Here is a 54053-nt window from a genome sequence, read left to right as displayed (position 1 = left end):
CGGGAATGTCGTTTGAAGATAATACGGAAGAAGAAGCGTTAAGACAAGGCATCGGAGTATTGCGTCCAAGCGGTGAGAATGTTGAAATTCTTGATGAAAATCTGAAAATTTATTGAGATTAAGGCAAGCCGTTTGCGATAACATTGATAATGTTGTGTTTTAGATGACAAAGAGACGGTAAACGTAGGCGAAAAGATAAATAAGAAATACATAATTGTTAAAGATTATTTATATTAGCAAAAAATTATTTTATATGAAAATTAAGGAGTAAAATATGTCGATTTTTACAAACGACGAGAAACAGGTAATTAAAGAAGCGTTGTCTATTTATATTCAAATGGCGGCGCAGCAGATGCCGGCAGAGATGGTTGAACAGTTAGGACTTCTTGCAAAATCTATACTGCAAAAAGCTGATAAAGCGTCTGGCGACGGTGACGGCGAAGAAGGTAATAAGCCGCACAATATCAGCGACGAGTGGTATGAAAACGTTTGCATGAATTGCGAAAAGTTGGACTTTTCTGGATGTACGGATAGTGTTACTGCGAAATATCCTGGAAAATGCGATCCGATTTTGAAATATGAGTTTGAGAAAGCAAAGAAATAGAAGTGAGCGGTTCTCGAAAAGTTAAGAGAAAGAGTAACGGAGGAGAAAATGAGCGGTTATCAACCGAGCGAATTTGAGAAAAAATGGCAAGATAAATGGGAATATATGGGATTGTTTTTTGCGAAAGAAGATAATTCAAAACCAAAAAAGTACATATTGTCGATGTTTCCCTATCCAAGCGGTGCGTTGCATATGGGGCACGTAATGAATTACACGATTAACGACGTAATCGCTCGTTACAGTATGATGAACGGATACAACGTTATGACTCCTATCGGCTGGGATTCGTTTGGGCTTCCCGCAGAAAACGCCGCCATAAAAAACGGCATTCATCCGTCGCAAAATATTAAAATAAACATTGAAAGAATGAAGTCGCAAATGGCTATGGCTGGATGGGGATTTGATAAAACCCGCGAACTTTCGACAAGTGCAGAAGATTATTACAAATGGACGCAATGGTTGTTTTTGCAGTTTTATAAAAAAGGGCTTGTGGCGCAAAAAGACGGCGCGGTGAATTATTGTCCGAGTTGCAAAACCGTGCTTGCAAACGAACAGGTTCAAGAGGGAAAGTGTGAACGGTGCGGGACTGACGTCATACAAAAGGATTTGCGTCAGTGGTATTTTTTGATGAGCAAATATGCGCAAAAACTGCTTGATAATCATGAAAAACTTACACAATGGCCTGAACGCGTCATTAAAATGCAAAAGGAATGGATAGGACGGAGCGAAGGCGCGCTTGTCGGTTTCAAAATTGAGAATTCGGATAAAACAATCGACGTTTACACGACACGTCCCGATACGCTTTGGGGAGTGAAGTTTATGTCGATGGCGCCGCAGCATCCGCTTGCGCAGGAATTGATTAAGGGGCGGCAAAACGAAAACGAAATCCGTGCAAAAATCGAAGAAATGAAAAAGTTGGGAACAAGCGAAAAGGAATTGCTTTCCCGCGAAAAAGAAGGTGTTTGGACGGGCGCCTATGCGATAAATCCCGTTAATGGCGAGAAAGTTAAGATTTTCGTAGCGAATTTTGCGATAATGTCTTACGGAACGGGCGTCGTAATGGCTGTTCCTACTCACGATCAGCGCGATTTTGAATTTGCGCAAAAATACGGCATAGAAAAAAAGGTCGTAATTCAGTCGGCGAACAAAAAATTAGTTGAAAACGAAATGGAATGCGCTTATGAAGGCGACGGAATTCTGGTAGATTCCGCGCAGTTCAGCGGGAGAAACAACAGAGAGGCTATGAGCGATATAATTTCGTATCTGGAAGAAAAAGGTTTCGGTAAAAAAACGCTTAATTATCGTCTGCGTGATTGGCTTTTGTCGCGTCAAAGGTACTGGGGTGCGCCTATTCCGATTATTCATTGTCCCAAATGCGGAGTCGTTTGCGTTCCCGAAAGCGATTTACCGGTAAAACTTCCCGATGATGTGGAATTTCGTCCCGACGGAGACTCTCCGCTTGCGAGAAGCGAGAGTTTTGTCAAATGCAAATGCCCAAAATGCGGCGCAGAAGCCAAACGCGAAACAGATACGATGGATACTTTCGTAGATTCGTCGTGGTATTATTTACGGTATTGTTCTACAAACTGTCATGACGCGCCGTTTCGCAAGGACGAAGCGAATTACTGGGGACCGATTGACATTTATATCGGCGGAATCGAACATGCGACCATGCATCTGATTTACGTGCGTTTTTTCACTATGGTTATGAAAGAGTTGGGACTCATAGATTTCGACGAGCCGGCAAAAAAATTATTCACACAAGGGATGGTTTGCGCAATGTCTTACAGATGTCCGCAGCATAAATGGCTCAAACCCGACGAAGTTTCCGATGGAAAATGTGTTCACTGTGCCAAAAAAATTGAAGCGGAAGTAGCGAAAATGTCAAAAACACGTCTGAACGTAATCGACCCTGAAGACATAATAAACCGCTTCGGCGCAGATACTATGAGAGCATACATATTAGCGGACGTTCCTCCGATTAACGATAGGATTTGGAAAGAAGAAGGCGTTATCGGGATTTCAAGATTTTTGACGAGATTTTGGGAATCCGTATCGCAGGCGATTCAAAACTTAAATTCGCAAAAAGCGGGTGACGGTTTTGCCGATAAAGAAATGCGTTTTGCCGCCCACAGCGCCCTCAAGAGCATAATCCAGTATTACGACGAAAATTGGCAGTTCAATACGGCGCTTGCTCGGTCTATGGAATTACTTAATTCGTTTAGAAAGTTGAATGAAAAATGTTCGAAGACCGTATTGACGGAAACGATTGAAATTATGCTGAAAGTTCTTGCGCCTATAACGCCGCATTTGTCTGAAGAATTGTGGGGATTTTTGGGAAATAAAGAGTCGATATTCAGGTCGCGGTTCCCAAAAGTAGATGAAACGGCTATAATTAAGGACAGTATAACAATCGGGGTTCAGATTAATGGGAAAATGCGAGCGACAATTGACATTCCAAACGGAGCGTCGCAGGAAGAAACCAAAAAATTAGCGCTGGAAAACGGCAATGTCAAAAAGTACTTAGAAAATTTAACGATTCGTAAAGTAATTGTCGTCGCAAACAAAATCGTGAATATCGTGGCTAATTAAAATTTCTGTTACATTCTGTTTTTGCGGCGGTAGAACAAAATAAGCAAAATCTATGAAAAGACTCTGAAAAATCGCCGTTAAATCTGCTAAATTCTTTACATCTTTTTTTGGCAATACATATTTTCAAAAGCGTTTATATTATTATAAGTCGAAAGGATCATAATGAATATCGGGCTTTTGACAAGCGGCGGGGATTGCGCCGGGCTTAACGCCGTTATGTACGGATTCGTAAAGGCGATAACGGCGTTTGACCCAAAAGTCGAAATTTATGGAATTATAGGCGGATACAGCGGACTTATCAATCGTTCTTTCAGGAAAATGAAACATGAGGAGTTTGCCAACATTTTAAATGTCGGCGGAACGATACTCGGCACTTCGCGTCTTTCATATAAAGAATTGGTTAAATCGGAAGATAATGAAACGATTACCGCTATAAAAGAAAACTATCATAAAATGGGTTTGGATATTTTAATCGTTTTGGGCGGACAGGGAACCTACAAAAAAGCCAAATTATTGGCTGACGAGGGAATTAAGTTGATATGTTTGCCCAAAACCATTGATAACGATATTTTTGGGACTGATATTACTTTCGGATTTCATTCTGCGGTGGATGTCGCAACGGAATGCATTGACAGGATACGAACGACTGCGGCAAGCCACGGACGTACTATGCTTGTAGAGATTATGGGCAATAAAGTCGGCTGGCTTACGCTTTATGCCGGAATAGGCGGCGGCGCGGATATTATACTTATTCCCGAAATTCCTTACGATATCGACAAAGTCGTTAAGGCGGCGCAAAAAGCGAACGACAGAAACGGATACTGCGTTATGGCTGTTGCGGAAGGGGCTATGGATAAAGATGAAGCGGCTCTTTCCAAAAAGGAACGTTGTCAAAAGCGCGAAGAAAGAGGCGAAATAACAGATTCCAACCGTATTGCAAAAGTTATAGCAAGCGCATTGAATACGGAAACGCGCGTTATGGTGACCGGACATATAGTTCGAGGCGGAAATCCGACTCCTTACGACCGTATAATCTGTACGCAAATGGGCGCATACGCCGCAAAATTGGTAAATGAAAAGCAATTCGGCGCAACCGTGGCTATAAGTAACGGGAAAATAACTCACAATAACCTTGTGGATATTGCAGGAGAAACGAAATTCGTATCGAAAGACCACGAACTCGTTCAGGCGTCAAGAGACGTCGGCATAACGTTTGGCGACTAAAAATAAAAAGAGAGAAATAAAAATGAACAAATTTATTAAAAACACCTTTGTGAATCGTGAATATTCTTGGTTGAAATTTAACGAACGGGTGCTTCAAGAGGCGTCTTCACAGGATAATCCGCTTTTAGAAAAATGTAAATTTCTCTCAATATTTTCCAGCAATCTGGACGAGTTTTTTATGGTGCGTGTCGGGAGTTTGTTTAACGGTGTTCATGACAATCCCGATGCGAAAGAAAACAAAACCGGCTTAACTTCGTCTGAACAATTGCTGGGAATTTACAAATACACTCAGAAACTTTATAAATTTAGAATGAAAATTGCGAAAAACATTTTTACCGAACTCAAGAACGAGGGTATAAACATCATAAATTCTCGTTTAAAAAGCAAAGATGTTGACAAGCATTTTGAGAAATATTTTCAAAAAACCATGTTGCCTTTGCTTAACCCGATGGTTCTGGATAACAAACATCCGTTGATACATCTTGAAAATCTGAACATGTATGTCATTCTTTATTTGGAATACGGCGGCAAAAATTCCTTTGGAATATTGCCTGTGCCGACAAAATGCGAAAGATTGGTAACGCATACGACTTCTTACGGCACAAAAATTATGACCAGTGAAGACCTGATTTATTGCTTTGCCGATCAAATATTTTCAAAATACAATGTTGTGGAAAAATCGCTTGTTCGTCTGACTCGCAATGCCGATGTAGATATAGAAATGTATAGTATGGATTTTGAATTGGAATATGATTTTTCCAAACTTTTGAAAGGACAGGTGCGTTCCCGCTCAAATTTGCCGCCTGTTCGTTTGGAATTTAGCGGTGATTGTAAAGCGATAAAAAGTTTTTTGTGTAAAAATTTCGTAGTGGAACCGGAACAGTGTTTTACGATTTACTACTTCTTTGACTACAAATTTCTTTTTTCAATAGATAAATATTTGCCTTTGGAAAAAGTTGCGCAACTAAAATATTCTGCACTTAAAAGTAGGCAGGTTTTACTTGCAAAATCAAATTCGCTCATTACTTGTGTTCTTGCAAGCGATTTGTTTTTGTCTTACCCTTTCGACAGTATGGATACGTTTTTGGATTTATTGGACGAAGCAAGCGTGGACAAGCGGGTTGCAAGCATAAAAATTACGATATACCGTGTCGATAAACAGTCGCGGATTATAGAGGCGCTTCGCCGAGCGAAACGAAACGACAAAGAAGTGACGGTAATAATGGAACTTGCCGCCCGTTTTGACGAAGAAAACAATCTGTATTTGACAGAAATTTTGAAAGAAGCGGGTTGTACGGTTGTTTACGGTGTCGGAAATTACAAAGTTCATTCAAAAATAATGCTTATAGTGCTAAGAGAGGACGAAAATATTTTTTACATTACGCATTTGGGGACGGGAAATTACAAAGAAACAACCGCACGGCAATATACGGATTTGAACATAATTACGGCAAATAAAGAAATTGGCGAGGACGCGGCGGTATTTTTTCGTAAAATATCTATGGGAGACGTGGAAATCGATTGCAAAAAACTTCTTGTCGCACCGCAAAATCTAAAAAAAGTGTTTTTGCAGAAAATAAAAGAGCAAACCACGCTTGCCGAAGCCGGAAAGCCTGCAAAAATCGTATGTAAAATGAATAGTTTGACCGATGTGGATTTTATAAAAGAATTTGTGAAAGCGTCAAGCGCCGGTGTAAAAATTCGCTTGATAGTCCGCGGAATTTGCTGCCTTTTACCCAATGTCGCCGGTAAAACCGAGAATATTGAAGTCAAAAGTATTGTAGGACGTTTTTTGGAACATAGCCGCATATACAGTTTCGGCGAAAAAAAACCGGAAATTTATATTTCAAGCGCCGATTTAATGACCAGAAATGTCGCCAAAAGGGTAGAAATCGCCGCGCCCGTGATTGACCGTCGAATTCAAAGCAAGATAAGTAAAATGCTGGAAATTATGCTTGCCGACAATGAAAAGGCGAGTTATCTTACCGAAGACGGAGAATACGTAAGAAAGAAGGAAGCGGGCGAGTCAAGTCAGCAGTTTTTTATTGACAACGTTATTTAGTTTTGAAAGTTCGTTTTTGGCTTTTCGGCAGATAGTATTTTACCGTCATGAGAAAAATTTGCGCTATTACGATGGCAAGAAACGACGAGTTTTTTCTAAACCGCTGGGTTGCGTATTACGGGAAAATTTTGGGTGAAGAAAACTTGTATATTTATTTGGACGGAAACGACCAAACAGCGCCAAACGGCTCGGGCGATGCTAATGTTTTTGTCGTTGAAAAAAAAGGGTATAATGTCGTTGATGCGGAAAAACGGCGTCTTGATTTTTTGTCGGATAAAGCAAAGGATCTGTTGCAAAAATACGATTTGGTTGTCGGCTGCGACGCGGACGAGTTTTTGATTGTAGATCCGAAAATCGGTAAAACGCTTGGCGAGTATTTGTCGCAAATAAAAATAAATCCAAGCGTTTCAGGGCTTGGATTGGATTTTGGTCAGCATTTGAAATTTGAGCGAAAATTAGATAAATTTCAACCGTTTTTACGACAACGGGAGTACGCTCTGCTTTCTTCAAGGTATACAAAAACTTCGGTTGTTTCAAAACCCGTTCGCTGGGGAAGCGGTTTTCACAGGGTGAGAAAGTATAATTTTCGTATCGATAAAAATTTGTATCTACTTCACTTTGGAAACGCGGATTATGACGCACTTAAAAGTCGTTTCGACGACCAAGATTTCATTAAAACCGGAAGAATAAAACACCTAAAAAAAAGAATAAAAGTTATTGAAGACGTTTCAAATAAAAAATGTTTCGACGGCGATAAAATTTTTGGTTTTGCGCGTTTTGTTCAAAATATTTTCAGACCGATTTACGCTTGGAATAAGCCGAGTATGCTTGGAATGCGTCTGATAGCTAAAATCCCGAAAAGATTTAAGGAGTTGGGGATATGAAAATTGATTTGGTTTATTTATGGGTGGACGGCAGTGATAAAAAGTGGCTTGCAAAAAAGAATGTTGAGTTAGAGAAATAAGAGGAGATTTGTTATGAGCTGTTCACGAAGTTTTGCTAAATTTCAGATAAGAATAACAATTTTTTTTATACGTTTAATCGGTTGGTTGCAAAGTGGCGATATGAAAAAAAATAAACTTAAAGGCGAATTTGTTAAAGCCGATATTTTGACAAATTATGTGGCTAAAAAATATCTTCCGGTGGTTAAAAGCGTTGAGCAAAAGGAAATTACAGTAACTCCCCCCGAAATTATTTGGCAGTTTTGGGATAATCCTAATGGAAAAACAACCCCTGAAATTGTAATATCGTGTTTGAAAAGTGTTGATAAATTCAAAGGGAATTTTGAACATAGGATATTAACTAAATCTACAATGGAAAATTTCTCGGATTTGCCGAATTATGTGTTGGATAAATTCAAAAAGGAGCAAATTGATTATACTCATTTTTCCGATCTATTACGGCTGAATTTATTGAAAAATCACGGTGGTATTTGGCTTGATGCAACGGGATACATGACCGATTTTGTACCGAAATATATTCTTGACGAAGATTTTTTTGTATTTTTGACAGGTGAATTGACGCATTTCCCGTATTCGTATATGCAAAGTTGTTTTATTCGCACTAAAAAAGGTAGTTTTTTATGTGATGCGTGGCATGAAATGAGTATGGAATATTGGAAAAAAGAAACAAAAAAACTTGAATATTTTCAAATTCATTTAATGTTTAAAGCATTGGTTGAGAAAAATCCGGTTGCAAAAGATTTATTTGACAAAATGCCGCATATCTCTGAGGACGAAATACAGCAACTTGTCGGTAGTAATTTATTAAAAAAATTTGATATCAAAGAATGGGAAAGAATAAAAGAAACATCGTTTATTCAGAAAACAACATACAAGATACCAATTGGAATTAATTATTCCGATACCTATTTTTCAAAATTAAGCGAAGGGGAAATATAAAAGTATAAAAGATGGAGAAGAAAATCAGTGTAATTGTCCCAATTTACAATGCGGATAAATATTTGAAACAGACGTTAGATTCTGTTCGTTTTCAAACGTATAAGAATTTGGAAATTGTGTGTGTGTTGGATTGCCCGACTGATAATTCCGAAAAAATTGTCAATGACATTGCAAAAGAAGACAATCGTGTAAAAATCGTCAAACATTCTCGTAATATGGGTCCTGCCGAAGCTCGAAATAACGGCATTCAATATGCTACGGGCGAGTACATTCATTTTATGGATGCAGACGATTTTTTAAACCCCGATTTTTACGGAATAATGATAAACTCTTCTGTTGAAAATGATGCTGATGTTGCAGTATCTTCCGTTTTCAACGAAAAAAATCCAACGCGAAGCATTTGGTTTCAAGGAAACGAAATTTTGTTCAATTCAGATAAAATATATAATAGCATGGTCTTAGTTCAAGGTTGGTCGTGGCGCTACTTAATCAAAAAAAACTTTTGGGATAACAACAATTTCTTGTTCCCGAATTTGATGGTTATGGAAGACACCGCAGTTGCGTTACCTATGTTGTATCACGCAAATAAAGTTGTTACTTGTCCTGATGCTGTCTATTTTTACAAAAACCGCGAAGATTCCATATTGAATAAAAAAGGACGAAATGCGGAAGAAAAAAAGATTTGGAAAGAAAATCTGCGAAATGCACGTAAAATAAGAGCAAATTTTATCAGAAAATATAATATCAAAGAACCAAGTATATTAAAGGAAAAACTTAGTAAACGTCTAAGGAAAAGAGTAATATGCAAAAATGCTCAAATAGAATATGGCAAAATAACCGAAAAAATCAGTGTAATTATTCCGATTTATAACGCGGAGAAATATCTGAAGCAGACATTAGATTCTGTTCGTTTTCAAACATATCAACATTTAGAAATCGTTTGTGTATTGGATTGTCCAAACGATAATTCTGCTGAAATCGTTAAAGAAATAGCTTTGCAGGATAACCGAATAAAATTAGTGGAACATTCAAAAAACAGAGGGTTGCCTGCTGCGAGAAACTCAGGTGCAGAAAACGCAGGGGGTGAATATATTCACTTTATGGATGCAGACGATTTATTAAGTCCCGATTTTTATGAAGTTATGATAAGTGCGGCAGAAAAAAACAATGCGGATATTTCTGCTTGTTCAGTATTTTACGAAAAAAAACAATGGCGGAGTGTTTGGTTTCAAAACAGTGAGATTTTGTCTAATAAAAACGATAAAATAAAAAAGACGGAAGTTGTGATTTCAAGTTGGGCTTGGCGTTATTTAATCAAAAAAAGTTTTTGGAATGAGCATCAATTTTCTTTTCCCGATCTGGTCCCGATGGAAGATTTACCGGTTATGATTCCTATGATTTATTATGCGAACAAAATTGTTCTTTGCCCAAGCGCCGTATATTTTTATAAATATCGGGAAAGTTCCATTTTAAATCAAAACAGCGATAAAGAACGCAAAAAACGGCATCACGACAATCGGCAAAAAGCTCGTAAGATTTTTAGAGAATTTATGCGTATTCATAAAATAAAAGAACCCAGCCGATTGTTACATTCCATAAAGAGAAGATTCGTATGAGTTTTAGTATGGAGTTTTTTTTCGGATAATATTGTGCAAATATTATTTTATTTACAATAAGGGGGTAGTTTGACAACATTGGCAAATAATCTCGCAAAGATTGTGGCGCCTAAAATAAGGCAAACCATGAGAGCGATAAAGGCAAAAAGACACATTCCTTTGCAAACCGAAATCGCAGAAAAATTGGATACTTATATTGCAGATTTTTTAAGTGGGAAAATAGAACGATTTTCGGCGATTCCTAAAAAACCGGAATTGGTCGGGGAAAAAATATTTTGGCAGTATTGGCATCAAGGAATAAACGACGGCATGCCCAAAATAGTTATCAGTTGTCTTAATTCCGTAAAAAAACATAGTAACGGTTACGAAATAATTATGTTGACGGATAAAAACGTAAACGATTATATTGATTTGCCGGATTTTGTTTTTGAAAAATTTAAAAAAGGCGGATATAGTTTTGCCAAATTATCCAATCTTGTGCGTTTGTATTTGCTTTCGGCTTATGGCGGAGTCTGGCTTGACGCGACAATTTATTTAACCAAACCGATTGAAGAAAGTTTGTTGCAAAAAGATTTCTTTGCGTTTCAACGCAGCAAAACGCCTCCGCCCGACGCTAATATTTATATAAAATACGACCCTTTGTATTTCTCGTGGAGTTCGACATTTCAAGTAAAAATGCTAAATTCTTTTATGATTGCGAAACCGAATAATAAAATAATAGCCGACCTTCTCACTATTTTGCTTGAATACTGGAGAAAAGAAGCGAAAACCCGGCACTATTTCTTTTTTCAGATTTGTTTTAACAGAATGACGCAACGGGACGAATGGAAAAACTTAAATTGCGAAATAATCGGCGATACCGACTGTCATAAATTTCAAACAGTGGCTTTAGATAAATTTGATTATCGTATTTACAAAGAGATAGTCGCAAAAAGCGATATCCACAAATTAACTTATAGATTTGATAGATTCGGACAAATTTCAGCCGGTTCGTTTTTTGACGTTCTTGCAAACGGGAATTTGGAACAGGAGAAGATATGAAAAATACTTTAAGAGAAATATCTGAAATAGGAATAGATTTTTTAATAGATGTTTTACATACGCCGAGGCGGATAAAAAGTGCAAAAAAAGCAAAAAAAGATATTCTTGTGCAAGCCGAAATCGCAGAAAAATTAGATAATTATATTGCAGATTTTTTAAGCGGGGGAATAGAACAATTCTCAGGAATCCCTAAAAAACCGGAATTGATAGATAAAAAAATCATTTGGCAATTCTGGTATCAGGGAATAGACGAAAATATACCTAAAGTTGTAAAGGCATGCTTTAATTCCGTAAAAACACACAGTAACGGTTACGAAATAATTATGCTGTCGAAAGAAAATATGAACGATTATATCGAATTACCTGATTTTGTCTGGAAAAGATTAAATACCGGAGGGTACGACATTACAAAATTATCCAATCTTGTACGTTTATATTTGCTTTCGGCTTATGGTGGAGTCTGGCTTGATGCGACAATTTATTTAACCAAACCGATTGAAGAAAGTTTGTTGCAAAAAGATTTTTTTGCGTTTCAACGCAGCAAGACACTACCGCTCGATGCGAATATTTATATAAAATACGACCCTTTGTATTTCTCGTGGAGCCCGGCAATTCAAGTAAGAATGCTGAATTCTTTTATGATTGCAAAACCACACAACAAAATAATTAGCGACCTTCTTTCCATATTGCTTGAATATTGGAAAAAAGAAGAACAAACCGGACATTATTTCTTTTTTCAGATTTGTTTCAACCGAATGATACAACAGGACGAATGGAAAAACTTAAATTGCGAAATAATCGGAGACACTGACTGTCATAGATTTTTAATAGCTGGATTTAACCGTTTTAACCGGACGTTATACGATAAAACAACCGCCAGGATGAATATTCACAAATTGACGCTTTATTGGGCGAGAAAAAAAATCTTTGACAGTTCGTTTGCCGGTTTTATTATAAACGGAAAAGTATAAGAAGAGGAGAAAAAATGTCGTTAAAACCGTTAGTGGTTGAAAAAGGAATTATACAACCGTCTTTTTCGAGAAGAAGACGGTTCAGTCTTCGTCGTGTTAATTTTATTCCTGCGGGTGTTCTGACAAGTAAGGGGGTGCCGGTTTGGCAAAGCAGAACGGTAATAATGGAGAGAGAGATTGTTTCTCCTTCCCGTATAAATCCATCGAAAATTAAAATAAAATATGTTGACGACGACGTGATTTATTTCTGTATTCCGCAAAATCATTTCGGTCATGTTTTGACCGGAACTATGGCGTTTGCGTATGTTTTACTGAACGGCGATTACATAAATCATAAAATTGTTTTTATTGACAAAAATCCTGAAGAACCTATATTGATATTGCTTGAGTATTTGGGGGTGAACAGAAAAAACGTTATTACTGTAAATCAATACACTCAATTCAAAAGCGTCGTTGTAGTAAAGCCGTCTATTCGCAATATATGGGTAAGGAGATTTGTACATAGTTGGTTCAAAATAGATAGAGAACTTTTGGATACTTTTCAGGCGATTTCTAAAAAAGTCAATGCAGTTTCCCCCGTCGGCGACGTAATAAATAAAGTATATTTTTCGCGCAGTAAATTTGTGGGGAGAAAAATTATGTATGAGGATAAAATAGAACGAGTGTTCAAGAAAAACGGGTACGAAATATTTTATCCTGAATTATTGCCGCTTGACGAACAAATTAAACTCGTTTCCAACGCCGATTTTTACGCCTGCGTTCAAGGAACTATTGAGCATCACAGTTTGTTTATGAAAGACGGAGCGACATTGATTGTGATGTCGAGAAAAAGTAAACCTACTAAAAGACAGATATTGATAAATAAATTACAAAAAACAATAAAACATATAAATATTAGGACCGATATTCAACCTTTTGGCGATAAAGTTACCCCGAATATGATCGGCGCAACCAAAGATCTTATTAAATTTTTTAGCGAATATAAATTTATATACGATGTGGAAGATTTAATATTGACCGATAAAGAGATAAGCGATTACGTTGAACCGGCCCGTTTTATCAGAAAGAAGTTTATACCAAAATATTTCTTTAAATTATTTTTAAAGAAAATATTGATTAAGCGTCAGAAATATTTAATAAAAAAGGGGAAAACCAATGATATCGTATGAACGTTTCAGAAGAAAAAAACGTGATTTACACGAATGGTATCGCAGATTAAAAAAGATTCTTTTAATTCCGTTCATTAAACCGCTTAAAAGCAAAGAGAATTCCCCATTACATATTGTTTCGTTGACTTCTTACGGGAAACGACTTGCAAATACTGCGCCTTACTCAATTATTACGCTTCTTAATCAAAAAACTAAGCCGGACAAAATTGTTCTATGGGTCGGGTATCAAGACGAAGGAAATATTCCGAAAATTCTTAAGATATTGACTAAAAAAGGGCTTGAGATAAAATTTTGCGAAGATGTAAGATGATCGTACACAAAACTTATTTACGCGCTCAAAACGTTCCCGAATGATTGTATTGCAACTGCCGATGACGATGTTTTTTATCCTAAAAACTGGTTTGAGTGTTTGTTGAACGAACACAAAAAGAATCCCAAAAAAATCATTTGTCATCGCGCTCACGGAATAAAAACCGATGAAAATCACAATCCTTGTGCATATAACGAATGGGATAAATGTATTAAGCCAAGTGTGTATTTCCATAATTTTCAACATAAACCCGAATGCATTTTCCCTACCGGAGTAGGTGGAATATTATATCCTGCAAATTGTTTTTATAAAGATGTTACAAATAAGGAACTTTTTCTTAAACTCGCTCCACATGCCGATGATATTTGGTTTTGGGCGATGGCGATAATAAACACAGAATATTTTGGCAGCGAAAATCCGTATGTTGTTATTGAAAACGGTTATTCAAGCAAATTGCGTATAATTGACTATTGGCAACACGCCAAGAATTCTTTGCAAAGTTTTAATGTTGAAGAAAATAGAAACGACGACCAATTTAAAGCTGTTGTTGAACATTATCCGCAAATTACAGAAATATTTAAGAAAATTTGATTGGCAAAACCATCCAATCGCCAAATATTTTATCCCATTGCGGCGGATTGAAACCGGTATTTCCCGCAGCGTTGTAAAAAGTCAATTCTCCAAAATATATTTTATCGTTTATAACATAAAAATCTACGCGTAAATGTATTTTTCCGGCGGACAATTTTCTTGCCAAATCTAACATTTGTTCAAGGCGTTTTGGCTTTTGTATAACTGTATTTGGGTCTGTTTCGTAATCACCGGTTGCCAGCGGCTGATATTCCCATTGCGGCGAATAAAAATTCTCTTTCGGATTTTGTGTAAACCGATTAAAAATAACTTCTATAATTTTCGGTTCGCCGTCAAAACAATATATCTTGTAATCTTTCAATTCGGTCTGAGATTCGTCAACCATCAATTTTTCGGCTATTATTCGCGGCTTAATGTTTTTATATACCCATTCTCTTCTGTGCCAGTAGAAATTTTGTGATAAACGTTTTTTGAAATACGAACCTGTTTTATACATATCAAAACTGCTTTTGTTTTTACATATTACAACGCTTCCGCTGTCGTGGGTACATTTCAAAACGAATTTATCAGGTAACGTATCAAAGGGTATTTCATCGAAATTATCCCAAACGCCGTAATTAGGAATCAAATATTCCTCGCCTATGGTTTGAGCGACAAATTTGCGGACTTCGTATTTATCGGCTAAATTTGTGTATTCCAACTGTCTGTCGTACAATTTAAGCCATTGTAATTTTTCATCAAACAAAACCGGATTTTTAAGATTAAGTTTTCGTCCAGTTTTTGAATAGTATTTCAATATCAGGTAAATATCATCTGGAAAGACGCTCAAAGGATAACGGATAAACGTTTGTAAAGGCGCTGTAAATCTATCTATAAATTTATTAATGTCTTTCATATTTCGAACTTCCAATTGATTTGAGTTTTATTTTTGTTTGGAAAATAATATTTGCGTTATTATTATGAATCGTATTTTTGGGTTTTACGACGAATATGTTCACAGATTGTTTTTACAAATACTATTTTGTAGAAAATATTGTGGCAAAAATGCAAAATCGGAGAAGATTTATGAAAGGAATTATTCTTGCTGGCGGATTTGGAACACGGTTGTTTCCGGCTACTATGCCGGTTTGTAAACAACTTCTGCCGGTTTACGACAAACCAATGATTTATTATCCGCTTTCAACGTTGATGCTTGCGCAAATAAGGGACATTTTAATTATTTCCACTCCGAACGATACGCCGCGTTTTGAAAAACTTTTTTCAAACGGCGCTCATTTGGGTTTAAACGTTCAATACAAAGTTCAGGAATATCCGCGGGGACTTGCCGATGCGTTCATCGTCGGAGAGGAATTTATAGGTAACGACGGCGTTGCGCTTGTGCTTGGCGACAATCTGTTTTACGGACACGATTTTACGAAACTTTTGACCAAAGCGGCTGCACAAAAAAGCGGAGCGTCTATATTCGGATATTTTGTCGATAATCCTAACGATTACGGCGTAGTCGAGTTTGATAAAGGCGGCAGGGCGGTTTCCATCGAAGAAAAACCGATAAACCCAAAATCCAATTACGCGGTTACAGGGCTGTATTTTTACGATAATTCTGTCATTGAAATAGCCAAAAACGTAAAACCGTCGCTACGCGGTGAAATTGAGATAACCGCCGTCAACGACGCTTATTTGCAAAGAGGCGAACTTAATGTCGAAATTATGGGGCGCGGTTTTGCTTGGCTTGACACGGGAACGCACTGCGCACTTTTAGAGGCTGCGTTTTTCGTCAAAACGCTTGAAGACAGAACCGGATTGAAAATCGGCTGTATAGAAGAAATTGCGTGGAAAAACGGATTTATCGACAAAGATCAATTTATGAAACTTGCACGGCAACTGCAAAAATCTACTTACGGCGAATACCTTCTGAAACTTGCGCAAATGGAGTAATTATGCCTTTTAGCATAGAAAAAGCGCCGATTGACGGACTAATAATTATTGAACCGAAAAAATTTTATGACTTTCGCGGATTTTTTGAAGAAACATACAAAAAAAGTGATTTTACGACATTCGGAATAAAAGAAAATTTTGTACAGGATAATCACTCTTGTTCAAAAAAAGGAGTCGTACGCGGGATACATTTTCAGCGAGCGCCGTTTGCGCAAGGAAAACTTATTAGAGTTCTGAAAGGTAAAGTTTGGGATGTCGCAGTCGATTTGCGAAAAAAGTCGCCGACTTTCGCAAAATGGTTCGGAGTGGAATTAAGCGAAGAAAACTCAAAAATGTTTTACATCCCTCCGGGTTTTGGGCACGGATTTTCGGTTTTAGAAGACGACACTCACTTGTTTTACAAATGCACAAATGAATACAATTGCGAATGCGACGGCGGAATAAGATGGAACGATCCCGACATATCGGTAGATTGGAAATTAGATGCAACTGCTATTATTTCCGAAAAAGACGATAAACTTCCGTTATTGAAAGAGGTTTCTTTATGATTTGGATAGTCGGAGCAAACGGAATGCTTGGCAGGGAAACGACGCAGATTTTAGCAGAAAACGGTTTGAAGTTTTATGAAACCGATGTCGAGGTTGACATAACGGACATTGGGCGGGTCAAAGAATTTATTTTTAATAAAACATTTTCTCATATAATAAACTGCGCCGCATACACTGCCGTAGATGCCGCCGAAGATGATTTTGAAAAAGCGATGGCGATAAACAGATACGGCGTTGCAAATTTGGCGTTTGCCGCCGCCGCTTTGGACGCTTGTCTGATACACATTTCCACAGATTATGTTTTTGACGGGGTTTTGGACGCGCCGCTTACAGAGGAAAGTGTAGTGAATCCGATTGGAATTTATGGGAAAACGAAACTTTTGGGCGAATATGCGATAGAATTGTCCGCATTAAAAAAATACTTTATAATTCGTACCGCTTGGCTTTATGGGAAACACGGGAAAAATTTTGTAAATACGATGCTTAATCTTATGAACGTGAAAGAAAGCGTGGGGGTTGTCGCAGACCAATGGGGGAGTCCTACTTGGGCGCGGGATTTGGCAAAATTTATAACGTTTGTAATAAAAGAAGGCGATGACGATTACGGAACTTATCATTACAGCGGCGACGGCAAGACGAATTGGTACGAATTTGCCGTAAAAATTTATGAATACGGGCGTAAAAACGGTTTAATCGCTAATGAATGCAAAATTAATGCGCTAACCGCCGAGCAATATCCGGCAAAAGCGAAAAGACCGAAATATTCTTATCTTTCAAAAGAAAAGGTGAAAAAGACTTTTGAGATAAATATTCCGGAATGGGAAGACGCTCTGGAAAAATATTTGGATGAATGTCGTCTTTTATCGTCTCTTGAAAACAATTTCTGAATTTGTAAAACGGAATCGGATAAAAAATCTAAAAACGCACATCAAAAACTTAAATCTATTATATATAACTATTGTTAAAAACGTATTTTTAACTAAATTACTGCTGAAATTTTAGGAAAAGGAGATTGAAATTATGGGCGGACAATTTACCGAAAACGCAAAATCGGTTATAAATTTAGCAAAATACGAGGCGATTCGTTTACAACAGGATTACGTAGGAACGGAACATCTTTTATTAGGAATAATAAAAGAAGGAACCGGAGCCGCAATACAGATTTTGAATAATTTGGGTGTAGATATAAACGAAATTAAAAGGAAAACCGAAGAAAGCATTGTAAGCGACGGCGGGACAATGTTGCGAAGTTCTATGCTCCCAATAACTCCGCGTGCAAGGAAAGTTTTGGAGAATGCCGGTATTGAAGCAAGAAATATGTCGTCTGCACTTATAGGCACCGAACATTTACTTTTATCGCTCATACGCGATCCTGAATCTCAGGCATCGGCTGTTTTAGTTGGAATGGGGCTTGATTACGAGCAAATAAAAGAAGCGTCGAGTCATGTTGAAAAAGAAAAAGAGATGGATATCACCCCTGGGACGTTCAATCCGTCTAGACCGCCGGAATTTCTTCGTCGTCAACCATTGTCAAAAAGTATGACTCCGTTTCTTGACCATTACGGAAGAAATTTAAACACTCTTGCAAAAGAAGGGAAATTAGATCCGGTTATAGGTCGCGTAAAAGAAATAGAAAGAGTAATTCAGATATTGTCAAGAAGAAAAAAAAACAATCCACTTTTAATAGGTGAACCTGGCATCGGGAAAACCGCGATAATAGAAGGCTTAGCGCAAAAAATCGTAAATCGCGACATACCGCAAATACTTGAAAACAAAGTTGTCTATTCCCTTGATTTAAGCGGAGTCGTCGCAGGAACAACATACCGCGGACAATTTGAAGAGAGAATGAAAGCGCTCATTGCGGAATTGCAAAAAAACGAGAATATCATTGTGTTTATTGATGAAATTCATACTATTGTCGGAGCCGGAAGCGCTTCCGGAACGCTTGACGCGGCAAATATTTTTAAGCCGGCATTGGCGAGAGGCGAGGTTAAATGCGTTGGGGCTACAACTCTTGACGAATATAGAAAATATTTTGAATCCGACGCCGCTTTAGATCGTAGATTTCAAACGATTATGGTCGAACCGCCGTCGGTTGCGGAAACCATTCAGATCATCGACGGATTGAAAAAAGCATACGAGGATCATCACAAGGTTAAATATACAGACAGAGCTCTTAAAGAAGCTGTTGTACTTTCAGACAGATATATTTCCGATAGATTTTTGCCGGATAAAGCAATTGATGTTATTGACGAAGCCGGTGCGTTCAAGCGGCTTTCCGGATTAGAAATTCCGCAAGAAATAAGAGAATTGGAACAAAAACTTGAGGAAATTGAAAAAGCCAAAAGCACGGCGGCAAGCGAACAAAATTATGAAGAAGCGGCAAAGCAGAAGAAAAATCAAGACAATATTAAAGACACGCTTAAAGAAATAAATCAAAAATGGCGTGAAAACATAAATGAAAATGTTCTGATCGTTGATGAACAGATTATTTCTCGCGTAATTTCTACAATGACGGGTATTCCTCTAAATCAATTGGAAGAACAGGAATCACAAAAATTGCTGCATTTGGAAGAACATTTACGTAAAAATGTTATAGGTCAGGAAGAGGCGCTTGCCGCCGTTGCCAGAAGCATTCGAAGAAACAGAGCAGGGTTGCGCAATATAAAACGTCCTATCGCATCGTTCATATTTTTAGGTCCTACGGGCGTAGGGAAAACTGAACTTGCAAAAGCGCTTGCAAAAGAATTATTTAACAGTGAAGACGCTTTGGTCCGTATCGACATGTCGGAGTTTATGGAAAAATTTGAGGTTTCAAAACTCATAGGTTCCGCACCGGGGTTCGTAGGTTATGACGACGGCGCCGGACAACTTTCTGAAAAAGTGCGAAAAAAACCGTATTCGGTCGTCTTATTTGACGAAATTGAAAAAGCGCATCCCGACATCTTCAACATTCTGCTCCAAATTCTTGATGACGGGCGGCTTACGGATTCTCATGGTCGGCATATAAATTTTAAAAATACCATAATAATTATGACATCAAACGCCGGCACTCGAGACGCCGGTAAAAAAGGATTGGGATTCACAAAAGATACAGCCCAGTCGGTTTATGAAATTATGAAAAGCAGGGTTACGGACGAATTGAAAAAAATATTTACACCGGAATTTTTAAATCGTGTCGATGAAACTATAGTTTTCAGGCATTTGACGAAAGAAGACATTAAAAAGATAATCGACATACGTTTAGCCGAGTTCAAAAATCGATTGGAAGAAAAAAAGGTTGATTCGGTTTTGACTGACGCGTTTAAAGATTTTATTTTAGAAAAAGGATTTGATGCGGATTTGGGTGCAAGACCGCTGCAAAGAGCGATTCAGCGGAATTTGGAAGATATTCTAGCGGAAGCGTTTTTGATGAAAGAATACCAAGAAGGCGACAGTATAGTCGTTGACGTTGAAGACGGAAAAGTTGTGGTGCGCAAAACCGAATAAGATGGAACGACGTAACAGATTTATTTTCATAGTTTTTATCCTTACAACTTTGCTTGCGGGCGGATTTTTATTTTATAAAATATCGCCTGTTCGGGCGCAAATAAAGGATGCAATCGCACAAAAAATTTTTTATGCCAGCGGTGGACGCGTTTCGGTAAGTTCGATTTCGATCGGACTTTTTTCGGCGAAAGCGTCCGGCGTCAAAATAGCCGTTAATTCTCAATCGGTATATATGGAAATAGATAAAATAAAGTTTGATTTCGGGATAATAAAATTACCGAATTTTTCAAACTTTAACGCGCAAGATTTTATCGAGAGCGTGACTATGATAAACCCTAAAATTAAAATAATTTCTTATCTCAATCTGCAAGATGAAAATCATCCTGACATGGAAGAATTGTTATGTTCGCAATGGAGCAAACTCATCGTTGAAAGTGTACCGTTTAGAACTGCAAAAATTAAAAACGGCTCAATTGAAATTGTTGCGAGAAATAATGTAAATATAGTAAATATCAGCGGATTGAACGGAGACATGGTACGAAAAGACGAAGAATTAAACATCGAATTAAGCGGAAGCACGAAAAAATTGTTACAAAAAAATATTTTTATATCTTCAAGAATTTCGCCGATTGTTGAAAGACAGTTTTTATCTATGAAATTTCAATCTGCAAATATTTCATCGCCGCTTGCCGGTATAAATTCTTATTTATCGTTTATTATTTCAGGAGATATTGATTTTTTGTTTGTCGATAAATATTTTCCCGAAGCTATAAATCCCAATGGAGATTTGTCTGTAAAAAATTTGCTGATAAGTGATAAAAACAGTAATATAATTTTCAGCGCAGAGGCTGATATTCATGCAAGCAAAGGTACATTAACGACAAAAAACATTTATGCTAAATTCGGCAAAGGAGAAGCGATAGGTTTTGCGGAAATGGATTTTAATAAGTCTGGAAAAACAATAGGCAAAATTGACATCTCCGTTCCTGTGAACGACAAAAACTTACTCGTACTAAAAAATGAAATCCACTTAACGGATATTATTTCTCCGAAAATTTTTCTTACGACCGAAGGAAGTTTTGATAGAAACGGTGTAATCGATACGCTTTACGGGGCTGGAAGATTCGTTGATGGAAAAGTAATTTTGGACTCTCTTTTATTAGAGATGAGAGATATTGCTAAAGGTGAATTTGTAGGATTTGTCGCGCCTGAATTAAATTACAGATTTGAAGGGAATATGTCGATTGATACAAAAATCAGTGATAAAATTTTAGCTCAGGGTGATGCAAAACTTTTAGTAAAAGGCGAAAAATTTTCTTGTCTTCCGCTTATTTTTGCAAATATTTCGAATATAAAATTAGTACAAAACGAAAGAGAGATATTTTTACCTAAATTAGTGGTAAACGAAATAGGAGATACGTTAAAATTTACCGCAAAAGATAATGATTTTTCCATTTCAGGAGAAATAAAATTGAAAGATAAATTCCCATACAAAGCGAATTTAATCTTAGGAGATTATAAAACCAAGGAATTTTCTGAATTTTTCGGGAAGAACTTCCAACTTAAAAAAGGAAAGTTTAGCACTAAAATTAACGGTGATACTTCAGGGCTTAATTTTAACTCGGAAGTATTAGTGAAAACTGAAAATTACGGGGAAATTTCAGCGGAAGCGGCAGGGTATATAAATAAAAAACGTAAGAATGTTAAAATAAATTCGGCGAAATGGACGGAGGATAAAAATTCTATTTCGTTTAAAGCCGAATTAAACGATACTTTAGACGGCTGGATTTTGAATTTTGGTTCAGAAAATGATCATATTAAATCGAATGTCGTTTTTGATGAAAATATAAAAAAAATAAAATCCGGCAATATAACAATAGACAAATTTCCATTGAATTTTTTCAGCAGTTTCATAAAATCCAAAGAAATGGAACACGATTTGATAAGAACCGGAGATATTTCAGGAGATATTTCTATGAGTGGAATGCTTGACGAAATTGTGACAACCGGTAACGTGAAAATTCAAAACGCACAAATCGGAAACGCCGAAAATTTGGGGGCGGATATTTCTTTTTTGTCTTCGGACAGCACGATTAAATTTCCGAGATTTACCGTAAAACACGGCGATAATTATTTGGTACGCACAAAAAGATTGGAAAAATCAGGCGAGAAAATTTATATAAACGCTTTTGTCGAAAATCTTAAATTGGAAGATTATTTGTCTCTTGTCGGAATTTCGGATATCAGAGGGTCGGTGAACGCGTGGATTGAAGATGACGGCGGCAGAGAAATAAATTTGAATGTAAATTCCGACAGTATCTTTTATCAGGAATTAAAGGCGCAAAATATAAAAGCATATTTTTCGTTAAGTAAAACAGAATTTTCGTTGGATGAATTCGATGGAGAAATTTTAGGAATAAAAACTAATGTGGATTTTTCCGCCGCTCACAAAAACGGCAAAGTTGACGAAGCGAAATTCAACGCAAAATTAAGCGGCGATTTTTTATCTGTTGCCGGAAGTTTCAAAGAAAGTCCTGTCGGCGGGAATGGCGAGGGCATTATTCATTTTTCGGGAAACGTTTCTGACGGTTCTTTAAACATAACGAGCGGACGGATTTTAATTCCTAAAGGACAATTGACGGTATTCCCGTTTGTTCGCGGAAACATTGAAAACGTTTACGCCGATGTGAAAATAATTAACGATGATTCGGTTTCGGTTTCGGTTCAAGGAACTTTAGACAAAAAAAATATTATAATAAGAAACGACTACAACGCAGGTGATTTAACTCCGTTTCAGGCAGCGAATTTGAATTTGGGGGTTTTACGAGTTTGGACGGATAAAGGCGGAATACCCGTATTTTTGCCGGGATTTATGGAAAACCGCCGAGGAAATGTCGGTTGGATTGAGACTGCAAAAAAAGGCGATATTCCGACGTTTACGGTCGCAAGTCATCCGGAAAATTTGGTTACGCTTGCCGGAACGCTTCTTTTGAGAAAAGCGGAAATAACATTTCCGCTTTTAGATGACGTAGATTATCCTTATGATTTCGATCCGTTTCCTTCTTTGTTTTTCGATTTGGACATTAGAAGCGCCGATAGAAGCGTCAATTACTTTTATCAATTAGGACGCGAAAACCGTCGTCGCAGTATCCGCGTCATCGAATGTTCGTTAGACCCGTCGGGAACAATCGGGATTCGTGGAAATGATGCGGACGGTTCGTTCAAAGTCGTCGGGGCGTTACGTTCGTACAACGGATACATGTTTTATGGACGGATGTTTGACAAAAATTTTGAAATCGGACTTGATTTTCAACCGCAATTGCTTGCAGACGGAACTTATGACAATATTCCGATTATTTGGGGGCATGCCGAAACTTATTCCGATACAAACCGTTTGGAAAGAATCGGCGTAAAACTGAAAACTCGCGATGAAATAACCGGTGAATTGCGGGATCGCGGACGATTTACCGAACTTGTAATATTCCCCGAATCCGACGATATTTTCAATCCGGCTAACAAAGCCGCGGCCGATTATTATTCTGGCATATATTCTACAGTCGCCGACCATGCGTTGACCGGAGGATTTGCTTCACAGGTCGGCGACGCGTTTATGAACACTTATTTCCTAAATTATTTAGGACGGCAGTTTTCTCGAAGAGTCGGTTTGGATATGTTTAAGTTTGAAACGGCGGTTATGAAAAATTCGGTTGATTTTCTGACCGTGCATCAACTTGATACGAATACCACGCGCAACTGGAATTATTTGGTTTTTGCAAACAGCAGTTTCACGATGGGAAAATATATTTTCGGCGATGAAATATTTTTGAAATATCAAACAGAATTTGTTCCTCACGAATTTACACTCACTCCAGAGTATAAAATAGGAGTAGAATACCAGCCGTTTCCGTATTTATGGATGGATTTTAATTACGGATTTTTTCGTGAAACACAAACCGAAGAGTTTGTAGCAAATCCAGAAGTCCGCTTGCAGTTGCGGCTTCCATTTTCAGATCTGAAAAATATTTTCAAGAAAAAACAAGTAAAAAGCGATAAAGACGATAATATTTTATTGCCTGGGGAAGCCGCCGCAAAAATTACTTCTGAATTTTGACTGAAACAAAGAATTTCTCGCCGTTGCGGTTTAATCGAAGTACGAAAAAATCGCCTTTTATGTCTTTAATTTCTTTGTTAAAGTCTTTCACCGAGTTTATTTCGACAAACGGTTTGTCCGGCGAAGTTTTTATTGATAAAATAATGTCGCCGCTACGGATTCCGCTTTTAGCGGCGGACTTTTTTTCATCGACGCTTTCTACGATAACCGCGCCTTTACCGGATTCTTTGAGCGATATTCCGAGCGTTTTGTTATCAGTAGTAGATTCTTCTTTTTCACCGATAGCAAGATTTTGATTTTCTCCTCTAACGCTTGGAGTTACCATGAGCGTTATTTTTTTACCGTTGCGAATTATCTCAATCGGATACTTTTTCCCTGAACTTAGGGTAGCGACGATATTTCGTAACTCGTTTGCGTTCGGCGTTTTCTTTCCGTCAAGCGAAACTACGACGTCACCCGATTCAATTCCCGCTTTCTGCGCCGGTTCGTTATCAAAAACTTCGTTTATCAAAACGCCTTTTTCTTTAAGTCCTAAAGCGTCGTTCATTGATTGGTCAATATTTCCGATGCTCACTCCAAGCCAACCGCGTTTTACCTCGCCTGTATAAATTAACTGTTCCATTATGTCTTTTGCCATAGATATTGGAATCGCAAAACCTATGCCCATATATCCGCCGGAACGAGTGTAAATCATAGTGTTTATTCCAATAAGTTCGCCTTCAATATTTACAAGCGCTCCACCGGAATTTCCGGGATTTATAGCCGCATCCGTTTGAATGAAATTTTGATATTGCTGCGTTTCCGTATAACGTCCGAGCGCCGAAACAATTCCAGTGGTGACTGTAGAAGACAGGTTAAACGGATTTCCTATCGCCATAACCCAATCGCCGGGACGAAGTTTACCGGAATTACCCAAATATGCGACGGGTAAATTTTTAATATCCGAAGATATTTTCACGACGGCGACATCTGAGAGCGTATCGACGCCGATTATTTTCGCCGAATATTCGGTATCGTCATAAAGTTTAACTTTTATTTCGTTTGCACCGTTGACTACGTGAGAATTGGTCAAAATGTAACCATCGCCGGAAACTATAACACCGGAACCAACTCCGCTTTGACGGCGTTCTCTTGCCTGCGGCTGCTGGCGCTGGCGCGAATCGTCAAACGGAAAACCGAATCCAAACATGTCAAAAGGATTGCTTCGATAATATATAGTGTCTATTTGGGTCGATGTTATTGAAACGACCGTTGGAATAACTTTTTCGGCGATGTCGGCAAATATTGTTTTGAAGTTAGTAAATTCCGGAGAAATATTAACGACGGGCGGTTCTTTCGCTCCGAAATCGACACTTCCTTTTTTGGGTAATTTTTCGCTTCCTGCCGAAAAGCATCCGTTTAAAAGTCCGGCGACCGCTACGACTATCGCCGCATGTTCTAATAAAAACTTATTTTTTAACATAATTAACCTCTCCGTTAACAACTATTTTTAGAATTTATTATTTACGATATTTGAAAGACAGAAAATGTTACAAATTTTCGGATAATTTTTTGAAATTTATATCTGTGGAAGAAATGAACGGTAAATAACATAACTTTTGCCGATTGATGTCGCAGCGTTGTTGTTGGTTTGTATAATTTTGTATTTGTGTTTTTCTGCCGCGCAAATACTATTTTATCCTGAAATTTAGGAGGAATTTAATGAAAGAAGATTGGTTTATTGCCGGAAAATATAAGCAATTTACGGCAGTGGATTTGAAAGACAGAACTTGGGTAAATAACAGAATCTCAAAAGCGCCGCTTTGGTGTGCGGTTGATTTACGGGATGGGAATCAGGCGATTTACAATCCTATGACCAAAGAAAAAAAACGTATATTTTTCAACAAACTGCTTGAAATCGGGTTCAAAGCCATAGAAGTAGGATTCCCCTCCGCATCGCAGACGGAATTTGATTTTGCACGGATGCTCATTGACGAAAAAATGATTCCAGACGATGTTTCGATTCAGGTTTTGGTTCAGGCTCGAAAGCATCTTGTAGATAGAACGTTTGAGGCGCTTGACGGAGCGAAAAACGTCACAATTCATTTGTATAATTCAACTTCTCCGGCGCAGCGCCGCGATGTTTTTATGAAAGAAAAACCGGAAATTATAGATATAGCGACAAGCGGAACGCAAATGATTATTGATTCGATGAAAAATTTTAGCGGAAACGTGCAATTTGAATATTCTCCGGAAAGTTTTTCGCTTACCGAACTTGATTTTTCGGCGCAAATCAGCAATGCTGTTATTGATGTCTGGGATCCGAAAGTTCGCGGGAAAATGATTCTGAATCTTCCGACAACCGTCGAATGTGCGCTGCCAAACGTTTATGCCGACCAAATTGAGTGGATGTGTAAAAATATAAATCAGCGAGAAAATGTTTTGGTTTCTCTTCATACTCATAACGACCGCGGAACCGGCGTAGCAAGTACGGAACTTGGACTTTTGGCAGGCGCGGACAGGGTTGAAGGAACGCTTTTCGGCAACGGTGAGCGAACGGGCAACGCCGATATTTTGACAATCGCTTTGAATATGTTTTCACAGGGAGTTCATCCGCAATTGGATTTTAGCGACGTAGATTCGATTCGCGAAATTTACGAAAAATGTACCGAAATGAAAATTTATCCGCGCCAGCCATACGCGGGCGATATGGTTTTCACGGCGTTTTCAGGAAGTCATCAGGACGCTATCGCTAAAGGAATGAAACTTCGCAAGCGCGAAAATCGTTTGCTTTGGGACGTACCTTATCTTCCGATTGACCCCAAAGACGTCGGTCGCGACTACGAGGCGATTGTTGTCATAAATTCACAGTCGGGTAAAGGCGGAGCGTCGTTTATTTTGGAACATTACGGCGGGTTTAACGTTCCCAAACCTATGCAGGTCGAAGTCGGACGAATTGTACAGCGCGAGGCTGACGAGCTTAAAAGAGTTCTTGAAAACGACGAGATTATTTCGCTTTTCAAGAAAGAATTTGTCAATCGTGAAGATAAAGTTTCATTGCTCTCAATGACTCCGAAACGCGACAAAAAAGATGAAGACGGCAAAGAAAATATTTCGCTTGAAGCGCGGCTTAAAATAGATGAAAAAGAAATAATCGCCCACGATAAAGGCGACGGAGTTATAAACGCCCTGTCAAAGATTTTTGCTAAAAACGGGTTTACTTTTCATTTGGGAACTTATGAGGAACATGCAATGAGCGAAGGAAGTGCGGCTACGGCGGCGGCTTACATAAGCATAGAAACCTGCGACGGCAAAACTTATTTTGGCGCAGGGGTTGATACTGATATTTTGTGGGCGAGCGCAAACGCGCTTTGCTCTGCGGTTAATCGGGCTTTTCAGCAAGACAATTCATAAACGCTTGTAATTTGAGCGAGCGCAGAAGAAATATCTTCGCCAAAAGAAATCACCCCCTCTTCATGTCCTAGCATCACGATTATTCCGTACGGAGAGTTTATTTTTTTCACTTCGCCCATAACCGCTTTTGCCATTGCCGGCGTTCCGTATAGAATGCTTTGCTCCGTAAAATTGTGATTGTTCGTTTTCATAAAATCAAACATTTTCTTACTGTGAATGTGTAAAACGCAGTTCGCCGCACTTTGCGCCGAATAAACCGCACCGTGTGTCATTGATTCCGAACTTGCTGAAATCGCGCCTTTTGAATAAACTTTATTTTTGTTTATGTCGAAATTTTTTACGATACATAAATGGCATAACGACATATTTTTTATTTCTCCCGTCGCCGAACCGGTTATTACGAATTCGTTTTCTTTTGTTCTAAAACTGCAATTTCCAAATCCTATACCGTTTGAATAAACTCCTATTAAGCCTAAAGAGTGCAAATAATCACGCGTTTTTATTAATTCTTGGGCAAGAAAAACATAATTTTGCGATAATTTAAAATTATTTGTTTGTTCATGTTCGGCTTGATATTTTATATATCCTTCGTCCATTTTTATCTCCGTTTTTTTATGATAAAATAATATTCGCTTCAAAAAAGAAATTCCTGTTTATATTTCTAAAAATTATAAAAAAAACGAAATTTGCGCTTTTACATTAAACTAAATTATATTACTTTGTACCTGCAAACAAAATTAGGGAAAGATAATAAATAATGCAAAGTGAACGAGTTTTAACTTTATATGCGGTACGTATTGCGGCGATTGCGGCAATCGGCGGATTTCTGTTTGGATTTGATATGGCGGTAATCAACGGAGCGGTAATCGCTCTTCAACACAAATTCGAGGCGGGGGCGTGGGAAACCGGACTTGCGGTCTCGCTTACGCTAATCGGCGCGGCGAGCGGTGCGTTTTTCGGCGGGCGATTCGCCGGTCGTTTCGGACAGAAATTGTGTATGTTTTGGGCGGCGGTTTTGTTTTTTGTCAACGCGATAGGGTCGGGCGCTTCTTTCGGTATATATGATTTTATAGTTTGGCGTGTTATTGGTGGAATCGGGGTAGGTGCGGCAAGCGTTATCGTTCCGCAATATATTGCGGAAACCGCCCCAAGCGATAGACGCGGACGTTTGGGGACTTTTCAGCAATTTGCGATAGTTATCGGTATCTTCACAGCGGCGCTTAGTAATTACTTTATCGCAAAATATTCCGGCGGCGCAGAAAACTATTGGTGGTTCAAATTTGAGGCGTGGCGCTGGATGTTTTGGGTGGAGAGTATTCCTGCGTTTTTGTACGGCGTTTTACTTATGACTTTGCCTGAAAGTCCTCATTTTTTGGTCGCTAAAAATAGAGTTTTAGAAGCGGAAAAAGTTTTGAAAAATTTAATCAAGACGGACAAAGTTAAAACAAAAATTCAAGATATTCAGAAGACGATTTTAATTGGAAGATCGTCAAGAATTTTAGATATTTTTTGTAAAAACGAGAAAGGAAAAATGCGGCTTTATCCTGTTGTCGTCGCAGGTCTTACAATAGCGGCTTTGCAGCAATTTGTAGGGATCAACGTTATTTTTTATTATGGGAACACGCTTTGGCAGTCGGTAGGATTCAGAGAAGAACAGTCGTTGATATTGAGTGTTTTAAGCAGCGTAATAAACGTTTTAGCGATGATTATTGCGATTTTTTTAATTGACAAAGTCGGCAGAAAACCGTTGCTTTTAATAGGAAGCGCGGGAATGTTTGTTTCTTTGGCGACGATGGCGTTTGTTTTTACTGCGGTACAAATCGATACTGACGGCGTTCCTGTTTTGCGCGGTATTTCGGCATATACGGCGGTGGTTTTGGCAAATATTTATGTTATTTTTTTTGGAATGAGTTGGGGGCCGGTTATGTGGGTAATGCTTGGAGAAATGTTCAATAATAGGATTCGCACTGCGGCATTAGCGGTTGCGGGGCTTGTGCAGTGGCTTGCAAATTTTACCGTTAGTACGACTTTCCCGTCGCTTGTAAAAGGAATAGGGCTTGGAGGTTCTTACGGAATTTACGCATTTTTTGCGATTTTCAGTTTCTTTTTCGTCTTAAACAAAGTTCAGGAAACAAAAGGGAAAGAATTGGAAGATATGTAGTAAAAACGCTTAGTGTTTATTCGAAATACGAAGCGCAGTTTCCAGGCGTTTCCCAGACATCGATTCTATGGACGTAAATTTGCGGATATTCTTGTTTAACGGATTTTGCAAATTCGTGATAAATGTATTTCGCTATGTTTTCCGATGACGGGTTTCCGTATCCCTGTGTAAAGATAGAGTTTAAATCGCTGTGGTCTAATTTATCGGTAACCGACTTTATGTGTTTTTTTAGAATCTTAAAATCGATAGCCAAACCTATAGAGTTAAGTTGTTCGGCGCGGACCGTCGCCCGAACAAGCCAATTGTGTCCGTGTACATTTTCGCACGAACCGCAATATTCTCTTAAATGATGCGCCGCCGAGAAATTTATTTCCGATGAAATTTCAAACATTTTAACTCCTTATTTCTTACCACCGCGCATACAGAGTTTTATCTCCGACTACCGTGTATATATCCCACGCATTGTACACTACGGCTCCAGCCGGCGTTTCGCTCCAGCCGAGAAAATTTGAACCGCCGCCGAATGCCGGAGGAAGCGGTATGAGTGTTCCATATTCCGCCTCAAACTGTGTGCCCAGATCTGTGCCGCTCTGAGAAACCACAAGTTTTACGGTGTATTTTGTTGCCGTCCACTGCGCGTATAAGGTCATGCTGCCGGTTACCGTGTATGAATCGCCGCTGCCTCCGACTCTTGTTCCGCCGATTGAAGAAGTGTACCAGCCATTAAAAGTGTAGTGGTCTCTTGTAGTGTTTGGGAGTGTTATGTTTTGTCCGCTTGGTACTGTTTGCGAAGCGCACGTTGTTCCGCTTTGAGAGTTAAACGTTATTGTGTAGTTTTCTATTATTTGTGTCCATTGTGCATGCAAAGTTATGTCGCTGACGACAGCGTACGAGCCGCCGCCGTTGCCGATTTTTGCGCCTCCTGCGGCTTGGGTAAACCAGCCGTTAAAGGTGTATCCGCTGCGAGTGGGCGTTGGAAGTGTTATGTTGTCTCCTTCATGAGCGAAAATGTCCGAGAAGTTACTGCCGCCGTGAGTGTCAAACGACACCGTGTAAGTCGGTGTTTCCTGAATCCATTGCGCATATAAAGTTATATTTTTGGTCACAGTGTACGAACTTCCAGCATCGCCTATTTTCGTGCCTCCTGCGGCTTGGGTAAACCAGCCGTTAAAGGTATATCCGCTACGACTTGTAAAAGGAAGGTTTATATTTTCTCCGCTTTTTACTGTTTGCTGCAAGCATGAAGTCCCGCCTTGTGAATTAAACGATACTGTATATTGTATTACTTCCGTCCATTGAGCGTATAGAGTTCCATCGCCGATTACTTGGTATGGACTTTCTACTCTATTGCCGCCTGAAGACGAAGTGAACCATCCTAAAAACGTATAATTACTTCTACTTGTATTTGGAAGCGTTATGTTTTGTCCGCTTTGTACGGTTATAGAAGAGCAGGTATTGCCGCCTTGAGCGTCAAAGGTTATTGTGTAATACTGTATCTTTGTCCATTGTGCATACAAAGTTATATCTCCGATTACTGTATATTGTTCGTTCGCTTTGTTACCGCCTGAAGACAAAGTAAACCAGCCGTTAAAGGTATATCCGCTACGGCTGGTAGAAGGGAGGGTTATAATGTCTCCTATGTGTGCAGGAATATCAGGACAGTTACTACCGTCTTGGGAATCAAATGTTATCGTGTAACTAGGCAGCGTTACTTCGTTTTGTTCCCAGTTAGCGTATAGAGTTTTATTGTCCGTTACTATATATTTGTCGCCTGCATCGCCTATTTTTGTACCGTCGGCGGGTGAACTAAACCATCCTGAAAACTTGTGATTAATTTTGCTTGTACCGGGAAGCGTTATACTTTCTCCGTTTTTTGCAGGAATATCAGGACAATTACTACCGCCTTGAGAATCAAAAATTATTGTGTAATCAGGTAGTACTATTTCATTATGTTTCCATTGCGCATACAAGGTTATATCGCCGACTACCTTGTATTTACCGTTCGCCTCGCCGACTTTTGTTCCGCCGGAAGACGCGGTAAACCATCCCGAAAAGGTATAGCCGTCGCGAGTCGTGGAAGGTAGGTTTATGCTTTCTCCGCTTTGTACGGTTTTAGTTTCGCAATTACTGCCGCTTTGAGAATCAAAAATTATTGTGTAATACTGTATCTTCGTCCATTGCGCATACAGGGTTATATCGCCGGCTATCTTGTATTTACCGTTCGCCTCGCCGACTTTTGTTCCGCCGGAAGATGCGGTGAACCATCCCGAAAAAGTATAGCCGTCGCGAGTCGTAGAAGGGAATGTTATATTTTCGGAGATTTTTCCCATTGCGATTTTACACGGACTGCCGCCTTGAGATTCAAAGGTTATGCTGTAATTTGTTTCGTCGTTTAAATCAATAGTTCTGTAACCGACATCGCTGCAACCGACAAACGCAAGTATAAAAAACGAAATAAAAAGTAATACATTAATATTTCTCATAACGTCACTTCCCAAGTCTTTTCTTTTTCTTTGTCAGCGTAAATCCGACACTCGCCGACCACGTTAAGTTGAGGCTTGTATCGTATATAAATGTTTTGCTGTTTTCACTGTAATCGACAGGATCGTCTTTTTTCGGTCCTATTAGAACTTTATTTGTAATGTCAAAGTTTCCTGTTCTACCGAACATCAGTTTCCATAAACCGCCGCCGTAACTGACATTATTTCCTTTTGCGGAATCTATTAAAACATAGCCGTTTTTTTTAACATCCGCTTTTGTGACGATGTTCCAGTATCCGCCGCAGATTCCCAATACGCTTTTTACGGCTTTGTTCCTGCCCAAACATCCGCCGATATCAAACCCGCCGCCATAATAAAACTTTCCGCCGCTCAAATCCAAAGAAAAATAAAAGCCTTTAGCGCTTATCGCCCCTAATTCCATATTTGCGCCAAGCGCCATAACAGAGTTTTCGTTAAATTTTTCTGGACGAATAAGCGCTTCGGGACGAAGCGAAAATACAAAATAGCGATAGCGTTTTTTACCGCTTTTAACTTCTGGATTTACATCTATCGGCACCGCTTCTTCTGTTTCGTCAGCATTAATCTCAGTTTCAGTTTCAACTTCAACTTCCGGACTTATATCTATCGATACTAACTCTTGCGTTTCGACGACGTCAATTTCAACGTAATCGTTTAAAGAATCAAAAGATTCCTGTTGAACCGTTTGCGAAAGACCAGGAATAAAAAGCGGATTCCCCGGATAAATCCAATGAGGATCTTTAATATATCTGTTATGCTCCCAAATATAGCTCCATTTAACGCCGGCGTCATAAAATCTTAAAGCCAAATTCCAAAGATTGTCGCCTTTGACGATAGTATAATTTGGAATATTAGTGTCAAGAGTGTTATATTTAGGATAATAATAGTCGCCAAGCGATAGATCATATCGTTCGCCTTGAGCAAATACTGTCATAGGAATAAACATTAAAAGCAATAAAACAACTTGCACGTTTGCACCTTTTCCTAAAATGCAAAGATTATATCTCCGCTTCATTTTTATTTATCAAATATACTATATTTACAACATAAAAAAGACAAATTCTACTTGAAACGAAGCAATCCAGAAACACCAAATCATTTTACTTGTGTTTTACTCCCAACAGCCATTTCCCCAACGCCAACCCCCAACCTCTGCGAAATTCCCCAAGGGAATTTGCCAATCGATTATCGATTGCGGGGAGTAAAATTTACGCTATCGTTACTTTGATAGAATTTTTGCGCTCGGGTATAATACCCTTTAAAGCGATAAATCGCTGGGCGCAAAATTTTTTAAGAAGCATACACAAAATCATCTCCGCTTTTGTACCCAGTGCCGTCATTGCGAGCGTAGCGAAGCAATGACGGCGCCACACTTACCTCTTAATTCCTAACTTTGTCGAATACTTATACGTTTTCCCACTGTTTCCCTTAGCCTCGACAATAATCAAATAAGTGCCGTTTGCCACCTGTATTCCGGCACTGTTAGTTAAATTCCAAGTTGCTTTACCGTCTTTTGCAAGTGTCTCAAACACAACATTGCCGATATTGTCATAAATCACAATTTTCGCTTCGGCAACTTTCTCGCTATTGGGCAAAACGACTTTCATTTCGGCTTTGTCGGAAACAATTGTGTTTGCAAGTTTAATTCCATATTTCCCATCAGATTTTTTGATGTCATGAATAGGGGTGTCGTTGCAATTCCATTCAGGCTGATTATCTAAAATTTTTCCGACAATTTTACCGCAACCATTAATAGTTCCATCGTTTTTCACCATTGCGGAAGAAGCAATGGTTAGTGTGACATCAGCAGAAATAGTAAGGGTGGCACCTGCTGGAATAGCCAAATTATGATTTGCTGGAATGCTCACATTAGTGGTAAGTGTAATGTTTTTGCCATAAATTTCACCGAAATTTTTAATGAAAAGAATACCTCCAGTCCTTCTATTTACATTATTGTCACCAACGCTGTCTGCAAATACTACTCCGTTACCATTCAATATAAATGAGCCGCTACCACCGTCATTGCCGTTTGTACCTGCACTCCCATCTGAAGCATAAATCCAATTGTATTGGTTTCCGTCAAAAACGAATTGAACTCCACCGCCGCCTGCGTTACCTTTACTTCCTCCACTGCCACCGCCAATGCCATTTGTTACCATAACTGTTCCGCCATTAATAGTGATATTCCCACCGTTGCCTCCATTGCTACCATTCCCTCCGTTACCCCCATTGCCGAAACCATCACTCATGCTTAAACCTTGCCCGCCTCCGCCACCACCACTACCTCCGCCACCACCAATTCCGGCTCCGTTACCTCCATTTCCTCCGTTACCACCTCCCATGCCATATCCATCGTTGTAACTATTGTGTTGTCTGCCACTACCGCCTTTTGCCGTAATCGTTCCTCCATTTATGGTAATATTTCCACCTTCACCACCATTTCCAGCACTTCCTCCATTATATCCACCGTAATCTCCTCTACTACCACCGTTGTTGCTTCCTCCGCCTATTCCAGCACTTCCTCCACTACCTCCATTACTGTGTGTACTACCTGTAGCAATCACTGCTCCTCCATTGATAGTGATTGTACCAACGTTAACGCCGTTGATTCCACCACCAATTCCAGCTCCACCTCCGTTGCCGCTCGTTGTCAATTTACCGATACTTGTACTTGTAGATTGGGCATATATCGTTAAACTTTTACCATTTGAAACATTTATTCCTGCATTTCCGTTGCTTCCCGTTACTGTCAAGTTACAATTGTCTTCAAGAATAACATGTGCTGTACCTGAAACAATGAACGTATTAATACGATTCAACTTTCCGCGTACAAGATACCATCCATTCAAATTATCGATCGTTTCAATATTCCACGGATCAATAGCCGTAACATTGTTAGCTGTTTGCATCGTGCCATTTCCGTCTATGTACTGGACATTATTCTGTGTTTGCCCAACCACCATTTGTGCGACAATCGCTATTGCCGCCAAGACCTTAAAAACCTTTCCCATAAGAACACTCCTCTCTTTTAGAGATTAAACGTTAATTTTATGGGAGAAGTACCAGGAAAGAGAGGTTGTTCTGCCCATTATACTACTAATCGCCAAAAAAGAAAGTATACCTGTTGATAATACCAAACACCAACGGAAAACAGAACAACCTCAGGGTGAGGTCGTAACCGTTGATATTTAGTAATCAATAAAAACACAGGTTGAGGGAATACGGTTATAGTATTCACAACAACTTTCTTTTTTGGCGATGATAAAATAATTTATTTAGCACTGTAAATACGTGGAAGTGTAAAAATTAACTTTGTTTTTTTGCATTTTCTACCATGCAACTTTTCCAGTCAACATCTTATAGGATAACTTCTTCCCCCAACATCCGGCAAGTATACCGTCAATTCTATCCATTGTGTCGTATCTGCAATTCCCATCATTCAAACGAAACGCAAACTCATTAGCGTATCTTTGTAAATGTTTATCGGAAACATGATGAAATACGCCATGAATACCGCGTTTTAACGTTGCCCAGACACTTTCAATACCGTTTGTCGAAGCACTGCCTCTAACATATTCTTTTTTCTTATGATTTACTTTTTTCCTTGTATAACCCAGCTTTTCTATTCCGCAGTAACATGTGGCTTGATCCGTATTAAGTACCGCTCCTGGTTTTACTTTTTGAACTATTATAGGATGTAAAGTTTCCTTACTCACTTCTTTAACAACTTGCATAAACGTTTTACCGCCGTTTCTTCCTTTTATGCCGAAAAGAGGAGTTTTACCAACGGAACCTCTACCGTTTCTCAATTTTTTATCGGGATGTTTATTTTCTTCTATACCACCTATACCGGTTTCATCCATTTCAACTTCAGCTATACTTTCAAAAAAGAAATCACACACTCCTTTTTCCATACTTTCACGTATTCTGCCTTCCATGTGCCAGGCAGATTTTTGAGTAATGCCAAGTTTTTTAGACAATTCAATTGAAGATATACCTTTCCTGTCGGTTACCATATAATAGAAAGCGTGAAACCATATATGCAAATCAATATTTGAGTCTGCAAATATAGAATTTGTTCTTACGCTAAATTCTTTTCTGCAATCTTTACAGCGGTAGTATCCCTTGTGGTAACCTTTGTTTTTACGCGGCGTTTCTACAATTCTTTGGCTATTACAATGCCCACAAGTAATTTTGCCATTCCATCTATCTTTTTCAAGGTAACGTCTAGCGGCTTCTTCGTCAGGGAATCTTTTGAACAATTCGTAAAGACTGATTGCCGTGTTTGGCTTGTAAGTTGGCTTTTTGGTTAATTTTTTAGGCATAAGAATACTCCTTAATAGTGAAGGTTGATTTTCACTACTATGGAAGTTTTCAATATTAACTTTTATTTTTGGAGTTTTGGAAATTACAAATACGCCGAAATGACGTAAAATGTAATAATATTTTAGCAGAAATTTCTTTAACAAAACTTCTGCTAAAAACAAATAGTGTATTTATTTGAAGTTTAAGCCTTAATCGGCTTGTAACGTGGAATTAATAGGATGGTGAAGATTGTATATAATTCCCATAATTTTATTTACATCACTGTCGAGTATCGCAGTCGGTGAGGTTTTCCCAATCGTCTCATACACCACCGCCTTAAAGTTCTGGTCGGTGAATTTGGCGGTGATGTCTGTCGCCGCCGATACCATCTGTGCGGCAATCGCTATTGTCGCTACTACTTTCAAAAATCTGTTTTTGTTTAACATACAAAACCTCTTAAATTAAAAATTTTACAAAAAAGCATAACACTAATTGCCAAGTAAAACATTATGAATTAAGGGAAAGAAGCGACTTTTCTGTAGTAAAACCGAAGAAAGGCTGCTCTGCCAATAATCATAGTTTTTACCACAAAAGATGAATATTCACCAACGTTAAAAGAAACAACAGGCGCAGGCAGAACAACCTAAAAGAGGTGGCTCATGCCTGTTGTAAAATAAAAAAGTTGATGAAAATAGCAGAAACTAATTCCTACTATTCATCTTTTGTGGTATATGTAAAATAATTTATTTTTATGATAAAAAGTAATTTTAAGATTGAATAGACTCTATAGATAAGAAATTTTTTGTTTTCTCGTTTTGCGGCGTATTTTTTCTAAGGGATGCAAAAGTATTGTTTATAGTTTATTTTGATTTATACAAAAGGTGAGTGCGTTTTATATCAATTCTATTCCGGTTCTTTGAATTTCGGTTAAAAATCCGGCGTAATCTTCTTCGGGAACTACGATGTGCGGTTCTATTCTTATATCTAAGTCATCGCGTAATCCCCAGACGGACATAACAACGTCAAGATAATTGCCTGCCCAGTGATTTACTACCAAAGCAATGTCAATATCACTGTCTTTATTAGGATTTCTCTTTGCGAATGAGCCGAAAAGATATGCCTTTTCTATTTGCATAGGGAAATCGCTTGCTTTAACCGTTTCCAAATATTTCTTTGCTATTGAAATTATATCTTTTTTTTCATCCATTGCAGTAATTCCTCAGTTTGTCTAAAAATACTTTGCGTTATCTCTTTTGTTAAGGATTGTTCCATTCTTCTTTTATAATCAGGATAACGGACTTCCACGTTGAACGGATTCAGCATTTTAATAAACGATTTTTGATTGTCGGTTAGCAAATCATAAATCTCCGATTGTTTAGCGAGATACTCTAAAATCGTGCCTGAACGGCGGAGTGTCTTCTAAAATACCCTTTTAATACTTTCTCAACTACCTGATGACACATAAATACGGCATAAAGATTATGCTCGTTTTTTACTAACGTTTCACCGACAGCCAAATCTTCTTCGGCTAAGTCAACCCAGTATTTTACTTTTTCTTCTTGTGTCATTCCAAAACTTTCTATTCTATTCATAATTTCCAATATCTTTAAAATAATATTTATATTTGTGAGAAATACAAAAAACAAATATTTTTTACCTTTTGTTATCGGCATATATTATATTAGTTGAACAATTGTTCAACTGTTACAAGAAAAGAGGGATTTATGGATTTCAAAGAAAACGATTTTGCCGAATGCGATTGTGAAACGATACATAAAGAAGTCGTAGAAAGCGTTGCGCAAAATATGCCTGTTTGCGAGCGATTGTTTTTGCTTGCCGATTTTTTCAAAATGTTTTCGGATTCGACGCGTATCAGAATTATTGCGGCGCTGCTCAATTCCGAAATGTGCGTCTGCGATATCGCATTTTTGTTAAATATGACAAAATCGGCAATTTCGCACCAGTTACGAATGCTACGCCAAACAAAATTGGTAAAGTTTCGTAAAAAAGGCAAAATCGTGTATTATTCGCTCGACGACGAGCATATAAAAGACATCGTCGAAACCGGACTTTCACACATAAACGAGGAGAATTAAATGAAAGAAAAAGAAGAAGATTGCTGCAACGATGAAGAAAACTCCTTTTTTAACATCCCTGCGTTTATTGGAATCGGGCTTTTTGTTGTCGGAATAATCGGGAATTTTAATTATTGGATAGAATTTGGAATTTTTTTTACGGCGTATCTTTTACTTGCATGGGATATTTTACTTAAAACGCTTGAGAATGTAAAAAAAGGGAGACTTTTCGACGAAAATTTCTTGATGAGCGTTGCGTCAATCGGAGCGTTTTTTATAAACGCCTTTCCTGAAGCGGTCGCGATTATGCTTTTTAACAAGATAGGAGAGTCGATACAGAACGCAGCCGTCGCCAAGTCTAAAAAATCAATTTCGGCTCTTGCAAATATTCGTCAGGATTACGCAAACGTAATAACGGATAGGGGGGGGGTGCAAAAATTTTCGGTGGAAGAAGTTTGCGTAGGCGCTAAAATTATAGTAAAACCCGGCGAAAAGATTCCTTTGGATTCGGTTATTGTCGAAGGGAATTCTACGCTTGACATGTCGGTGTTGACGGGGGAATCTATTCCGAAATATGTAGGAACCGGCTCACAGGCTTTGTCAGGTAGCATAAATATTGACGGTTTAATAACACTTTGTGTAGAAAAAACGCAGAAAGAATCGACAATCGCCAAGATTTTGGATTTGGTTCAAAATTCGCTTGCAAAAAAGACGGCGACCGAGAAATTTATCACAAAATTTGCAAAAATTTATACGCCGATCGTTATGTCGATTGCGTTTTTTATGGCTACAATTTTGCCGATTTTTATTCCGAACGCGGTTTGGAGCGAATGGATAAGACGTGCGCTGGTTTTTTTGGTGGTTTCGTGTCCGTGCGCGTTGATTGTTTCGATTCCACTCGGGTTTTTCGGAGGAATCGCCTGCGCCTCAAGACGTGGAATTTTGGTTAAAGGCAGTAATTTTCTTGACGCGCTTAACGATGTAAAAACAATTATTTTCGATAAAACAGGAACGCTCACCGAAGGTAAATTTTCTGTTGAAGAAGTGGTTTGTGTAAGCGAATCTTCAAAAGAAGAGTTGTTAAAATATGCCGCGTTTGCCGAAAGTTTTTCAAATCATCCGATTGCGAAGTCGATAGTTTCGCATTACAATAAAGAAATAGAATTCGGTAAAATCTCGGATTACAAAGAAGTTGCAGGGAAAGGCGTAAGTATATCGTTTGAAAAGAAAAAAATCGTTGTCGGAAGTTTTGCGTTTCTTAAATCCTTAGAAATAGAATGCAGTGATATTCCAAAAGGATGCGCGGTATTTTTTATAGCGATAGACAGGCGTTTCGCAGGATATATTGTCGTAACAGATAAATTGAAATCCGACAGCGTCGATACGATAAAAAGACTTAAAAAGTTAAAAGTTTTCACCGCAGTTTTGACAGGAGATTCAAAGCAAAACGCGGAGAATGTAATCGAAAAACTGCAGCCGGATTTATCTTTTACAGACTTGCTTCCACAGGATAAAGTAGAAATCGCCTTGAAAGTCAAAAACGAAAGGAGCGGTTTTGGGAAAATTGCGTTTGTCGGCGACGGAATAAACGACGCGCCGGTAATCGCCGTCAGCGACATCGGTTTTGCTATGGGCGCCGCCGGAAGCGACGCCGCTGTAGAGACTGCCGATATTGTACTGATGAGCGACGAGCCGTCAAAAATTGTCACGGCGCTTTTTATCGCCAAAAAAACAAGGAAAATAGTAGTGCAGAATATTGTTTCGATTCTTGCAATAAAAGGAGTGATTTTGGTTTTGGGAGCGTTTGGCATAGCGACGATTTGGATGGCTGTTGTCGGCGACGTAGGAGTGACTGTCGCGGCAGTCTTAAATTCGCTGCGAGCGTTATACTATAAAGAAAAATCGTCGAGAGGTTGATGTGAAAGAATATAAAGTTTTGGAGATTAGATACATCTTCATCAAACTATAAATTTTTCAGATATAATTTCCATCTTATTTTTTTAGGCAGGCAGAACATATTTTTACAAAGTTGTTTGTTGAAAAGTAAATTATTAAAGGAAAACTGTGACATATTTTGAAAAAATTAGGGAATTAACAAAAGGAATACCTGCGAAATTGGTTGATTTTTCGCAACCAAGAGACATTGCACGTACTCCTACTCAAGCATCGTCAAATTTTATCACAAATAAAGAACAGGGTGATTGGGCGGAAAACCTCATTACACGTGCTATTAATGAAACTTCTCAAAATTATATTGCAGTAAAATATGGTAAGTCTGATGATTTAGTTGCAGGGGAAGAAGGATTTGATACCTTTTATCAGGAATTTCAAAATGAATTGGATACAATCGGAAAACGTCCAGATTTGTTGATTTTCGAAAAGTCCAATTTTGATATAAATCTAGGTTATGATATTAGCCGTATTCCACACGACCAAATAATGAATTATGTCAAAAAAGCCACTGCGGGCATAGAAGTGCGCTCAAGCGCTTTCTTGATTGACCGTTATGACGAAGCAATGCAACTTCGGACAGAAAAATTTACCCAAATTGCATTGGAAACAAAAGATAAAATCCTTGTCGAATACAAAGATATTTTATTGCATCATTCACGGGAAAATTACATTGATTTACTGAATGGAATAACCGCTAAAACATTAAACGTTACCGATTTCAAAGTTCCGGGATGGCAGTCAAGCGAGCGATTAATTCAATTGAATGACCTGTTTAAACAACTCAAAATTGCAATAAAAGAAATACAGAAACGCGATTATCTTTCCATAACTCCAAAAGTAGAAGACATAAAAGTGGTTTATAAATGGATTGAAATTTTTAATGTTCCGCATTTCTATTTTCAGGTGTTTTTTGATAAAGTTTACGGTATTTCATTTGAGCAAATTTTGCAAATTATCTCTAATCCCGATAATGACGGCGTAATTTTTTCGGTAGAATCGGACACAAAAAATCAAAATAAAACAACAGTTAAAATCAATTCAAAATCAGGTGTCGAAATTGCCTCAAAAGTTGTCGAACCCGACCATAAGAGTGTTCGCAAAGAAATGGATAGGGGACGATTGCTGTTTTATGTTACTTTTAAGGGCGGAACGGCGTATCTTGATATTGACAATCTTAAAAAAATTTTAGAAATTAAAAACGAATATTTTTAATGAACGCCAAAATTACTATAGAAGCAGATTATTCAAATACAGTGCCATTGGGACACCGTAAAAAATTCGCTCAATTTTTTACGCCATATCCTGTCGCCGAATTGATGATCGAATGGTTGCTTGGAAATGAAAATTTGCAAACAGTTTTAGAACCTGCTTTTGGCTTGGGCGTCTTTTCAAGAGTGTTACTATCAAAGAAAAGCAATGTTCAAATCAAAGGTTTTGAAATTGATAACCTGATTCTTGAAAGAGCCAAAAAAGAATTTTCCGGAATGGAAAAAATAAATTTGCTACCAGAGAATTACATGTACAATGACTGGCAAAATAAATACGACGGTATTATTTGTAATCCGCCATATTTCAAATTTCACGACTATGATAATAAAAACGTTTTAAAAGAAATAGAAACAAATTTGAAATGCAGGTTAAACGGTTTTACTAATCTTTACACTCTTTTTTTGCTGAAATCTATATATCAGCTAAAACCTAACGGGCGATGCGCTTATATAATACCTTCGGAGTTTCTAAATTCGGATTATGGAAAGTTAGTTAAAACTCATTTACTCAAAACAGGCACATTGCGACATATCATTGTTTTTGATTTTGAAGAAAATGTTTTTGACGACGCTTTGACGACTGCTTCAATAATTCTTTGCGCAAATGATAACCGAACAGACAGGGTACAGTTTACAAATATACAATCCGTCGCTCAACTAAACGTCATTGAAAAACTGATTGTCGATTATTCCAGATTATCTGCTAATTCAAATAGTTATTCATTTTCTGAACTCGACCCTGAATGCAAATGGAAAACTTATTATCAACCGCAGAATGGACATAAATTTAAAAATCTTATACCGTTTTCAACTTACGCAAAAGTAGTAAGAGGTATTGCAACCGGAGCAAATGATTATTTCTCGTTTAATCTTTCAAAAGCCAGAAGATATGGCATTGACGAGCATTATTTACTGCCGTGTATTTGCCATTCTACAGGTGTACAGGGAAATTTCTTTACTAAATCCGACTTTGAGGAATTAAAACAAAAAGATAAAAATGTATTTCTTATAAATGCTGTAAATTCTGACAACACGAATGTCGTTAAATATTTGCTCAAAGGTGAACGGGAAGAAATTAACAAAAAGTTTTTAACAGCAAGCCGTAATCCGTGGTATTCATTGGAAAAGAGAACGCCTGCGCCAATTTGGGTTTCGGTTTTTAACCGTACAGGGTTACGCTTTGTTCGCAATGAAGCCAATGTTTCCAATCTTACGACTTTTCATTGCATTTATCCGCAATCAAATCTGTTTTCAGATATTTCAATCAATTTATTGTTTGCCTATCTGTTGACAAATACCGCCCGACAAATTTTTGAAGACAATAGTCGCGAATACGGCAACGGACTACAAAAATTTGAGCCTAATGATTTGAATAATGGAAAAATGTTAGATTTAAGTAAATTATCCGAAAATAACAAGAGCAAAATTGAAATGTTATATTGTGAAAATAAGAATAAAAATGATTGGCAGTTTGTTAATGAAATAGATGCAGTACTTGTAAAGAATTTTGCGGTTTAGTTTTAGTTATTTTCTAAGTCCCGTATTTTCCTTACAGATAAATTTCTTTTTCTAATATGAAAATTTAACCTTAAACGAAGGCAAACAGGATGTTTAATAAAAAGAAATATTGTCCTTATTGCATAGGAAAAAACGGGCAGGCAAAGAATTTGTACGCTTCGCAAGAGGAGGCGTTTGATGCGGCGAATCATCGTAATTTGGAAAGTGGAATAACACTCAGAGTATATCCTTGTCCTTACAATGCCGGTTGGCATTTAACAAGTAATTAATAATTTCCGTTTATAAATTCCAGAAAAAGTCGGCGGTTATAGCAAAAAGTCCTAAAATCATTTGGATTTTAAGCGCGTTCGCCGATTTCTTGTATCTTTTTTCATTAAAGTACTTTATGTATAAAAAATGTATCGCGACAATAAAAGAAACGTTAATAAGCAAGTATGTTTTTCCGAGCATGTTCATAAAATACGGTAAGAAAGAAATAGTAATAAACGCTATAAATTGCAGATAAATAACCGCTTTTACATATCTTAAAGAAATAGACGAAGTAGTTTTTAATCCGGCGGATTTATCGCCTTCTTCATCATTCAAATCTTTAACTATTTCTCTTGCAAAATTAGACAAAAACGCCAAAATCGCCGGAAACAATATTTTTGTCGCGTTGTCGCCAAACCCGCCGAAAAACAATGTGTATCCGGTAAGCAAAGCGACCGTAAAGTTTCCGATAAACGGAGTTCCTTTAAGTCTGGCGGAATAAAGCGTCAGAATAAAAATTGGAATAAGTGTCGCCATACCTAATTCAAAAGATGAAAAGAATCCTGCAAGTATCGAAAAAACAAAACAGATAATCGCGGATATAACAGCGAATCTCAAAGTTATTTCCCCAGAAACAAGCAAGCGGTTCGGATGAGAAATTTTGTCGGTTTTTATGTCGCAAATGTCGTTAATAATATTTCCATAGCCAAGAGCGAAAAATCCGGCTAACACCCTAAAGAACAAATCGCTTACAGGTAAACTGTTATTGCAATAAAGCCATCCGAGCGCAATTCCGACAGATGCAATCAATGCGTTTTCAACTCTGACAATTTGAAAAAAATAAGATAAATTTCTGAAAATCATGTACGTCGGTTTCATCTAAAAAGACTCTTTTTATCTTAAAACTTTAAATTCGGCGATATTTTCGGCAGGATTTTCAGAACGCATAAGTGTTTCACCGACTAAAATCGCATTGAATTGAGTGCAAATCATTTTTACGTCGTCTGCGGTTCTCATCCCGCTTTCGCTTATGTGAACGGCGTTCGTAGAAAATTCTTTTGCCAAATCTACGCTCGTTTGCAAATCTATGACAAAAGTTTTTAAATTTCGATTATTCACGCCGATAATTTCGGCGTTTATGCTTTCGGCAATTCGCAATTCTTCTAAGTTATGCACTTCGACAAGAATTTCCAAACCTAAATTTTTTGCGTAATTATACAGAAATTCCAATTCGCTTTTTTTAAGAGCCGCTGTAATCAGTAAAATTATTGTCGCACCGGAATTTATGGCTCTATTTATTTGTTTTTTATCTAAGATGAAATCTTTGTTAAGTACGGGAATTTTTACCGCCGCCGCTACATTGCGTAAATCGTCGATATTTCCTTTAAAAAACACTTCATCCGTCAAAACCGAAATTGCCGCCGCTCCTGATCTTTCGTAAATCTTTGCCTGCTCGACAATATTGACGCCCGTATTTATATCCCCTTGCGACGGCGATGCCCGCTTAACTTCGCCGATTATCTGAATTTTTTCGCCGTTTTTTCGTAAATGCTGTACAAACGAATATGTTTTTCGCAATTCTTTTGGCGTTTCATCCGTCATTTTTGCAATTTCAAGCCGTTTTTGAACTAATATTTTCTCTAAAAATTCCATTATTCCCCCTCAATCACCGATTTTATCGCGTCCGTCTTAAATTGTGTTTCATTCCATTCGTCCATTGGATTTGAATCCGCAACTATTCCCGCCGACGATTGGAAATATACGTTTTCGCCGATTTTTATCGCAGTGCGTATTGCGATAGACGATAAAATATTTCCGTTAAAATCAAAAAATCCGAAAGCTCCGCCATAAACTCCGCGCTCATAGTTTTCTAATTCCTGGATAATTTCCATCGCTCTAACTTTCGGCGCTCCGGTCAGCGTTCCGGCTGGAAAAGACGCTTCAAAAAGTTTCATATTATTGCAATCCGGCGGTATCTTTCCGCTTACGATTGAAACGATGTGGAATACGTTTGAATATTCTTCGACGCTTAATAGTTTTTCAACTTTTACGCTTCCTGTTTCGGCGTGAATTCCTATATCGTTTCTCGCCAAATCGACAAGCATAATGTGTTCCGCGCGCTCTTTCGGGCTTGAAATCAAATCGTCAAGTAATTTTTTGCGTTCGGTTTCGTTTTTTCCTTTCCCTTTGCTTGTTCCGGCAATCGGGCGGATTTCCATATATTGGTTTTCAACTTTTAGTTGTAATTCCGGCGAATTTCCTATGAGGCAATAACCGTTTCTTTCCCAGAAAAACATATACGGCGACGGATTATTTTTGCGGATTTTGCTGTAAATGTCGATTGCGGCGGCATTTGTCGTAATTTTCTTGCGGTTTCCAAGTTGTACCTGAAAAATATCGCCGTTAAAAATATATTCTTTAGCGATTTTCACTTTATCGAAAAAATCATTCTCAGACATAGAATTCTCAATGCCGCCGGTTTTAATCTTGTAATCTTTGCTAAAGGAAATACAGTCTTTTTGTTCAATAAATTCCACAATTTTGCATTTTTCTATTCCGACATCGTTGGTAATGTAGTTGGAAATCATTCTGGTGGAGTTATCTTTTGTATTTTGAATAAGCAAATTTGAATAAAAGCACAAATGTACGTCCGGCATTGACAAGTCGGCGATATTTTCGCGTCGAATTTTTTCTAAATAATGCGCGTATTCGTATCCGAAGTAGCCGATTAAACCGTTTGAGAAATTTAAATTTTTGTTTTCTGTCCCAAAAATCTTTTTCAGACGAACAAAAATATCCGAAAAAATTAAACTTCCAAGTACAAATTCATCGCTTTGCTTATCATAAATATCAGAAAACTCCTGCGCAAATTTGTTTTTCAATTCGTCGTATTTACTTTCAAATTTCATTTTCCCTTTGTAAATCGTCAAATCAAATTTTGCAAACAAGCCGATAACGCTGTTGTTGCGGTCTATATCGGGACCTCGTGCGGAATCTAAAATGCACACGTTTTCACTGCCGAAATTCAAATAAAATTCACGAAATAAATCAAAAAATTCTAATTTAGGTTTAACAAACTCGATTTCTTGTGTTTTTGGGCAATTGATGCGGTCAAAAAAAGTTTTTAATATTTCGCGCCCGTTCTGAGTCATAACGGATTCGGGATGAAACTGTACGCCTTCTATCAAAAATTCTTTGTGCCGAACCCCCATAATTTCACCGTCGTCGGTTTCGCAGGTAATTTCTAAACAATCCGGAAGCGTTTTGCGTTCTATAGCAAGCGAATGGTAACGGGTCGCATTGAAATCGTCGAATTTCTCAAAAATTCCCTTTTTAAGCGAACGGATAATTCCTGTTTTTCCGTGCATCAATTCTTTTGCGTGAATAATTTTTCCACCGAAAGCCTCGCCTATCGCCTGATGTCCCAAACAAATTCCGAAAATTGGCAATTTCCCTGCAAATTTTCGAATAACTTCCAAACAAATTCCTGCATCTTTCGGCGCTTTTGGACCGGGTGAAAGAACAATCGCCGAAACCCCGAGATCTTTGATTTCATCAACCGTAATTTTATCGTTGCGAATGCAAATCGTTTCGTGCCCCAATTCCAAAATGTATTGCTTCACATTGAACACAAACGAGTCGTAATTATCTATCAGTAGAATTTTCATAAATCGCCTTTTGTTTCTATTTGTAGTAGAGAAATAGTTTAACGCAATCATCGTTGTCAAGAAAAAAATAAAAATTTTATCTTTTTTTTCCGAAACTCAGCGTTTTTTTGAATTCGGTAATTTTCTGTATTGTCGGATCGTTCTCCGGAAGTTTTTCAAAAATATCTTTGATAATTATTGAAGGAATTAAGTACGCGTACCAAAGAGCCAGAACAATGATGCAATATTTGACTCTTTTCGGTTTGTATTTGTATTGCGCCGGACGGGCGTAATCAATAACGTAAATCGTAGAATAATCACGTTCCATTTTTATTTGCGTATTCAATTTCTGCTGCAAAAGCAACGTCTTCAATTGTTCGTACATTCTTGAATTCAGCGTAAGTTGCGTGTATTGGTCGGATAAATCAATTACGCTACTTAACCCCGGGTAAATACTTCCGTAGCCGTCGGTTTCAATTTTCTTATTCTGCTTTTTCATATAGGAAATTCGATTTTTCAAAGTAATTATTGAAGAACTCGAAGACGATTGCGTCAATTGCAGAATCTCAATTTGCTTTTCCGCGACACTGATTTCGGCAAGGTTTGCGGCGTAAGTCGAAAGCGATAAATCAATCTGCGTTTGTAAACTGTAAATATTGTTCGCTTTTTGAAAATTCTCAAGTTCCGTGTTGGCGTTACGCGATTTTACGATGCTTTCTTCGACTTGTTTGTCTAAAAAGTTAATTGCGCCGGCAAAACTTTGAGAATAAATTTCCCTGCTTCTTTCCTCCAATTTTTTTATCATAAAATTGGCTATATCGGCGGCGGTCTGCGGATTTTTGTTGGAAACCGAAAGCGAAATGGATAAAACGTCGGTAATTCCCAAACCGCCTTCTTCCTCAATGTCGATTTTAATATCTTTTTTTAATAATTTAATCGTCTTATCAAGCGGATTTATTTTGTTTTTATGTTGTTCGTAATATTTAATTAAGTCAAATTCTTCTATTGTCGCTTCTACAATATGGCGTGAATTTAAAATTTCAATGTATTGCCTCTTAGAAAACGGATTCTCGCCTATGAAATCGCTCATCGAAACGCCTCCTAAAAACGGCGTAAGCATTGAGGAAGAGTTTCCACGCGGCAAAAATACCACTTGTGATTTGTAATATTTCGGAAAAAACGAAATCCCTGCAAATACCGTAACTGCGATAATTATTCCAGAAACTATAATTTTTGTTTTTTGTTTTGCTAAAATTATTAATAAGTCAAGCAAATTTACTTCATTATCCATTTTTAAAACCCTATTCTTTCTGAACAAACGAGATCACGGTTATTGCCGCCGTTACGACGGTCGCAATGCTTCCGATAACACTCAGAACTCCGCTCGCAATTGATACGCTTTGCTGTGTTTCCATTTTTGACACGTAATCTTTTTCCGGAACCCAAATCGCATCGCCGTGTTCGATATTATTGACTTGACTGGGACGAAGCCAAACTTCCGTTCCGGCTTTAATTACCCGGACGTTTTTCTTTATCGCATCGGACTTATATCCGCCTGCTTGCTCGACATAATAGTCAAATTTTTTGTTTTCGTCAAACTGTACAAGCCCTGGACGCACAACCGCTCCCATAACATTTACGGTTCCAGATTTTTTTTCGATTATTATTTTGTCGCCTTCGTGAAGTAAAATGTTTTTTAAGGTATTTTCGTCCGGCAAATTAGCGAAATCAATGCTTACTTTCGTGCGTGCGTCCGTCCGGTATTTCAAATAGTTGCTTTCGCTTGGAGAAATTAAAACTTTTCCATTGGCGGATAATAGTTTTTGACGCTCGTTTTCACCCGCGTCGATAAAATTTTGGCGGATAATTTTACTTGCGCCTAAAAACGCATTATCGGTAAGTCCTCCTGCTAATTTGATAATTTCAATCAAGCGGGTTTGGTTTTCTATGATAGAATAAATGCCTGGGAAACACACTTCACCGAAAATTTCCACCTGACGAATCGGACGATATTCGGATTTTCTATTTATCGTTATCATGTCGTCTTTTTCGAGTGCGAAACTATCCGCGTCTTTGAGATTTACCGTGATTTTCACGGTTGTGTCTTTTTCGCCGACGAATCTCGTGACGATTATTCGCGAACTGTCCGCCGAAGCCAAAATTCCGCCGCTGATATTTATTATGTCCGAAAGTTTGTCGCCATCGACAAAATCGTAATTTCCGCCGTATTGTACCGCCCCGTTTATCGAAATTAATAGATCTCTTCGCGGGACGAAAAGTCTGTCGCCGTTTCGCATCACTTCTTCCGAATATCCGATAATTCTGTTGGATTTCAAAATATCCACGACTCGCGTTCCGTATTTTGGATGTATAAGTTTAATCTCGCGCAAATTAGCGTCAAGACTTGTTCCGCCTATGTATTCAATGAACGCCGAAACGCTCATATTTCCGGCGGCGGTGTGGTTTCCCGGTATTGCGACTTGTCCCTGTACTTGAATATTTACATTCTTCACATTACTCAAAAAAATATCGACTCTGTCGGCTTTGTATTTCTTTTTTATAAGCTGAGCAATTTTTTCTTTTGCGTCTTTGAGCGGAATAGAACCGATGTCAAGCGCCCCTACTGTCGGAATAATACAGGTTTCGCCGCTGACGGAAATATTTAGCGCTGTTTCCGATACAGCCCAAATAACCGCTTTAAGAACATCGCCGCTTCCCAGATAGTAATTGTTTTCGTCAATGTACGATTCGGCGCTTTGATAATAAAAGATGTCGGATTGAATTTCGTCCGTCGCAATATTCTGCGTAGTTTGCAAATTTAACGTGGAATTGACTTGCTGTTGCTGCGATGTTTTTCCAGTGTACACGTCCGGCAGATTGATGCCGCTTAATGCGGCGGCGCTTACCTGTGAGTAAATTTCAAAAAAAGCGAAAATTATAATTATTGCAACGGTTCTATTTTTTTCACATCTCACTTTTCCGCTCTCTTTTTCTTGTTATTAATGAATTTATTGTCGTATTCGGCGCGGGCGACCTTTGCTTTATGGTATAACTCAACGTATTGTTTTCCGGCGACATCCCATGAAAAATCAACTTCCATCGCTCGTTTTTGCATTCCTATGAAATGTTCTCTGCGATCATACCACGTTTCTACCGCCCATTTGATTGTACCGTAAATCGCCTGTGGAGACGCGTCGTCAAACACGAAACCGGTTCCGTTTCCGGTGTTTTGATTGTAATTGTCGACCGAATCCGCCAAACCGCCGACTCTGCGGACAATCGGAAGCGTTCCGTATTTTAAAGAATACATTTGATTGAGTCCGCACGGCTCGAAACGAGACGGCATCAAGAACATATCCGAACCCGCCTCGACTATGTGAGCCATTTCGTTGTTGTATCCTATCCACGAACCAAATTTTCCACCGTATCTTGACGGAAGCCAGCCGAAATATCCTTCCAATCCTTTGTCGCCGCTACCTACTATAACTAATTGCACGGCGAATTCGCACAAAATTTTTTCTAAAACCGGCGCCACAATGTCGTAGCCTTTCTGCGCCGCCATACGTCCGACTATTCCGATAACCGGAATATCGTTATTTATTTCCAAATTAAATCTTTTTTGTAAATCTTCTTTGCATTTTGTTTTGCCAGTCAAATTTTTTGACGAAAAATGTGATTTTATATATGTATCTTTTTGCGGATTCCATTCGTTGTAATCGACTCCGTTCAATATTCCGCAAAAGTACTCTCCTTTTGCGTTGAAATACGGCGCGAGCCCAAACTCCGAATAAGGAGAAGAAATTTCTTTTGCGTGCGTCGGACTTACGGTATTAACGGCGTCGGCGAAGCTTATTCCGGCTTTGAGCATATTTATTCGTCCGTTATCCTCAAATTTATCCGAAGTCCAATGTTCCCATCCGAATCCCATATAACTGTAATTTCCTCTGTCGTAATTTCCCTGATACTGTGCGTTATGAACCGTAAGAACCCCAGCCGCTCTTGCGACAGCTGGGTTGTTCCAATACCACGTTTTTATATATGCGAGCGCCAAAGCCGACTGCCAATCGTGTACATGAACGATATCCGGTGAAAATTGAACGTCTATACACGCTTGAATCGCCGCATTGGATAAAAACGCAAATCTGCTGGGATTATCGATAAAGTCATTGTAGTTTTTATCGTGATAAAGCCCGTCGCGGTTGAAAAAATTGTCGGATTCTATAAGCCAAACTTTAACGTCGCCGAATCCTATCGTCTCGTACAATCCGCACCACTGTTCCTGTGCGTTTCCCATGTGGACGCAAAACGAGCCCAAAATTTGTTTTACATTGAATTTATCGTCTGTATATCCGCTTTTTTCTTTTATAGCCTTGTAATACGGGATCGCCACTCTGACATCGTGCCCGTTTGTCTGCAAATAAGCCGCCAAAGAAGAAACAACATCGGCAAGCCCGCCAGTTTTGGCGAAAGGAACCGCTTCCGACGCAATAAATAAAACGTTCATAATAACCTCTTTATTTTAACGCTGTAAAATAATTCGAAATTAAATCTTCATGAAAATAATTTATTTCAAAGTTTGAAACGGAATAAAAAAGAAATTTTATTTTTTATTCATTATTCTCGAACATTCGATATCCAAAAATTATTTTTGTAAGTATTGGAGGATAAACGAAATGGCGTACGTTAAAGATTTATATGATTTGAGTTTTCTTGAATATGCATCTTATGTTATAAAAGATAGAGCGATTCCTTACGTCGAAGACGGGTTAAAGCCAGTACAGAGGCGGATTTTACATACTTTATTCAAAATGGACGACGGAAAATTTCACAAAGTAGCCAACGTTGTAGGGCAGACGATGAAGTTTCATCCGCACGGAGACGCGTCAATTTTTGAAGCGCTGGTCGTTCTTGCAAACAAAAATCTTTTTATTGAAAAGCAGGGGAATTTTGGAAATATTTATACCGGCGACGGCGCAGCCGCCGGGCGATATATTGAATGCCGAATCACTCCGCTTGCCAAAGAGATTTTATACAATCCGGAAATTACGCAATTTGAACCGAATTACGACGGGCGCGAGGACGAGCCGATGTATTTTCCTGCAAAAATTCCCGTCGCGCTTGTTTTAGGGGCGAAAGGGATTGCGGTAGGAATGGCGACCGAAATTCTTCCGCATAATTTTCATGAGGTGCTTTCGGCGCTGAAATCCGCGCTCAGAAACGAGCCGTTTGAATTATATCCGGATTTTCAGACGGGAGGATACATAGACGTCTCGGATTATAAGGATGGGGTGGGGAAAATTTTATCGCGCGCAAAAATAGAAGTGATTGACGATAAGACCGTAGTAATCAAAGAAATACCCTGTGACATTACAACCGATTTGTTAATTAAATCGATTGACGAGGCGGCGAAAAAAAATAAAATTATGGTGAGCAAAATCACCGACTTTACAAGCGAAAAGGTCGAAATAGAAATTAAACTTAAACGCGGTTTTTACGCAAGCGAAATTATTGACGCTTTTTATGCTTTTACCGACTGCGAAAAATCGGTTTCCGTAAATTCGCTTCTTATAAAACAAAATCATCCGGTAGTTATGACGGTAAGCGAAGTAGTAAAAGACAGCGCAGAGCAGTTAAAAGAGATACTTGAAGCGGAATTAAATCTTGAAAAATACAGTTTGACGCAAAAATTGCATTTGCGTACGATAGAAAGAATCTTTGTCGTTGAAAGAATTTACAAAAAAATCGAAGAGATGAAAACGCAAAAAGAAATAAACAATTCGGTAAAAGACGGTTTTATTCCGTTTACTGAAGAAGTAGGACGGGAAATTACCGACGACGACGTCGAACGTCTTCTTCAAATTCCGATTCGCAGAATTTCACTTTACGATATAGAAAAAAATAAAAAAGAGATAAGCGACATTAAAAAGCGTCTGTCGGAAATCGAAAAACTGCTTAAAAACATTGTCGGTTACGCAATCGACTGGGTTGAAAATTTAGATAAGAAGTACGGGCATTTATATCCTAGAAAAACCGAAATTTTAGAAATGGACAGAGTGTCGGCAAAAGATGTGGCTATTCGCGATAAGGATTTGCGATATAACGGAAATAACGGTTATTTGGGATATGAACTAAAAGAAGGTCCTATTCGCTGCAAAGTTTCTGTTTACGACAAAATTATATATATTGACAAAAATGGAACTTATAAGGTTATCGACGTTCCAGAAAAAATATTTGTCGGCTACAGAGTGCGTTTTATCGAATTGGCGGAAGTTGCGGCGACAAATGTCGTATTTACCGCTTTGTATAAAAATTCGGACGGAGTTTTATATATAAAGCGTTTCAAAATCGAAAAAACGATGAATAACAAAGAATATTCGATTTTACCGGACAAAAACTGTGAATTGTTAGAACTTACCACGGAAGCCGACGGGACGTTTATCGTGAATTTGGTTTATATTCCCAAAATGAAAAAAACTGCGGAACATTGTAAAATTCCGGATTATTCTATAAAAGGCGTTTCGGCGAGAGGTTACAAGATTACCGATAAAGCGATTGACGGAATTGAGTGGAAAAAAAACGTATAAACTTTTTTATTTCGAGGGGTTTGAAATTAGGATTGTTTAACTGTTCCCAAGTTCCAAGATATTCAATAGTATTATGATTACGAAGATTTAGCAACAACTAGGGCTTGCTAATTGATTATACCTTTTATTATATTTGTATTGTTTTTTTGTGAGGTGAGTTATGAATTGCAGACATTGTGGAAGTTGTAACACAGTAAAATCCGGCATAGTGTTCAAT

General features: G+C 38.3%; 42 protein-coding genes and 1 pseudogene. 26 read left to right on the top strand and 17 right to left on the bottom strand.

What is annotated here, in order from left to right; all coding sequences use genetic code 11:
* The first annotated feature begins 274 nt into the window (after window positions 1-274).
* The 13 genes from LBH98_07855 to LBH98_07795 all read left to right on the top strand — a co-directional run bounded on the left by LBH98_07855 (window position 275) and on the right by LBH98_07795 (window position 14081).
* Window positions 275-604, top strand: coding sequence for a hypothetical protein (locus LBH98_07855; protein ID MDR0304660.1), 330 nt, complete (start codon window positions 275-277; stop codon window positions 602-604).
* Window positions 605-652: 48 nt separating this feature from the next.
* Window positions 653-3196, top strand: a complete 2544-nt coding sequence (gene leuS / locus LBH98_07850; protein ID MDR0304659.1) for a leucine--tRNA ligase — start codon at window positions 653-655, stop codon at window positions 3194-3196.
* A 162-nt stretch (window positions 3197-3358) separates the two neighbouring features.
* A complete protein-coding gene (locus LBH98_07845; GenBank protein MDR0304658.1) occupies window positions 3359-4420 on the top strand; it encodes an ATP-dependent 6-phosphofructokinase in 1062 nt (353 codons plus the stop codon).
* Between the two features lie 22 nt (window positions 4421-4442).
* Window positions 4443-6482 (top strand): polyphosphate kinase 1, encoded by a 2040-nt coding sequence (gene ppk1, locus LBH98_07840; GenBank protein ID MDR0304657.1) that lies wholly within the window; start codon window positions 4443-4445, stop codon window positions 6480-6482.
* A gap of 47 nt (window positions 6483-6529) precedes the next feature.
* The gene (locus tag LBH98_07835) at window positions 6530-7366 is read left to right on the top strand and encodes a glycosyltransferase family 2 protein (protein MDR0304656.1); all 837 of its coding nucleotides are present in this window, start codon (window positions 6530-6532) and stop codon (window positions 7364-7366) included.
* Window positions 7363-7446, top strand: a complete 84-nt coding sequence (locus LBH98_07830; GenBank protein MDR0304655.1) for a Stealth CR1 domain-containing protein — start codon at window positions 7363-7365, stop codon at window positions 7444-7446. The genes LBH98_07835 and LBH98_07830 overlap by 4 nt, the downstream gene beginning before the upstream one ends.
* 13 nt (window positions 7447-7459) lie before the next feature.
* Window positions 7460-8383: a capsular polysaccharide synthesis protein gene (locus tag LBH98_07825; GenBank protein ID MDR0304654.1), complete on the top strand. Its 924-nt coding sequence runs from the start codon at window positions 7460-7462 to the stop codon at window positions 8381-8383.
* Window positions 8384-8394: 11 nt separating this feature from the next.
* On the top strand, window positions 8395-9999 hold the full coding sequence (locus LBH98_07820) for a glycosyltransferase family 2 protein (GenBank protein MDR0304653.1): 1605 nt from the start codon (window positions 8395-8397) through the stop codon (window positions 9997-9999).
* Between the two features lie 69 nt (window positions 10000-10068).
* A complete protein-coding gene (locus tag LBH98_07815; protein ID MDR0304652.1) occupies window positions 10069-11040 on the top strand; it encodes a capsular polysaccharide synthesis protein in 972 nt (323 codons plus the stop codon).
* Window positions 11037-12011 carry a capsular polysaccharide synthesis protein gene (locus LBH98_07810; protein ID MDR0304651.1) on the top strand — a complete coding sequence of 325 codons (975 nt, stop codon included), beginning with the start codon at window positions 11037-11039 and terminating at the stop codon, window positions 12009-12011. Before LBH98_07815 ends, LBH98_07810 begins: the two co-directional genes overlap by 4 nt.
* A gap of 14 nt (window positions 12012-12025) precedes the next feature.
* Window positions 12026-13180: a glycosyltransferase family 61 protein gene (locus tag LBH98_07805; protein ID MDR0304650.1), complete on the top strand. Its 1155-nt coding sequence runs from the start codon at window positions 12026-12028 to the stop codon at window positions 13178-13180.
* Window positions 13167-13490, top strand: coding sequence for a hypothetical protein (locus LBH98_07800; protein ID MDR0304649.1), 324 nt, complete (start codon window positions 13167-13169; stop codon window positions 13488-13490). Before LBH98_07805 ends, LBH98_07800 begins: the two co-directional genes overlap by 14 nt.
* 102 nt (window positions 13491-13592) lie before the next feature.
* The gene (locus tag LBH98_07795) at window positions 13593-14081 is read left to right on the top strand and encodes a hypothetical protein (protein ID MDR0304648.1); all 489 of its coding nucleotides are present in this window, start codon (window positions 13593-13595) and stop codon (window positions 14079-14081) included.
* Here the strand turns inward: LBH98_07795 and LBH98_07790 are convergent.
* Window positions 14068-14976 carry a hypothetical protein gene (locus tag LBH98_07790; GenBank protein MDR0304647.1) on the bottom strand — a complete coding sequence of 303 codons (909 nt, stop codon included), beginning with the start codon at window positions 14974-14976 and terminating at the stop codon, window positions 14068-14070. The two genes, LBH98_07795 and LBH98_07790, sit on opposite strands and share 14 nt — an antisense overlap.
* Window positions 14977-15146: 170 nt before the next feature.
* Here LBH98_07790 and rfbA point away from each other — a divergent pair, with 170 nt between their 5' ends.
* The 5 genes from rfbA to LBH98_07765 all read left to right on the top strand — a co-directional run bounded on the left by rfbA (window position 15147) and on the right by LBH98_07765 (window position 24164).
* The gene (rfbA, locus tag LBH98_07785; protein MDR0304646.1) at window positions 15147-16016 is read left to right on the top strand and encodes a glucose-1-phosphate thymidylyltransferase RfbA; all 870 of its coding nucleotides are present in this window, start codon (window positions 15147-15149) and stop codon (window positions 16014-16016) included.
* A gap of 2 nt (window positions 16017-16018) precedes the next feature.
* A complete protein-coding gene (rfbC, locus tag LBH98_07780) occupies window positions 16019-16564 on the top strand; it encodes a dTDP-4-dehydrorhamnose 3,5-epimerase (protein ID MDR0304645.1) in 546 nt (181 codons plus the stop codon).
* A complete protein-coding gene (gene rfbD, locus LBH98_07775) occupies window positions 16561-17451 on the top strand; it encodes a dTDP-4-dehydrorhamnose reductase (protein MDR0304644.1) in 891 nt (296 codons plus the stop codon). The genes rfbC and rfbD overlap by 4 nt, the downstream gene beginning before the upstream one ends.
* A gap of 133 nt (window positions 17452-17584) precedes the next feature.
* On the top strand, window positions 17585-20053 hold the full coding sequence (locus LBH98_07770; protein ID MDR0304643.1) for an ATP-dependent Clp protease ATP-binding subunit: 2469 nt from the start codon (window positions 17585-17587) through the stop codon (window positions 20051-20053).
* Window positions 20010-24164, top strand: coding sequence for a hypothetical protein (locus LBH98_07765; protein ID MDR0304642.1), 4155 nt, complete (start codon window positions 20010-20012; stop codon window positions 24162-24164). Before LBH98_07770 ends, LBH98_07765 begins: the two co-directional genes overlap by 44 nt.
* Here the strand turns inward: LBH98_07765 and LBH98_07760 are convergent.
* Complete coding sequence (locus LBH98_07760) at window positions 24148-25626, bottom strand: Do family serine endopeptidase (protein ID MDR0304641.1); 1479 nt, start codon at window positions 25624-25626, stop codon at window positions 24148-24150. The genes LBH98_07765 and LBH98_07760 overlap by 17 nt on opposite strands.
* 239 nt (window positions 25627-25865) lie before the next feature.
* On the opposite strand from LBH98_07760, the gene LBH98_07755 reads away from it, so the two are divergent.
* Window positions 25866-27557: a 2-isopropylmalate synthase gene (locus LBH98_07755; protein MDR0304640.1), complete on the top strand. Its 1692-nt coding sequence runs from the start codon at window positions 25866-25868 to the stop codon at window positions 27555-27557.
* Here the strand turns inward: LBH98_07755 and LBH98_07750 are convergent.
* Window positions 27539-28153 carry a class II aldolase/adducin family protein gene (locus LBH98_07750; protein MDR0304639.1) on the bottom strand — a complete coding sequence of 205 codons (615 nt, stop codon included), beginning with the start codon at window positions 28151-28153 and terminating at the stop codon, window positions 27539-27541. The two genes, LBH98_07755 and LBH98_07750, sit on opposite strands and share 19 nt — an antisense overlap.
* Window positions 28154-28314: 161 nt before the next feature.
* Between LBH98_07750 and LBH98_07745 the strand changes: the two genes are divergently transcribed.
* Complete coding sequence (locus LBH98_07745) at window positions 28315-29718, top strand: sugar porter family MFS transporter (GenBank protein MDR0304638.1); 1404 nt, start codon at window positions 28315-28317, stop codon at window positions 29716-29718.
* A 16-nt stretch (window positions 29719-29734) separates the two neighbouring features.
* Here the strand turns inward: LBH98_07745 and queD are convergent, their stop codons facing one another.
* The 8 genes and pseudogenes from queD to LBH98_07705 form a co-directional block, all read right to left on the bottom strand.
* Window positions 29735-30109, bottom strand: a complete 375-nt coding sequence (gene queD / locus LBH98_07740; protein MDR0304637.1) for a 6-carboxytetrahydropterin synthase QueD — start codon at window positions 30107-30109, stop codon at window positions 29735-29737.
* Window positions 30110-30125: 16 nt separating this feature from the next.
* Entirely contained in the window at window positions 30126-32201 is a 2076-nt protein-coding gene (locus LBH98_07735; GenBank protein ID MDR0304636.1) for an InlB B-repeat-containing protein, read from the bottom strand.
* Window positions 32202-32205: 4 nt separating this feature from the next.
* Entirely contained in the window at window positions 32206-33207 is a 1002-nt protein-coding gene (locus LBH98_07730; protein MDR0304635.1) for a LysM peptidoglycan-binding domain-containing protein, read from the bottom strand.
* A 403-nt stretch (window positions 33208-33610) separates the two neighbouring features.
* Window positions 33611-35248: a hypothetical protein gene (locus tag LBH98_07725; protein ID MDR0304634.1), complete on the bottom strand. Its 1638-nt coding sequence runs from the start codon at window positions 35246-35248 to the stop codon at window positions 33611-33613.
* A 318-nt stretch (window positions 35249-35566) separates the two neighbouring features.
* On the bottom strand, window positions 35567-36562 hold the full coding sequence (locus tag LBH98_07720) for an IS1595 family transposase (protein ID MDR0304633.1): 996 nt from the start codon (window positions 36560-36562) through the stop codon (window positions 35567-35569).
* A 189-nt stretch (window positions 36563-36751) separates the two neighbouring features.
* On the bottom strand, window positions 36752-36988 hold the full coding sequence (locus LBH98_07715) for a hypothetical protein (protein MDR0304632.1): 237 nt from the start codon (window positions 36986-36988) through the stop codon (window positions 36752-36754).
* 446 nt (window positions 36989-37434) lie between these two features.
* A complete protein-coding gene (locus tag LBH98_07710; GenBank protein ID MDR0304631.1) occupies window positions 37435-37749 on the bottom strand; it encodes a nucleotidyltransferase domain-containing protein in 315 nt (104 codons plus the stop codon).
* A pseudogene (locus LBH98_07705) lies at window positions 37728-38110 on the bottom strand (HEPN domain-containing protein). The gene LBH98_07710 and the pseudogene LBH98_07705 overlap by 22 nt, the downstream one beginning before the upstream one ends.
* Before the next feature lie 156 nt (window positions 38111-38266).
* Here LBH98_07705 and LBH98_07700 point away from each other — a divergent pair.
* The 5 genes from LBH98_07700 to LBH98_07680 all read left to right on the top strand — a co-directional run bounded on the left by LBH98_07700 (window position 38267) and on the right by LBH98_07680 (window position 43625).
* Window positions 38267-38638, top strand: coding sequence for a metalloregulator ArsR/SmtB family transcription factor (locus LBH98_07700; protein MDR0304630.1), 372 nt, complete (start codon window positions 38267-38269; stop codon window positions 38636-38638).
* Entirely contained in the window at window positions 38639-40534 is a 1896-nt protein-coding gene (gene cadA / locus LBH98_07695) for a cadmium-translocating P-type ATPase (GenBank protein ID MDR0304629.1), read from the top strand.
* A gap of 147 nt (window positions 40535-40681) precedes the next feature.
* Entirely contained in the window at window positions 40682-41782 is a 1101-nt protein-coding gene (locus tag LBH98_07690; GenBank protein MDR0304628.1) for an AccI family restriction endonuclease, read from the top strand.
* Window positions 41782-43356 carry an N-6 DNA methylase gene (locus LBH98_07685; GenBank protein ID MDR0304627.1) on the top strand — a complete coding sequence of 525 codons (1575 nt, stop codon included), beginning with the start codon at window positions 41782-41784 and terminating at the stop codon, window positions 43354-43356. The genes LBH98_07690 and LBH98_07685 overlap by 1 nt, the downstream gene beginning before the upstream one ends.
* 89 nt (window positions 43357-43445) lie before the next feature.
* Entirely contained in the window at window positions 43446-43625 is a 180-nt protein-coding gene (locus LBH98_07680) for a hypothetical protein (GenBank protein MDR0304626.1), read from the top strand.
* Between the two features lie 10 nt (window positions 43626-43635).
* Here the strand turns inward: LBH98_07680 and LBH98_07675 are convergent, their stop codons facing one another.
* The 6 genes from LBH98_07675 to glgA form a co-directional block, all read right to left on the bottom strand.
* Window positions 43636-44484 carry a geranylgeranylglycerol-phosphate geranylgeranyltransferase gene (locus tag LBH98_07675; protein MDR0304625.1) on the bottom strand — a complete coding sequence of 283 codons (849 nt, stop codon included), beginning with the start codon at window positions 44482-44484 and terminating at the stop codon, window positions 43636-43638.
* A gap of 15 nt (window positions 44485-44499) precedes the next feature.
* Window positions 44500-45258, bottom strand: a complete 759-nt coding sequence (trpC, locus tag LBH98_07670; protein ID MDR0304624.1) for an indole-3-glycerol phosphate synthase TrpC — start codon at window positions 45256-45258, stop codon at window positions 44500-44502.
* Complete coding sequence (locus LBH98_07665; protein ID MDR0304623.1) at window positions 45258-47273, bottom strand: chorismate-binding protein; 2016 nt, start codon at window positions 47271-47273, stop codon at window positions 45258-45260. The genes trpC and LBH98_07665 overlap by 1 nt, the downstream gene beginning before the upstream one ends.
* 76 nt (window positions 47274-47349) lie before the next feature.
* The gene (locus LBH98_07660; protein MDR0304622.1) at window positions 47350-48543 is read right to left on the bottom strand and encodes a hypothetical protein; all 1194 of its coding nucleotides are present in this window, start codon (window positions 48541-48543) and stop codon (window positions 47350-47352) included.
* A gap of 10 nt (window positions 48544-48553) precedes the next feature.
* On the bottom strand, window positions 48554-50227 hold the full coding sequence (locus LBH98_07655) for an SLBB domain-containing protein (protein MDR0304621.1): 1674 nt from the start codon (window positions 50225-50227) through the stop codon (window positions 48554-48556).
* A complete protein-coding gene (gene glgA / locus LBH98_07650; GenBank protein ID MDR0304620.1) occupies window positions 50224-51756 on the bottom strand; it encodes a glycogen synthase GlgA in 1533 nt (510 codons plus the stop codon). The genes LBH98_07655 and glgA overlap by 4 nt, the downstream gene beginning before the upstream one ends.
* Window positions 51757-51925: 169 nt before the next feature.
* On the opposite strand from glgA, the gene LBH98_07645 reads away from it, so the two are divergent.
* Complete coding sequence (locus tag LBH98_07645) at window positions 51926-53836, top strand: DNA topoisomerase IV subunit A (protein MDR0304619.1); 1911 nt, start codon at window positions 51926-51928, stop codon at window positions 53834-53836.
* Window positions 53837-54053 lie beyond the last annotated feature (217 nt).

It is taken from the genome of Chitinispirillales bacterium (genome assembly GCA_031254455.1).
Classification (GTDB): Bacteria; Fibrobacterota; Chitinivibrionia; order Chitinivibrionales; family Chitinivibrionaceae; genus WRFX01.
The sequence above is the reverse complement of the archived record's forward strand: the minus strand, read 5'-3'. Positions and strand labels throughout refer to the sequence as shown.

Coding starts and splice junctions, on each gene's coding strand:
- LBH98_07855 (MDR0304660.1), top strand. CDS start 275: ATGTCGATTTTTACAAACGACGAGAAACAGGTAATTAAAGAAGCGTTG.
- leuS (MDR0304659.1), top strand. CDS start 653: ATGAGCGGTTATCAACCGAGCGAATTTGAGAAAAAATGGCAAGATAAA.
- LBH98_07845 (MDR0304658.1), top strand. CDS start 3,359: ATGAATATCGGGCTTTTGACAAGCGGCGGGGATTGCGCCGGGCTTAAC.
- ppk1 (MDR0304657.1), top strand. CDS start 4,443: ATGAACAAATTTATTAAAAACACCTTTGTGAATCGTGAATATTCTTGG.
- LBH98_07835 (MDR0304656.1), top strand. CDS start 6,530: ATGAGAAAAATTTGCGCTATTACGATGGCAAGAAACGACGAGTTTTTT.
- LBH98_07830 (MDR0304655.1), top strand. CDS start 7,363: ATGAAAATTGATTTGGTTTATTTATGGGTGGACGGCAGTGATAAAAAG.
- LBH98_07825 (MDR0304654.1), top strand. CDS start 7,460: ATGAGCTGTTCACGAAGTTTTGCTAAATTTCAGATAAGAATAACAATT.
- LBH98_07820 (MDR0304653.1), top strand. CDS start 8,395: ATGGAGAAGAAAATCAGTGTAATTGTCCCAATTTACAATGCGGATAAA.
- LBH98_07810 (MDR0304651.1), top strand. CDS start 11,037: ATGAAAAATACTTTAAGAGAAATATCTGAAATAGGAATAGATTTTTTA.
- LBH98_07805 (MDR0304650.1), top strand. CDS start 12,026: ATGTCGTTAAAACCGTTAGTGGTTGAAAAAGGAATTATACAACCGTCT.
- LBH98_07800 (MDR0304649.1), top strand. CDS start 13,167: ATGATATCGTATGAACGTTTCAGAAGAAAAAAACGTGATTTACACGAA.
- LBH98_07790 (MDR0304647.1), bottom strand. CDS start 14,976: ATGAAAGACATTAATAAATTTATAGATAGATTTACAGCGCCTTTACAA.
- rfbA (MDR0304646.1), top strand. CDS start 15,147: ATGAAAGGAATTATTCTTGCTGGCGGATTTGGAACACGGTTGTTTCCG.
- rfbC (MDR0304645.1), top strand. CDS start 16,019: ATGCCTTTTAGCATAGAAAAAGCGCCGATTGACGGACTAATAATTATT.
- rfbD (MDR0304644.1), top strand. CDS start 16,561: ATGATTTGGATAGTCGGAGCAAACGGAATGCTTGGCAGGGAAACGACG.
- LBH98_07770 (MDR0304643.1), top strand. CDS start 17,585: ATGGGCGGACAATTTACCGAAAACGCAAAATCGGTTATAAATTTAGCA.
- LBH98_07760 (MDR0304641.1), bottom strand. CDS start 25,626: ATGTTAAAAAATAAGTTTTTATTAGAACATGCGGCGATAGTCGTAGCG.
- LBH98_07755 (MDR0304640.1), top strand. CDS start 25,866: ATGAAAGAAGATTGGTTTATTGCCGGAAAATATAAGCAATTTACGGCA.
- LBH98_07750 (MDR0304639.1), bottom strand. CDS start 28,153: ATGGACGAAGGATATATAAAATATCAAGCCGAACATGAACAAACAAAT.
- LBH98_07745 (MDR0304638.1), top strand. CDS start 28,315: ATGCAAAGTGAACGAGTTTTAACTTTATATGCGGTACGTATTGCGGCG.
- queD (MDR0304637.1), bottom strand. CDS start 30,109: ATGTTTGAAATTTCATCGGAAATAAATTTCTCGGCGGCGCATCATTTA.
- LBH98_07735 (MDR0304636.1), bottom strand. CDS start 32,201: ATGAGAAATATTAATGTATTACTTTTTATTTCGTTTTTTATACTTGCG.
- LBH98_07725 (MDR0304634.1), bottom strand. CDS start 35,248: ATGGGAAAGGTTTTTAAGGTCTTGGCGGCAATAGCGATTGTCGCACAA.
- LBH98_07720 (MDR0304633.1), bottom strand. CDS start 36,562: ATGCCTAAAAAATTAACCAAAAAGCCAACTTACAAGCCAAACACGGCA.
- LBH98_07715 (MDR0304632.1), bottom strand. CDS start 36,988: ATGTTAAACAAAAACAGATTTTTGAAAGTAGTAGCGACAATAGCGATT.
- LBH98_07710 (MDR0304631.1), bottom strand. CDS start 37,749: ATGGATGAAAAAAAAGATATAATTTCAATAGCAAAGAAATATTTGGAA.
- LBH98_07700 (MDR0304630.1), top strand. CDS start 38,267: ATGGATTTCAAAGAAAACGATTTTGCCGAATGCGATTGTGAAACGATA.
- cadA (MDR0304629.1), top strand. CDS start 38,639: ATGAAAGAAAAAGAAGAAGATTGCTGCAACGATGAAGAAAACTCCTTT.
- LBH98_07685 (MDR0304627.1), top strand. CDS start 41,782: ATGAACGCCAAAATTACTATAGAAGCAGATTATTCAAATACAGTGCCA.
- LBH98_07680 (MDR0304626.1), top strand. CDS start 43,446: ATGTTTAATAAAAAGAAATATTGTCCTTATTGCATAGGAAAAAACGGG.
- LBH98_07675 (MDR0304625.1), bottom strand. CDS start 44,484: ATGAAACCGACGTACATGATTTTCAGAAATTTATCTTATTTTTTTCAA.
- trpC (MDR0304624.1), bottom strand. CDS start 45,258: ATGGAATTTTTAGAGAAAATATTAGTTCAAAAACGGCTTGAAATTGCA.
- LBH98_07665 (MDR0304623.1), bottom strand. CDS start 47,273: ATGAAAATTCTACTGATAGATAATTACGACTCGTTTGTGTTCAATGTG.
- LBH98_07660 (MDR0304622.1), bottom strand. CDS start 48,543: ATGGATAATGAAGTAAATTTGCTTGACTTATTAATAATTTTAGCAAAA.
- glgA (MDR0304620.1), bottom strand. CDS start 51,756: ATGAACGTTTTATTTATTGCGTCGGAAGCGGTTCCTTTCGCCAAAACT.
- LBH98_07645 (MDR0304619.1), top strand. CDS start 51,926: ATGGCGTACGTTAAAGATTTATATGATTTGAGTTTTCTTGAATATGCA.